Raw genomic sequence first — 57,671 nt, forward strand, 5'->3', positions numbered from 1 at the left:
CTGAGTAAAGGCGTGAATTCGTAACAAGGGAATGAATTTCAAAATGAAAGGATGAAATGGAAAAATGAAGAGAAACGTGTGGATGATATGGGGGGTCGTCATCTTCATTTGTGCTGTTGGTTTTCCGGTTCTCCGAGCACAGACCTCGGAAACGCCTGAAAAGGCAGAAATACAAGGCCAACAATTTGAACAATCTCCCAACCCGCAGAGCACTGAAAAGAATTCGGGCGAGACTGAAACAAAGAAAATCGAGACGGAGACGAAGCAAGAGGAACCACTCAATGGGGAAGGGATCACTGTCATCGGGGATTCTGTCATTCTGGGAGTGGAGCCTTACTTGAAGGAAAAGCTGCCGAAAATCACGGTAGATGGAAAGATCGGCAGACAAATGTCGCAAGCCCAGGATGTTGTAAATGGATTAAAACAGCAAGGGAAATTAGGGGACCACATCATTATTGAACTCGGGACGAATGGCCCTTTCAAGAAAGAACACCTGCGCAATTTGTTAACGTCACTTTCTGATGCCAAACAGGTGTTGTTAGTAACAACGCGAGTTCCGAAAAAATGGCAAAATCAGGTTAATCCGACGATCAAGGAAGTCGCCAGTGCATTCAGCAATACGAAAGTAGTAGACTGGTACGCAGCCAGTGAAGGGAAGGGAAATTACTTCTACGAAGACGGGGTACATCTAAAGCCGGACGGCAGCAAGTATTATGCTTCCCTTCTGATTGAAGCCTTACAAGAAAAGTAGGACATAAGCGCTATATATTCGGAGTGGTCAGGGGAGGAGTAATTCAACCAGCGGATTACGTAAAAGATGAAATTGCCCGGCGCAAGGCTGAACGAAACGGACAGGTACCAACAGAAACAGGTGAAACGCTCGTCAAAAAGACACTTGCTGGCGTGCTTGGAATTCCCATCGAGCATTACATCAGCATTGACTTTGAAGGCTTCCGATCAGTGATTGACGAGCTGGTTGGTGTTGAAGTAAATGTACACCGCAAGTTGTACTACAACGACCCAACCGATGGCACACATTTTGATCTTAACCCCGGGGTGCAGGTGCCGGCGATCAGGTATTAGACTATGTTCGTCACCGTCAAGACAGTCGAGGTGTCACATATTATTCGAGCGACTTTGACCGCAGCCGCCGTCAGCAAGAGGTGATGAAAGCAATGACTGAAAAGTTGGTTTCTCTTGGCGAACTGACTAAGTTATTCAAACTGCTGGAAGTGGCTGGTGAACATCTCCAGACCGACTTGTCGAAGGCGCAAATAATGGGTTTTGTTATGGGCCTGAAAGATATTTCACCTTCCAACCTGGTCTTTCTGGACAACGGTGCCTATTGGAAGGATGGATATTTGGACAGGGAGAAACTCCTTGCCGTTCGCACTGCACTTCAAAGAGAAATGAATGTGAGAAGCGACCAACGTTCTAAATTAAACAACCCTCCGATCCATGACAGCGATAAAGGCACTGCTGCGAGAACAAATCAATAACCACTCCTTGTAAACAACCTTATTTCGGTCACTTAAATGGAATTCTGTACGCATGTGGAACGTACCTTAAATAAAGGCAATTAGAGGACCAAACTTCTTGCCCGATCTCCACGATGAATGATTGTGTCGACCTCGTGGAATGGGCCGAAAAAATGGTGATGTTTTAAGCTTCACACACCAAACCTAACAAGAAAGGTGTTCTGAGCGATGGAGCATGAACCTGGAAGCATGAAAGAAAATCATTTACGGAGTTACGTAGATTCTCCAGAGATGCAGAATCGGCTATACAAACGAACGTTATTTATCGTATTCGTGGCACAAATTTTTAGTGGTGCAGGTCTGGCAGCAGGTGTCACTGTTGGAGCACTTCTTGCTCAGGATATGTTAGGCACGGAAAGTTTTGCTGGTGTTCCCGTAGCGTTGATTACACTTGGATCTGCGTTGGCTGCAATGCTTGTTGGGCGTCTTTCCCAGCGTTACGGACGTCGCTTGGGGCTCGCAGCAGGATTTATCACAGGCGGTATTGGGGCAATTGGGGTCGTATTTGCGGCTGTTAGCCATAGTGTATTCCTCCTGTTCGCTTCGCTGTTTATCTACGGCGCCGGTACGGCCACAAATTTGCAAGCACGATATGCGGGAACAGATCTGGCAAAGCCAACCCAACGGGCAACAGCTGTCAGCATTGTAATGGTTTCTACTACGTTCGGTGCTGTCGCAGGTCCAAACTTGGCTGATGTAATGGGCAGTTTTGCTTCGTCACACGGTGTTCCTGCCCTTGCTGGGCCGTTTTTACTGGCTGCGGCTGCCTACATCTTGGCCGGTCTTGCCTTTGTGGGTTTCCTTCGCCCTGACCCTTTCGTTGTCGCGAAGGCTATTGCTGAGGCCAAGAAAGAGGAGAGCAGCGGCTTAGATGCGGAAACAAATACGCTGTCAAGAAACAACCGTGGAATCATCGTCGGCGCTGCCGTAATGATCTTAACCCAAATCGTAATGATCGCAATCATGACAATGACTCCCATTCACATGGATCACCATGGTCATGATTTGGGGGATGTCGGATTGGTTATTGGTATTCATATTGGTTCGATGTACCTCCCATCTCTCGTGACAGGCATTCTTGTTGACAAGATTGGCCGCACAGTCATGACGTATGCTTCCGGTGGTACTTTACTTGCTGCTGGCCTTGTCGCAGCAGTAGCACCAGCTGACTCTTTGACAGGAATAATCATCGCGCTGGCTTTGCTGGGGCTTGGTTGGAACTTTGGATTAATTAGCGGAACAGCTCTCATCGTAGATTCAACGGATCTGGCTACGCGTGCAAAAACGCAAGGAGCCATTGACGTATTCATTGCACTATTAGGGGCTTCGGGTGGAGCACTTTCAGGTATGGTTGTAGCACATTCCAGTTATGCAACACTTTCACTTGCCGGGGGATTCCTCTCGCTGCTTCTCATTCCGGTCGTGATTTGGTCACGCAGCGGTCGAAAATCCACGGTAACAGAAAGTACTTCAGCAGGCTCTGGTCAATAGAAGCCTGCTTGTTCTTTTTTTACGGGGCTCCATAATTTTTACACAGTTTGCTTCTATGATAGGCTTAACAAAAACGGATGGGTCAGGGGAAACTGTGGTCTGGCATACGAATGCAGATTCCCCAACGATTTGACGTCCGTTCTTCCGACTGTTAGGAGGTGATACACGTGTCAACGATTCTTATCGTGGATGACGAACCGCAAATTCTGGAGATCTTGTCATCGTATCTGACCAAGGAAGGCTATCACGTCATGACGGCGGAAAATGGCAGGGATGCCTTGGAACTTGCCGATGCAGCCGATTTGATTGTCCTTGATCTGATGCTGCCGGATATAGGCGGAGAAGATGTGTGCCGGGAGATACGCAAGACGTCCCGGGTACCGATCCTGATGCTGACAGCCAAAAGCGGTGAGTCCGACCGAATTGCGGGATTGGAGATAGGGGCCGATGATTATCTGGTAAAGCCGTTTAGTCCACGTGAGTTGGTGGCCAGAGTCCGGGCAATATTACGTCGGATGGGCGATTACCAGGTGTTGCGCGATCAGGTGGAATTGGGGGACTTGCATGTATCGCTTTGGGAAAAGCGTGTAACGTTGAAGGGAAAGCCGGTTGAATTGACACCGAGTGAGTATCGCTTGTTGACCACGCTGCTCCGATATCCAGGACGCACTTGGACCCGGGAAGAATTGGTGGAAGAAGTGTTGGGATTGGATTTCGCGGGAAGCGACCGAACCATTGACACACACATAAAGAACTTGCGTCACAAGATTGAGAATGACCCGAGACAGCCAGTCTACATAAAAACCGTATACGGATTAGGGTATCGACTCGACAATCCCGCACAGAGTGGGGGCTAACCTATGAAAAGCATTTGGATGAAGCTGGCGCTGGCCTTTATGGCTGTTAGCGCTAGCGGCATTCTGATTTCAACCATCCTTTCCATTAAAGAAATGGATCTTCATTTTTTCTATTACATAAGCGATGTTCATCGAAAACACCAAGTAGATCTTCTGGCCATGCTAAGGGAAGAATATCAACAAGGACACGAGTGGAACGAACGCACGTTTTTGAAATTAGATACCGCGTCACAGCTGCTGAAGTTGAAGATCACGGTATATGACCAGGAAAAGCAGCTGATCCGAACGTTTGGGAACACAACGACTGCTCATACCAAACTTCAGGATGACATGATCCCTGTTCTGGTGCGTGGTACACCGATTGGGTACCTAGGTATCGAGCATGACAACACGGACAGCATTTCCTTGGAGGAACACTTTCAGACAGCCCATACAAATGCCCTGCAGTGGACGATGCTTGCTTTATTGGTCATTGTGTGTACGATCAGTATTTTCATCGCCAAATGGATGTCCAGACCAATTGTCAATATGAGTCGTGCGGCTCTCGCTGTAACGAAAGGAGATTTGTCTGTAAGAGTTCCCCTCCCCAAAGGAAAGGACGAATTGTATGATTTGGTTCAAACGTTTAACAATCTGGTTCACAATCTGCAAAAGCAGGAGGAATTGCGAAAACGGCTTACGTCAGATATTGCACATGAGCTGCGAACTCCATTGAATACGCTGCTTGCCCAGACGGAAGGGATGATCGATGGGATATGGAAAGCAACTCCGGAACATTTGGAGGCTGCCCGTTCCGAAGTGGTGAGGCTGATCCGAATCGTAAGCGATTTGGACCAAGTCATTCAGGCGGAAGCAGGTGCGCTGAGCATCTCCCTTGATGTTATCAACCTGAACCAGGTCGTGGAAAACATTGCAGATTCGATGAATCCATCTTTTCAGCAAAAAGGAATACGATTAACAGTTCGGCTGGACAACGATGTCTGGATTCTGGGGGATAAACAAAGACTGGCGCAAGTTTTTTCCAACTTGCTTACGAATGCACTAAAACATACTCCGGAGAGCGGGGAAGTCATCATTTCCGTTGTAAAAAAAGAACGAAAGGTTGAGGTGAAAGTCATCGACAACGGTGCCGGTATTTCACCAGAGGATTTGCCTTACGTGTTCGAACGGTTTTATCGTGGAGATCGATCGCGCAATCGGGAGAAAGGGGGTACCGGACTCGGATTGACAATCGTGAAAGGGATTGTGGAGGCACATCAAGGAGAAATCTCCATCGAGAGTGAAGTGGGAAAGGGTACGACCGTTACGATAACATTACCTCAGTCAGAAAGCTTCTCTTGACATGGATGTACGGGAAAAGGGCGGAAACGCTTGTTCCTGCCCTTTTTGCATGTCCGTTTAATCCTGGTCATTCTGTTATTCTGGCTTGTTGTTCACGGTTGGATCGACAGTAAAGTCAAGTTTGAAACCATCGTACTTCACTTCGGTTACCATTCCCTTGGAAGCGTGGCCGAGGTCATGGCAGTGGAACATCCAGTGCCCCGGATTATCAGCCTTGAAGGCAACGACGTATTCCTCACCAGGCAGAATGTTAAGCGTATCTTTTATCAAAGGAGAGCCCGAAACAGGTTTGCCATTTTTACTCAATACCTGGAAGAAGTGACCATGCAGATGCATCGGGTGAATGTCTTCCGGAGATTTGTTTACCAATTTGACTTTCACCAGATCTCCTTCCTTAACATCAAGCGGGGGAGTGTCTGGGAACGCTTTACCATTAATGGTGAAGGTTCCGTTTTTCATATCTGTTCCCAATTCCAGCGTGTACTGCCAATCATATTTGTCATCCAGTGAGAAGATGCTTTTGGCGGCTTCCCCGTATTTTGTGATATCTACAAGCGGCATCTCTCCTGCATGATCCGATTGCGGAGAAGCGTGCTCAAATCCTTCATAGACGATTGGAATTGCCAGTGATTTTGCCCCCGGAAATGTACTGTGTTCGTCCAACAGCCATTTGCCAGGATGATTGGCGACAAACTCGATATCGTATCGCTCCCCGGGTGCGATGTTCAGCAGCTGTTCGTTTATAACAGGCGGGTTGTGTATCGGTTGGCCATCTGTTGAGACGATCCTAAACTGATGACCAGGCAAGTGCAATTTGTGGGAGAGGTACCCTGCGTTGATCAGGCGGATTCTCACTTTGTCACCCTCTTTTACGGACACGGGTTTGATAGCAGCGCCAGTCCTACCGTTCGCCGAAAAGATCGTGTACATCAGCGGCATCATCTCAGCATCGCTCATCTTACTCATGTCCATCATGGTGTTGTTCGTGTCAGTTCCATGGTTCATGTGTCCGTGGTTCATCTTGCTCATGTCCGCATTCGAGTGGGTGGAGTTGTGCATCTCAGCCATGCTGTCATCTTCCATCCATTCATCGAGGACAATCGTGTAATCATGGTCAACCGGTCGGGACTCTTTTGGTTCGACTACAATGGACCCGTACAATCCTTTATCAACCTGGTTGACACTATCCTGATGGGAGTGATACCAGTAAGTGCCGGGGACATCCACTGTAAACTGATACGTAAAGCTCTCGCCAGGTTTTACAGCATTTTGTGTTACACCAGGAATCCCATCCATATGGTTCGGAACAGGTAGGCCGTGCCAGTGGATCGTTACTGGTTCTGGCAGTTCGTTATTCAATTTGACCTGAATCGTTTCCCCTTGTTTCACCCGCAGCTGTGGTCCAGGCACTGTTCCATTAAAAGTCCACGCCGTTTTCATGGTATTGTTGTCTAGCATGAGCATGCTTTCTTTTGCTGTCAGCGTAAATGTATTTCCAGTCAGAACTTCAAATTTGGGATCTGCTGAGGCTGACATATGCTTCTGTTGTTCATGAGAGCCCGTTGTGGACATGTCATGGCCTTCTGTATGATTGAGGGTATTATTGGAACAAGCAGACAGCACCAATGCGCCGGATAAAATAACCGGAAGCGCAATTCGCTTCTTTTTGGGTATGTTATTGGTCATGGATAATCCTCCTTTTCTTTTTCTAGGGGAAGATTAACATGCGATTGTGAAGAAAAAATGGAGAAGGATGGTGTCTGAGCATAGTTGCAATATGGACGAAGCGGGTCCTTATTATTCAATAGGGGAGTATTCTGGAGGAAAAGCGTGGTGTTTTTCCGATCATAGCTAAAGTGACGCAGAAATCATGTTCTGCGTCACTTTAAGATTCAACAGTTGACGATATACATTCATATATTCCCCCGGGAAATCCAACGGGGGGTGCTGTTGTTTGTCGAATTTTGAAAAATGAATTCCATAATCAAGTTTCAAATGTGTTGACGTCTTACATGACTGTCCACACAGAGCATATAAAGACAGGATTTGCTTTCCCGTAATCAGTACACTTTATCTCAGGGAGTTGAGCTGGATGGCACTGGTCGAGTCATTGCAGAAAGCGATTGATTATATGGAAGAACATTTGCTTAAGCCGCTGACGATCGAGGAGATTTCCAGACAAGCGAATCTTTCTGCTTTTCATTTTCAACGTACGTTTTTGATCCTGACTGACATTACAGTCGGTGATTATATTCGACGACGGCGGTTAACGCTGGCGGCGCAAGAGTTAATCAGCACAGGGATCAAAATCATCGACCTTGCCTGCAAATACGGCTATGAAACTCCCGAAGCTTTCACCAAAGCCTTCCGGAAACAGCATGGTGTTACTCCAAGTGAAGCCAGAAAAGGAATCGGAAACATTCAATCGTACAACCGCCTGTCGATACAGGTGACGTTGAAAGGAGCAGAACCGATGAAGTACCGTATCGTTAACAGAGAGGCTTTTCAAGTTGTAGGTGTAAAACGCGAATGCCCTTGTGGCGCGAATGCGGAAGGGCCGGGGATTTCGGAATTTTGGGGTGAAATGAATGCAAACGGAACGGTCGACAAGTTAATTCAACTGCTTAATGGCGAGATCAAAGGGTTGATCGGAATGAACGACAATTATAACGCCAAGAAAAACACGGTTGATTACTGGATCGCCGCAGAACATGCGGGGGATGTGCCGGCTGAATTTCTGAGCTTTGAATTCCCTGCAGCGAAATGGATTGTGTTTGAGATAGAGGGGCCTATCCCAACCGCATTAGTGAATGCCTACAAACGAATTTATTCGGAATGGCTCCCTTCTAACGGGTATGTGCCCGCTGAACTGCCGACGATAGAGGCCTATATTAGTCCAGATCTCCATAGTCTTCATTCCCGGAACGAAATCTGGCTTGCCGTTAAATAAAACGAGAAAAATTTCGGTTGGAACCGGATCACGAAGGCGGCACCAACTTCAAGACGATTTTTTCGGTATGCTGCCCCGTTTCATCATTCCAGGTGATTTCATAGACCAAGTCCCGGAAAAATATGCTGGCTATCTCTTCTGCATTCATCCCCGCTCAAAACTGTATGGAGTCACGCCCCGGACTTGTGACAAATAATTAAATCGGTTTACCTTCCTCGATAAGTGGGGAAACCAGCGTACCCCCAGGTTGGCTTGTTACCAAGTCTGTCTTATAGGTAAGTTGGGTGACATTCATGGAGGTTAGCGGCTTGATTGTTCCTTCGTAGATCACTTCGTTCCCATCTTCCGAAGGTCTCACAACAAATTGCGCCTCCCAATGCTGGCTGGAGCCTTGAAAAAGGTAAGACCAGGTATGGGAATAGTTGAAAAGAATAGAAAAGCCGACGATGAGAATTAACAAGGCACCAGCGAGTACGTAAAATCGGTTGACCTTATCCAATCCATTTCCCCCCTCGAAAAAATTCCCGCGGTCTGCGCCTGCGAGTTTGATCGGGTTTACTTTATGGGGCCATCGATTCGGCCGCTTTACGGACGCTTGACATTGGTATGATTGAATACCATCATCAACATATAAGGAAAAAGAAGGGGATGCAGATCCTCGGTATTGGCGAAAGGAAAGGCGAATGATTCAAGATTCCCCGCATGAAAGGACAAATAGATGATGAATGACTTACTCATTACCAAACCGACCAGGGAAGATATAACATCAGCTTATGCTGTATTTGAAGCATCGATTACGGATGCCTTTGAGAAAGACGGCCTTGGACATTTAACCAGTGATATTGAATATGAGATTGAGTCTAAAAAGAATCTGCTCACATCTTCACTGGTAAATGCCAAATCGGGAACTTTCTTTCTTGTTGCCAAAATGAATGACAATCTTATCGGAACGGTTTCTTTCGGTCCTTGCAGCAGTGATATTAAGAAATTTACAAATAATCAGCTTGAGGCAATTGGAGAGTTGGGCAGCCTTTACGTCTTGCCCGAATTTCAAGGCAAGGGCGTAGGGTCAGCTCTGATCCATTCGATGATGGAGGTTCTTCATGAATCAGGAGTCGAACAGTTTTGTTTGGATAGCGGCTACAAGCAGGCTCAAACAAAATGGCTACGGAAATTTGGCGAACCTTATTTCATCGCAAGAGATTACTGGGGAAAAGATCGTCACCACATGGTATGGCTATGTAAAGTAAGTGATTACGTGAAAGGACAGGATTAACGCAGGGGGGCTTGCTAAAACGCAAACAAAATGTTGCTTCCTCCGCCAAACAAGAGACCAGTAAAAAGCCTATCCCAATAATAATGGACAACTCCAATAATTTACGCATACGAATATAACACCTAGCTTATTTAATGTATCGCGACTAGGCGATGGGCACACACTCACCATCACAAACATTTTTTTACATACATGCGCAGGTAAATATACTCACCTGGTCGAACTCTTATCAAATGACAAATTTTCTCTTGGGGATTATATGAGCGACTTCAACTACGGAATTGTTGTACTGCTTGAATTTTATCCATCCTGGTTGGCCTTGCCGCGTGAAAAAAGAAGAGAATTGGCAAAAGATCTGTACCACATTATTGGTAAGTATCAAGACCATGTGAAAGTAAAATTCTTTGATGCGGATGCATTAGGCGGCAGATATACGGATTTTGTAATCTGTGAGACCAAGGACATGAAACAATACCACTATATGTGGGAAGAAATCAGGGATACGGTTGCCTATTCTCAAGGGTACTTCAAAATAAAGGATGTGATCATTGGCATCCAGAGTGCTTACCAGCAATTTGAAACTGAGGTATTGAAATTACCTGAAGAGTAGTACACGTTGCCCCGGAAAACGGGGCAATCAGTGTGTAGACAAAGTCCATGGCGCATGGGTGATAGGTCCCGCTCGCTCTCTTGACGACCAGCAAAGAAGCGGATCGCGTCCGCTCCAAAACGCGACGCGGGCAGGGGGCAAACATCTGGGTATTTCGATGAAGTGAGACTTGTGCCCCCTGTTTTCCCCGCGTCTTTCGTTTTTCCGCTGAGCAGGTCGTCAAAGGAGCTCGCTTGGCCCATCACTCCATGCCCGTACTTTATCTCCACCTTCGGTTGATCAATGTGCAGGCCTTTCGTCCTGACAACAATGGAAAGATCGTTTCCTTGCGGAACCTCAATGAAAAAGGACAGTTTGTCTTCAGTCTGGTTGCCCCGGAAAACGGGGCAATTTTTTTCAACGGTGAAGCGGGGGCAAGCACGGGAATAGAGCTTTCAATGGGGTGCAGTGTCGATATCACAACGAACCATGATCCCGCAGTGGTTGCTCGCAATGCATCCAGAATCCATCCGGCCAGAGCACTACCGCGAATACCACCATGCTCAGTGCGTGCCGGCAGCGTATAACATTATCCTCATGTATTGATCTGAATACATTCACAAGGCACCCATCCAACCTGGTTATCTGCATTGATACAGAGAAACCATCCGCTCTCTTCACACGTGATCGTTACGTCTTCCCCAATGTGCACAGTAAGTTCATACGAGTTGTATTCGTGTTGTACGGTTCCAAGGTTCCCATTTACCTGCAAATAACGTTTGGGCACCCATCCTTCCAGTCCGCTTTCATTCCTGCACCAGACCCATCCGGTCCATTGTTCATCTTCTTTGATGATTTGAAGTATATCCCCTGCGTTACAAACTATGGGGGTGGGATAACTGGTCACATGACGTTTTATGACAGTGCCCTGGATTGGGTTTGACATTAGGAGACCTCCATATCAAGAATTTTGTCTCAGATAGTACCACGACCATTTACTGCAACGCTCGTTTTGATCAATGTTGATTGTCAGGCAGCTTATCTGAAACAACAATAATGAGTGTCGCGATTGGACCAAGAAGTAATGAAAGGAAGAACCAGTTCAGACCACTGCGGTTTTTTGCTTGAGCCAGTCCTGCATTGATCAGCGATAGAGTTCCCCACCCGACAAAAAATTCATTTTCCATCAAGGTCAATCCTCCAAGGTTTATAGACTTACTGGTATTTTATAAGACGTAAAATATGTATTATGTTCATTTTCTGTTTTGTCTCGATTCCCTGAGGGTTAATGCCAGTCAGCTCACTTCCTCGATCATCAACATAATCAAATATGCTCCCAACAATGCGGTCATTACTGCCAGGATATTGGATCGGTTTGGATGGTGGACAACTTGCTTAATCGTAAAGATAAATGTAACGAAAAAATGATTGCCACGACAGTTATATATAACAGCATGAATTCATCCTTTCAATAGGGAATTATCCAAATTATACTAAATGTCAGGTGTAATTGTACAACTAGGTACAACATAACTCATGATGAAAGAGTTGAGGGCATGGAGAAGTTCGACTGGCAAAAATTCACCTAGGTATCTAATGTGGAATGATAAGTGCCTTGTGATAAAAGGAGGTAGGTTATTTTGTGGTGGTAGCTGTGTATATATGTATCGGTCTTCCAGTAACTCTATTTATTCTCCTTCCTTGTTTATTGTTAGTTGGTAAGGGAAAGAAAAAAGTCATACCTACACCAATTGAAATATTGTTATTAATCATCTTTTCGTTAGTCGGTACATGGTCCTACATTATACTTTTTTATGGTGTTAACGCTGCGGGAAGTTCCGCTGATTTAATAACAGCTTCCATTGCAGTATTGTTAGGCGGAACATCATTAATACTCTCCTATCTAAATCCATTAATATGGGCTTTTGGCAAAATAAAAGCAAAAGCCAAAAGAAAACATTTGTGATTTTTTGTTCTGGCGTGTTGCTGTCACCGCCGGGATATAATTGACCCAGGTTCGCCGGAAAGAAAATGACCCACCCATAGCGAATATATCCCCTTCGTAATTAACGGCCAAGTTAATCTTCGGAGGGAGACACATGCTAAGGAGTGGGATAGTGATATCGTTACATACCATGAGGGCAGAAGGCAAGAGTATTCGTGAAATTGCCCGTCTAACGGGGCATTCTCGAAATACAGTTCGCCGATATCTCCGGGGTGAATTCTCCCCGAAAAGGGAACCCGTAAATCTCGTGGTTCCAAGCTTGATCCGTATAAACCGTTCCTGCAGGAACGTCTTCAAGAAGGTATCTATAACTGCGAGGTTTTATTCGATCTTCTACGAGAAAAGGGGTATACCGGGGGACGTACCATCTTGAAAGACTATGTGAAGGACTTCCGTCCTCCCAAACAAGTTCCCGCTGTTCTTCGTTACGAGACGAAACCTGGTGAATATGCACAGGTCGACTGGGGACTGTGTGATTACGTAGATTTGGACGGTACAGTCCGAAAAGTGCCGGTATTTGTCATGGTATTGGGGTACTCTCGTTCCACCTATATAGAGTTCACTAAGCGTTGTGACATTCACAGCTTTCTTCGTTGCTTGATTCATGCTTTTGAATATTTTGGGGGCATCCCAAAGGTAATGCTGACCGACCAGATGAAAACCGTCGTACTGGGCATGGGAGATGATCGAAAACCTCGCTGGCATCCGCTTTTTGCCGACTTTGCTGCAGCGATTGGGCTTGTTCCAAAAGTATGCAAAGTTCGACGCCCCGAAACAAAGGGAAAAGTGGAACGAGGCGTTCAATACGTAAAAAACAACTTTCTTCCTGGCAAACGCTTCGTTGATTTACAGGATCTCAATCAACAAGCCCTACACTGGTGCGAGCGGATTAACCGCCGTATTCATGGAACAACCGGCGAACGTCCCATCGACCGACTCCGTGAGGAAAATCTGTCGCCTATCCCTTCAGCTGAACGATGGGAAAAATACTTGCATGAACCGAGACAGGTCAGCCGAGACGGATTTGTTAGCTACGATGGTGTACGATATGGGGTTCCATGGAGGTACAGTGGACGTGAGGGTACCGTGCGAGAAGTGAATGGGTGGGTGGAAATCTGGGCCGACGGCACATGTATTGCTCGACACCAAAAGGTCTATCGATCCCGTGCAACTGTTTTTTGTGAAAACCAGTATGCAGGTCTTACGACTGCTCAAGGATATGCCTATCCACGTCCGCAAGCCCGACAGATTTCATCGCAGCAAGTGGAAGTGCGTTCGCTGGATGTCTATGAGCAGCTGACGGGGGTGGGAGCATGATTGAACTGGAACAGGCACGGCTACGTCTTGAGGAACTTGGGCTTCAGCAAGCGGCTCTACTCTTGGATGCCCATTTGGAAGCGGCAAGTCATGGACAGCCCACCTATCTGTCCTTTCTCAACATGCTTCTAGATGCAGAGATAGCGGAACGTCAAAAACGGAATATGGAGGTACGCACCAAACTCGCACACTTGCCTTACCGAAAAACGCTGGAGGAGTTCGATTTTGCTTTCCAACCCAGCATTGACGAACGGTTGATTCGAGAGCTGGCCACGATGACTTTTGTAACCCGACACGAGAATGTCTTGTTCTTAGGGCCTCCCGGAGTAGGAAAAAGTCATCTGGCGGTGGCGTTGGCTGTAGAAGCCATCTCGCAAGGGATATCCGTTTACTTTGTCAGTCTCTCGCAACTCATCGAAGATCTGCGAAAAGCTTACACGGAAAACAGGCTGGATAAACGCCTACGCATCTATATTCGACCAAAGCTCCTGATTATTGACGAAATTGGTTACTTACCGTTTGACAGTTTGGCAGCTAACCTCTTTTTCCAGGTAGTAAGTGCAAGATACGAGAGAGGGAGTATTCTGTTGACCAGCAACAAGAGTTTCGGTGAATGGGGGGAACTGATGGGCGATCCGATACTTGCTACGGCTATCCTGGATCGGCTCTTACACCATTCCCACATCGTCAATATTAGGGGGAATAGTTACCGACTTCGTGAGAAGATGAGGACTGGAGCCTACGGCTCCCCCTCTACCACCTAACCAACAAAAAATCGCCGGGTGGGTCAATTCTAAACCGGCGATGGTGGGTCAAAATAAAGTCGGCGTTGACAGTTGCTAATGGATGCCAACTCCCTCTATGAAGAAGTCTCGATGAATCCGAAACAAGGAAAAGCCAAGTCTGCCTCACTGGCGGAGTATGGCAAAACCGTGGTACTATTTTTGTCAGGGAAATATTGCCAATGCGGATGATTGGGAAAGTGAGTTGTTCACGTCTCCTGTAATTCTTATTTGGAGTTGATGTGTCTTGACTGAGCAAAGAAAATGCCCGAATTGCAATGGTTCGGAGTTCGCAGAAGGCGATGATTTCATGCCGATAAAGCCCATTGACAAAAAAATGTCGTTTGGCTCTCCCAAAGTATATACGTTTTGTTTGAACTGCGGAGAGGTCATATCCATTAGAGTCAAAAATCCCGAAATGTTTCGCAGTTGACTATCCCAAAGCCTGATACCCGGATACGGAAGGCGTCAGATTCACACCTGCTATGGGTATGTTCTGGCGTCTTCTTTTGTTGTGCCATCGTCTTCGTTAATCGAAAATTTGACTAATAATGTACAGAAATGGCAGGAGAAAACCAATAATTCCGAAGACCCTCAGCATAAAAAAGTATTGTTTGGAAGGATAACGGTTCGCCTGCCATTTTCCGAATAGTTCCCAATAACCAACAGGATTTATCGCAATATAGCCAGTTATCACGAGCCAGCCCAGAAAAAATATACTCACGATGATCATGCCCATTAGCGAAAACCTCCTTGTTGCACAATATACAAAAAATTGCGTCTATTGATATGATAACATAGCTTCGTGCGTGAACTCGTAAAAAACTGGCATCGCTGAATATACAGATAACCAATTACACAGGCACTTTTGGCCCCTATTCTCGGGAATTTTAGGAGGGAATTCTTTTGAGCGAATTCACGTTTGCCATGCTTGTGAAGGAAGCAAACAAAAGGAAGATAAGCAGCGCGGTCCGGAAACGCCCTCTATGCAGAGATGGCTGATCGATTCATGGCGGAATACGCGTTTCAACGCATACATATGGATGATCGTATTCTGTTTGGCGGCAAGGCGATCTACCAAGGCAATCGGATGCAGATTGAATTTACACATTTTCCTCAGAAAGCCAGTATCGTTACGTATCTGGTCGAGGAGACAGGGAAAAGGTCCTTACAAGATTTTTTAGTGGAACACAGAGACATCCTGCCGGTCGATATCAGAACGATTCATTTCTTGTTTCAAAACCGGGATGAATTTGTACAGGCGCTGGAGCGTACCTTTGATTTTCTGCATTTTTATTTCGAACAGAAGCAGGCAGATTGACTTATCGTCAGGCAGCGGCGCTGGTGCAGGATGTTGGTCCAGACCAACCTCCTGTACGGGCAACGTGATGCCTGTAAAACCTTTTGGGACGATTTACAAAAAATTAATGACAACATGATGGAAAATCATCTTCTTTTTTTGCAGGAAATGGTATATAGTGTAATTAGTTGGTTGAATGGCTAACTCGATAATATGTCTTCCATACATAATCATTCGGGGTGGAGTAAGGAAACACACTGGAATACACGCAAGGGACTGAGATGAATGGCAAAACCGAACGTCGTTTCCAAACAGGAACTGATTGAAGCAGCCAAGGCGTGCATCGTGGAAAACGGCTTGGAAAAGCTCACGCTGAAAATGGTGGCTGACAAGGCAAATGTATCGCAGGGGACCGTCTATTACCATTTTCACACCAAAAACCAACTGATGTTGGACGTGGTAAAAGATGTGTGCCTTCGTTCCTGGGAGGAGATGTCTCATACGCAATCCGTCGAATTCGCCGTCCCGGAGGCTTTGAATGCCGCCAAGGAACGGTGCCGACCGGACTCTTTTTTCCACCGGCTGTTTTTGTCGCTGGTTGTGTTTAGTTTCAACAACGAAGAAATCAGGCAGGAATTGGGCCAGCTGCTCGCGTTTGAAAACAAGGTGCTTTCGGAAAAGATCCTGGAGCTGATCGCAGACAACCACGCCGATTCCAGCGTGGAGGGGACTGCTGTTCAGACTGGCCGGGAAAAACGGCTGATGGGGGTTTCCACCGAGACCTGGGCGGTCCTCATCAATGCGTTGATTGACGGCCTGGCGGTTCAATGCCTGGTCTCTCCCGAATTTGACCGGGATAAAGTGTTTGCCGAATTGGGCGTATTCTTTCAGAAGCTGTTGGAAAACAAATCGGATTGAGCAGCCACATCAAGTCTTGGAGGCTGGCTTCATCGTGTGTTCTTCCACACTTACCTCCAAAGACTTTTTTCCAATATATTTCCTCAAACTTTAGAAAAGGAGATGAGGGTATGTTCTCAGAAAAACTGGGCCTGACCTTGCTGTTCTCGATCCTGGTCTGGCTGGGGGCGACGTTGTTCTTCGTGTTTTTCGGCAGCATGGTGTTGGTCGACCCGTATCAACAAGACTTTTTCATGAGGTTCCTGTTGTTGGAGATCGCGACAGCAGTGGTCTTGTACATCGTCTTTGTGATCTTTCGCAAGCTGGATCCCAGTCCGTATGCGGTGGTGAAGCTGGGGCTGATCGGCAGTGCAGTCGGCTTGATCATCGATGCCTTCGTGTTGTGGAACCGCGACGTGTTTTTTTCGGGATTGTCCAGTGAACAGCTGCTCGCCTTTACGATCTGGATGTCATTTGCCTATGGACTCTATCTGCTGATCCCGCTGTTCATGCGAAAAGAGAACAAGTAATTCATTTTAGATTAATCTTTGGAGGAGAAGTCGATGAAGCGTCTGAATCCCGTTATCGCGGATTTGCTCACCATTTTCAAGATGGATAAGAAATTTGTCAGGGGTGAAGGGTACTATCTGTACGAAGCAGACGGAACGCGGTATACCGATTTCATCGCCCAGTACGGCGCCATCCCCTTGGGGTACAACCACGAGGCGATCTGGGCGGCCCTAGATCAAATCAGGGCGAACATGCTTCCGAGCCTGTGTCAGCCATCCACACCGATTAAGGCGGTAGAGCTGGCCCAGTTCCTGTTAGACAAAATGCCAAAAAATCTCTCGGTCTGCACGTTTGGCCAAAGCGGGGCGGAAGCAGTGGAAGCCGCGATCAAGCTCGCCAGAGCCGCTACCCGAAAACGCAAGATCGTCAGCACATGGAAAAGCTTTCACGGTAAAACAGCGGGAGCGTTGGCGGCGACCGGGCAGGAAGTCTATCAAAAGCCGTTTTTCATCGATACCTCTGACTACATCAAGATCCCCTACAACGACGAGGCTGCTTTGGAAAAGGTGTTGCAGGAGCAGGGAGATCAAATCGCCGGTTTCCTGGTCGAACCTGTGCAGGGAGAAGGCGGGGTCAACGTACCGTTGCCCACGTATCTGCACAAGGCGCAGGAGCTGTGCCGCCGGTACGGTGTCCTGTTTATCCTCGATGAAATTCAGACAGGTCTGGGCCGGATGGGCAATTGGGCCGTGTGTGTGGAGCAGGGCCTGGAGCCGGATATCCTGCTGCTGTCCAAAGCATTGGGCGGAGGAATTGTCCCGATCGGTGTATGTATGAGCACGTCTGCTCTCTGGGAGGAGGACGATTTCGGGAAAAACCACAGCGCCACGTTTGCCAACAACAATTTTACCTGCTCAATCAGCCTGGCTTATCTCAAGTATTTGGAGCAAAACCAGCATCTGTTCCAACAGGTGAAGCAAAACGGCGCGTACATGCGCGAACGCTTGCTGCAGATTCAGCAAAAGTGGCCCGGTGTCATCAAGGAAGTACGCGGTGAAGCCTATTTGCAAGCCATCGAGTTTGAAGAGATCGATGCAGGAGATTCGTATGAATTTGCGATTCTCTGTTCGCAAGGCGGTCTCGGATACCTGATCAGCGGCTTTTTGCTCAATGTCTACAAACTGAGGATCATGCCGTATCTCAACCAGGAGATGGCTGTGCGGATTGAACCGCCGCTCACGATTTCCAGGGAAGAGATCGACAAACTGCTGCACGCCATCGACCGTACGTGCGAGATTCTCTACTATCGCGATTTCTATCATTTGTACCGTTATACCATTCACGACAATACCATCCCCGAAACAATTACTGACTATCGTTCAAAAAGAAGAGAAATTATTGTTTCTTCGACCACTCGAGTACCTCATCGCAGCTTCGCTTTTATTGCCCACTACCCGCAAACGAGAGACTTGGTCATAAACACACCGTCATTTGAACAATTCAATGATACAGAGCTGTCCGAGATACTGGAATGGCAGGCTGACTACGGAGAGCCGGGAGTAGTTTGCACACTTTCCAAAATCTCCTCGAAACACGGAGATGTCGCTGCCGGCAGCATCATCGCCATTCCCTTCGGGGGACCAAAAGTGTTGGAGCGTCCCAGAAAGGAAGTCGTTTCCGCCATTCGCGCTGCGATCCGCAAAGGGCGCGAAATGGGAGCCACCGTGTTCGGATTGGTGCGTACACCTCCATCGTCACACGCGGCGGAATCGATGTGCGCGATATGATACTGGATCATGAGATCGTAACGACGGGCAACACGTTTACCGTCATTACATCCGTCAACGCGCTGCTGACAGGCGCAGCCAAGATGGACATCTCTCTCGAAACGTGCAGAGGAGCCGTGATCGGCGCAAATGGATCGATCGGACGGCTGTGTGCCATTCTTTTGTCTCAAAAGATGGAAAATATCGTATTAATCGGTAGAAAAAGTAATGAAAGAGTAAATATGGAGCGTTTGCGAGAGTTGGCCAATGAAATCTACCTGCATGCCATCTTTTACCACAAGGAACGATCGGGGATCCGAAAGCAGCTGTTATCGCTGCTGGAAAACGAGCTCGTATTCAGCGACGGTCTGTATCAGACACGCGAACGGCTGTATGAACTGTTCCAGACGGCCGAATCGGCGGAGACAGACAATCTCGAAGAGCAGATGAGTGAAAACATCATTGACGACATCGAGCTGTTGTTCCGACAAGCCGGACACAAGCCTCCGATCGATTACGGCGTCGATATCGATTACTTCCTGCCTGAGCTTGATGTCATCCTGGTCGCTACCAGCAGCATCGGAGAACTCCTGCAGCCGGATTTGATCAAATCTGGGGCAGTCATCTGCGATGTCTCCCGTCCTGCCAACGTAGGCAAAATCGTGCAGGAAAAACGGCCGGATGTATTGGTGATCGAAGGCGGTTTGGTCAAATTTCCGGAAAATCTCGCATTTGGTCAAAACCTGGGTTACAAGCCGGGGGTCAATTTGGCCTGCCTTTCGGAAACGATTCTCTTAACCTTGGAAAATAGCAACCGCAATATGGGCATCGGTGGACGCATCACGATGGACGACATGTACTACATCCAGGGGCTCGCCGAAAAACACGGTTTCACACTGGCCAGCCTGCACAGCTTCGAGAAGGAAATCGATGACGAGTACATCGCGCGGGTCAAAGCGGCGGCCAACAAACAAGTTGTTTCATAATTTTCTAGATATAAAAGGAGGAAAAGAACATGACGACAACTTCCAGCAAGAAAAGAGTCTCTGTCCGCAACTTTACCGCTGAAAAATGGCTGGAGATCGTACCCCACGGCTATCTGAAGGGCATGATTTACGGCCGCTCTCCGCAGTACGACGTGCCCGAGATTCTGCAGGAGGAAGGCAAGCTGCGCCAGGTATGCTTGTACGATTTGGCAATTTTCGCTTCCGCCGAAAAGATTGCCGTGACCACCGCTTCCGGTCTGACCAGCATCGCCGACGACGATTGGAGCCGCGTTTTTCTGGCGACGCAGACGTTTGACGAAGCACGTCATTACGAGGTGTTCGTGGAACGGATGCGCGAGATGGGGCTGTCCGATGAGGCGATCGGCCAGTTGGTCGAGGAAGTGGCCAGTCCGGAATACCGCGCCTTCCAACAGATCATGCTCCAGCAGGTGGACAACAAAGATTTGCTGGGCGGATTGGTCACCCTCAATATCATCCTGGAAGGCATGGCGTTCCCGCTGTACGGCTACGAAGCCCGGTTCTGGAAGCCGTTTGATCCCGGATTGACCGAGATTATTATCGGAGCGTTCAAGGATGAGACGCGCCATGTGGGATTTGCCGAGAAAAAACTGGCGGATGCGATCCAGCAGCGTCCGGAAGAAAAAGAACGGCTGTCGCGCCTGGCTACCGAATGTTCGGTGCGGATGCAAAAAGCGTTTGAAAGCTTTCTCAATCAGTTCGTCGGGCTGTATCAGGAAGCTTGCATGGAGCACAAGGACTTGGTGGGAGATGCCGAGATTGCGCCAGGAATGCGCATGATCGACACGCCGGTAGTGGATCAGGTGAACATGGTGCTGAGCGATATTATCAACGGTCATCGGGAGCGCTTGAAGAAAATCGGACTTGAGTATTTGAACTAACGCAAAGCCAACGGTTGCCCCAGTCTCCTGTGCCTCGGAACACGGAACCTTCGGGAAATCAGGAGGCTGGTTGGCTTCACAGGCGAGCTTGCGCAAACCACACTTTTTCGTAAATGGGGTGTCCCGTGGATGGCAACAGCGATCAAAGAAAAGCCAGCCTCGAAACGAATCATTTATTCCGAGCAAGACAGCATTTACAAAAAAGACTGGATTTTGTACACGACCAGTGATGAAGATTCGTACTCCGAATTAAAAGCGCTGCGCATCCGTCCCAGCGACACTGTGCTGGTGATTACGGGGAGCGGCTGCCGCAGTCTCGCATTGCTCGTCGACGAACCCAAACGACTGATTTCTGTAGATGCCAACCCTACGCAAAACTATCTGCTGGAACTGAAAATCGAAGCCATGCGCCTGCTGCAGCATGACGAGTATCTGCAATTCCTCGGCGTGAAACCGTCCACCTTTTCCAGGATGGACGTATACCGGGAGTTTGAATCCAATTTGACGCCCCAGGCCCAGGCGTACTGGAGCCGCTATCGCGACAAAATCGAGGAAGGCTTGATTTTCCTGGGGAAACACGAGCAATTTTATAAAAAATATATCGGGTCGCTGCTGTTTCGACCCAAGAGAAAACAGTTCCTGCACATGCTTTCGCTCACTTCCCTGGAAGAACAGAGGGCCTATTTTCGTGAGCATTTCAACACGCTGCTATGGCGCTGGTCCATCGAGAACCTGTGCCGCCGCACCGTCTTCAAGTGGACACTCGGGGACCCCAGCTATGACAACGAGGTCGGCCAGCAGCAAAGCATCGGCAACTATATTTTGCAGAGGCTGACCCATACGTTCGAAAATCATCTGGTGCGGGAAAACCACTTTCTTACCTTTTTGTACTGCGGAAAGTACATGAACGAAGAGGCAATGCCCGTCTACTTGCAAAAGCAGCACTACGAGATGATCAAGCGAAACCTGGACAAAGTGGAGATTGTGACGGATCTGATCGACCGGTATCTGGCCCGGGCAAAGGAGCCGTTTATCGACAAGGTGTCGCTTTCGGACATATCCGGCTGGGTTCCCAATGAAACGTTCCAACAGATCCTCACGGAAATCACGAAAAAACTAAGGAAAAACGGAATCATTTGTTATCGGAATTTTTTGGCGAAACGTATGGTAAACCCTGAGCTTTTGCCCCTCTATGAGCGTGATGTGGATATGATCGAGCGGCTGAATCACGAAGACCTGGCCTTTGCCTTTACGTTTGAAGTACTCAAAAAACGGGAGGAGTAATGGATGAATACGTACTATGAAATTACCATGCATGACCCGGAAACGGACACGACGGCGTTTATCGTTATCGATCGCTTGATCGGAGGGATTGCCACAGGAGGCTTGCGCATGTCTCCGACGGTCACGCTGGAAGAAGTGCGGGATTTGGCGGAAGTCATGACTTACAAGCACGGTCTGATGAACCTGCCGCTGGGAGGAGCCAAGGCCGGAATTGTCGGAGATCCGTCAGCGCCTGACAAGGAGAAAAAAATCCAGGCCTTTGCCCGAATGGCTGAACCGCTGTTGAAAAGCTGCCTGTTGTTGGGAGAGGACATGGGGATTTACGCGAAAGATGTAAGAGCGATGTACGCCCACATACAGCTTGACCCGCTGGAGCGAGTGCTGAACCGGCTGCAGGAGCGGGGCGTAAAGTACGAGATTGGTCAGGGTGTCCGGGCACATGACTTGTTGTCTGATCAAAACATGGAGACGACAGCAGGCTTTGGCCTGATGGAGAGCCTGCTGGAGACGGCCGAACTGATTCAGCTTCCGCTGGAGCAGGCGACTGCTGCCGTGCATGGATTCGGCACGGTGGGCAGTGAAATCGCCAAGCTGCTGCACGATCGCGGCGTCACAATTACAGCAGTCGGCGATGCCGAGGGAGCAATCTATCGGGAAGAGGGCCTGGACATCCATCAGCTGCTGTCCATCCGCAAGCCAAACGGCTGCATCGATCGCGAGAAGATCGCTCAGGCGGTAAAGCAGATGACCAACGAAGAGCTGCTGCAGCTGCCGGTCGATTTGCTGATCCCCGCTTCTGTCTCGCAGGTGATCCATGAGGGGAATGCACACTCGATCCGGGCAAAAATCATTGTCGAGGCGGCCAACATGCCGACTACGAATGAAGCCGATGAAATCCTCCGGGAAAAAGGCGTGATCGTGCTCCCCGATTTTATGGTCAACGCGGGTTCGGCATTGTCGTTTGGCTTGATCATTACCGGGGAAGCCCTGCCGCAGGACATGTGGACCGAGTCGGCAAAACGGATACGCCGGATGGTGCGAACAGTGCTGACACAGAGCATGGAGCAGGAGGAGCCGACGCGCATCGTTGCTCTCGCCCTTGCTTCTGCACATTTGCAGCAAATGCTGTACAAGGAACGCTCCGTGAGCGAACTAACCGCTTCGGTGTGACGCGCGATGAAAAAACTGTTTATCCTGTCAGTCATCGTCAGCCTGTTCACTGTGATGCAGGATGGAACGCTGTTGTACGTCCTGCTGCCGCAGATCCAGGAACAATTCGCAACCAGTCTGTCCACAGCGATCTGGATCATGAATCTGTACATTCTGCCGTTCGCTCTGCTCATGGTATTCATGGGCAGAGTGGCGGACCGTTTTGGACACATCCGGGTGTTCCTCAGCGGGTTGGCACTGTATGCAGCAGGCTCTTTCCTCGGGTATTTCAGCAGCTCCTTTCCTTTCCTGTTGACCTGCCGCTTCATTCAGGGTATCGGTTCTTCCATTCTCGTGCCCGTCAGTCTGGTGATCTTGCTGAAGCGGTTTGGGAAACAGCGCTATGGGCAAGCGATCGGCGCCTGGAGCGCCACGTGTGCGCTTGCAGCGGCTTGCGGCCCCATCAGTGCTGGGTTGATCGGTCATTTTGCGACCTGGAGGTTCACCTTTTTGGCAAATGGTACGCTGGTGCTGCTCGCGTTGCTGGCCATGATTGCCTCGCTCAAATCGTCTGCTGTACCTGAGGAGGACCAGGAGACGCAGGCCGTCCCTATGCCGAATCTGTGGAAGGAAAGTGAAACGTACCTGTTGCTTTTCGGCAACTTCTTTGCCGGGTTTGTTCTGAACAGCCTGCTGTACGTACTGCCTTTTATGCTGGGAAATTTTCTCGACTACGACAGCCTGCAAATCGCCTACACCGTCACACCTCTGTGCGCTTCCATTATCGTATCCGTGGGAATCGTCGGGCGGCTGGAGAGAAAAATGCCGCTGGAGATTGTCGTCAGCACAGGATTTTTCTGTCTGCTGGCGAGCCTGTGCCTGTACATGATTCGCGAAGTGCCCCTGTACGTGTACATCGGAGCATCGTTCCTGGCCGGACTTGGGCTTGGGATCGCCATCATTTCCATTACGTCGGCCTGGATGAAGAAATTTACCTACGATCATCTGGGGTTGGGCTCGGCCATATTGAACATGCTGCGATTGGTCGGCGCTGTCATCGGGAGCTCGCTTTCGGCCAGCCTCTTTCGCAGGATGGTCGATACATCGCTGCACACAGGCGGAGTTCCCGCCAATGAATGGCTGGCAGGCCTGAAAGCGTCCGGTGCCCCGGTTGCGCCCATCGTGTGGGCAAGCGGGTTTTCGCAAGTGGTCGTTGGCGTGTTCACGGTTCTCAGCCTCGTACCCGTCGCCATGATTGTCTGGTATACCGCCCGATATGGGCGGAGGCGTAAGCTTGAGAATCAGGCTTCTCCCGTCCAAGATGGATAGACGCAACGGGCGAAGCCCTTCTTTTTACAGAAAGGAGAATGTCTGATGAAGCGAAGAACCGCTTTCGTTTGCGATGAGAGTTATTTTTGGCACAATACCGGGAATGGCGCATTGTTTTTGCCCGCTGGCGGCTGGATTGAAACGGATGTGCATTCAGAGAATCCGGCGACCAAACGGCGTGTAAAAAACCTGTTGGAGCGTTCCGGTTTTATCCGTGAACTGGTGTCGATTCCGCCCAGGGCGGCAACAGCAGAAGAGATCGCAGCTGTGCATGATCCGGCGTATATCAAGCGGGTGGAAGCATTGAGCCAGACGACGGGCGATGCAGGTGAACTGGCGGTTGTCGGGTACGGATCGTTTGAAATCGCCTGTCTGTCGGCGGGGGGAGGTCTGCGTGCTGTCGATGCGGTAATGCGCGGCGAGGTGGACAACGCCTATGTGCTGCACCGACCGCCCGGCCATCATGCGGAGCGGGACAAGGGCATGGGATTCTGCCTGTTCAACAACGTCGCCGTCGCAGCCAGATACGCGCAGCGAGCGTATGGTTTGAAGCGGATCGCAATCGTCGATTGGGATGTCCATCACGGAAACGGAACGGAAAGCATTTTTTACGATGACCCTGGGGTCTTGTTTGTGTCGCTGCATCAGGAAAACAACTACCCTCCCGGCAGAGGCAGCTTGTCTGATACTGGAGCCGGGGCGGGGGAAGGATACACGATCAATATTCCACTGCCGGCCGGTACTTCTGACGCAGGCTATCTGGAGGCGATCCGCACCATCGTCGCGCCTGTGATCCGCCAGTTTGGCCCCGAGCTGATCTTCGTCTCTGCAGGGCAGGATGCCAGCCTGTTTGACCCGTTGGGCAGAATGATGGTGACCGCGGAAGGGTTTTATCAGATGGCACAGGAAATGCTTGCGCTGGCGGATCAATGCTGTCAGGGCAGGCTGGTTGCCTGTCACGAAGGCGGGTACAGCGCGGCCTACGTTCCGTTTTGCACGCTTCGGGTGATCGAGGCGTTGACCGGCATCAGAAGCGTGGTAGAAGACCCATTCGCTCCCACGTTTCAGCATTTGCCGACACAGGTGATTACCCACGATCAACGTCTTTATTTGCAAATGGCCAAAGAACAGCATGTCAAACGCTGGTCCGTTTTGCAAACGTAATACTGTCTTTTTCCAATCCGGCAGCTCATGTCCCACCCTCCAGACGTTTTTCAAAAAGCAGAAACGTGAAGCGAGGTGAGGTAAAAAAGCAACGGACGGCTTGATGCGGGTGTAAGCTCGGCAAAACTGGCCATGTCAAACACTGCTGGTAAAGGGCGAAAGCTGTGAGCTTGTCGCTCCTATTCTTTTTTCGTTCCTGTCAGTTCCTCACATGATCCAAACAGCCTCTCGTACCCTATGCATGAAAAATAGGCCTCATATTATAATAAAAAAGATGACTCGTGTTTGAGGTGGGCCAGAAAATGAATAAAACCATTGCAGATGTAGCCAAACTTTCAGGAGTGGCCAAAAGCACCGTATCTCGCTACTTAAATGGCGGTTCTGTAAGTGAAGCTACCAAACGAAAAATTGAACGCGCTATTAAAGAAACAGGATATACACCGAATCCTTTTGCCCAAAGTTTAAAGGCGAAGAAAACAGCCTTTATTGGCACGATCGTTCCGCGACTGGATTCCTATGCGGCATCGCATACAATCATCGGGATTGATGAACAATTAAAAGAATTGCATTTTCAATTGTTAATCTCTAATACGAACCAGCAAATTGAACGGGAAATCGAAATGATTTACAGCTTGGCTGGCCAGAAAGTGGCGGGAATTATTTTGCTGGCAACGCAAATCACTCCGGCACATTTGGCTGCGTTTGAAAAGGTGAACATCCCGATTCTTCTTGTTGGGCAAGAACATCCCGACGTACACAGCCTGATTCACAATGATGTGGAAGCAGGCTATGCCATTGGAAAATATGTAGTAGAGAAAGGCCATCGCAAAATTGCCTACTTGGGTGTTAGCGAACAGGATGTCGCAGTGGGCGTAAAACGAAAGGAAGGATTTAAACGGGCGATAGCGGAAGCGGAAGGGTGTGAGGTCCATTATTTTGAAACAGGTTTTAACATGTTTGTTGCACAGCAAGCAGCAGCAGAACTACTGGAACAATTTCGCCCCACTTGCATCGTATGCGCGACAGATAACATTGCACTGGGAGCGTTAAGAGCCGCCCAATTAAAGGGATTGCGCATTCCGCAAGACGTCTCGATTACAGGTTTTGGCGGATATGATGTGACCGAAATTATCCATCCTGGTTTAACAACTGTTAAATTGTTTTTTAAAGAAGCTGGTAAGATGGCTGCACAGCACATTGTGAAGCTGATCAATGAAGAGGAAGTCCCCAAACGAACATTATCAAAATTTGAAATCATTGAACGAGAAAGCGTTGACAGTATCATTCCTCGTCACGTATAATCGGGTTGGAACCGGTTCCAAATCACAAGGATTAGGACCGGTTCTTATTACAACGAATTTGGAACCGGTTCCATCGATGGGTGAGGGAGATGCGATGAAATACGATCAGATTGCCAAAGAACTGTTGGAAGCGATTGGCGGAAAAGAGAATCTTTCTGCCTTGGCTCACTGCGCCACACGTTTACGGCTCGTTTTGCATGATGAAAGCAAAGTAAACCAAGAAGCGCTTGACAAAATGGACGCGGTAAAAGGAACGTTCTCAACTGGCGGACAATTCCAAATTATTCTTGGTGCAGGTCTGGTAAACAATGTGTACCATGAATTAGCCCGATTAACCGGACTTCAGGAAATGTCGACAACAGATGTAAAAGACGCCGGAGCCAAACGTTTAAACCCGCTCCAGCGTTTCGTGAAACTGCTTTCTGATATTTTCGTTCCCATCATTCCGGCTATTGTTGCCGGCGGGCTGCTGATGGGGATCAATAATATTTTGATCGCGAAAGACTTGATCTTCGAGGGCAAGTCGCTCATTGAAGCGTATCCGGAAATCAGTGACTTGGCCGCACTTATTAATACATTTGCCAATGCGGCATTTGTGTTTTTGCCAATTTTAATCGGTTTTTCCGCCACCCAGCGTTTTGGCGGCAATCCGTACCTGGGAGCTGCGCTTGGCATGCTGATGGTTCACCCGGACTTATTAAACGGGTATGACTACGGCAGCGCCTTGACGAGCGGCAGCATTCCTGCCTGGAACATTTTCGGCATGGAAATTGAAAAAGTGGGGTATCAAGGGACGGTACTGCCTGTATTAGCAGCTTCTTTTATTCTGGCAAAAACCGAACAATTTTTACGCAAATATATCCCTTCTGCGCTTGCGAACTTGCTGACACCCCTATTCACGATTTTTATTACAGGCATCTTAACCTTTACAGCCGTAGGACCGTTGACTCGTCTTGCGGGCAACGTACTAACGGACGGACTGGTTTGGTTGTATGACACAGCGGGCGTTATCGGCGGTGCGCTGTTCGGGTTGGGGTATGCCCCGATCGTGATTACCGGGATGCATCATAGCTTTATTGCTGTTGAAACCCAGCTGCTGGCCGATTTCGTGAAAACAGGCGGAACATTTATTTTTCCTGTTGCCGCGATGTCAAACGTTGCCCAAGGCGCTGCAACGTTGGCGGTTTTCCTGATGACGAAAGACAAGAAAGTGAAAGGGATTGCCTCCGCTGCCGGCATTTCGGCCGTTTTAGGCATTACGGAGCCTGCGATGTTCGGTGTCAACCTGAAACTTCGGTATCCGTTTATTGCCGCGATCATCGGGGCGTCTGTATCAACGGCCTTTATTACCATCTTTAAGGTCAAAGCGGTTGCGCTTGGCGCTGCCGGTTTGCCAGGGATTATTTCCATTCGCCCGGATTCCATCGTTCCATACGTCATTGGCATGGTCATTTCGTTTGTCGTTACCTCTGTCATGACGATCATTTTGGCCAAACGCGCAGCAAAAAAAGCAGCTCAATAAAAATAAATGGGGTCTGATCGATAAACGGTCAGACCCTGTATGGACGAGATGAAGGAGTTTGGGTCTATCAATGGAATGGACGAGAGAACAACGCTATCGACGAATCGAAGAAGCAACGATAGAAGAATTAACAGCCCTGCAAGAAAAGGTGAACAACAGCAGGTGGCGACAGAAATATCATATCCAACCAGTCACAGGTCTTTTGAACGATCCAAATGGCTTTTCTTACTTTAACGGAGAATATCACTTGTTTTATCAATGGTTTCCGCTCGGTCCGGTTCATGGATTAAAATATTGGTATTACACCAAATCAAGCGATCTGGTTCACTGGCAAAATGTCGGTATCGCGCTACAACCGGACGATTATTTTGATTCTCACGGGGTTTACTCTGGCAGCGCCATTGTTCATAACCAGACACTTTATTTCATGTATACAGGGAATACGAGGGATGAGAATTGGGTGCGCCATCCCTATCAGTGTTTAGCCTTCATGGATGAAAACGGGCAGATTAAAAAATTACAAGCGCCGGTGATTCACGAAGTGCCAAAAGGCTATACCGATCATTTTCGCGATCCGAAAGTGTGGAAAGTGCATGACACATTTTATGCCGTGATCGGCGCACAGCGGGAAAACGAAACGGGTTGCGCTGTGCTATATTCATCACCTGATTTAATGCATTGGACGTTTGAAGGTGAGATTCACACCCGGTTACAGCATTTTGGATTCATGTGGGAATGCCCCGACTATTTCGAACTGGATGGAAACGGTGTGCTGATCTTCTGCCCGCAAGGAGTAGTGCCAGCGGGAGAGCAATTTCAATATGTGCATCAATCCGGTTATATCGCAGGAAACAGACTTGATCTCAAGACAAAAATCTTTGAACACGGTGAGTTTGTGAAGTTGGACCGCGGCTTTGACTTTTACGCCCCGCAGACGACCATCGACCATAAGGGACGGCGCTTATTAGTCGGGTGGATGGGTCTTCCCGACATTCCATATCCAACAGATCAGGATGGATGGGCCCATTGTCTCACACTGCCAAGAGAATTGACCATCCAAAACGGAAAGCTGATTCAGCGTCCTGTAAAAGAACTGGAAGCATTGCGGCAAGATGCGGTCCATGTGAAAGATACGCTTCACAATGAGCAAAAAAGGTATGACGGATTCAACGGGACCTGCTATGAACTGATTTGTGAATTTACGAACATGGAAGCAGAGGAAGTGGGGATTGAATTCCGGTCATCTGATGAGGAAAAAACGGTCATCTCCTATAACAGACACAAGCAAAAGGTAACGTTAGACCGCACCTATTCCGGGGAAGTTCCGGCGAAAAAATACGGAACAACAAGCACATGCCGCGTGGAAGGAAATGCGGTAAAGCTTCATCTCTTTGTCGATACGTCTTCCGTCGAAATTTTTATCAATGACGGCATGGAAGTGTTCACAAGCCGGATTTTTCCCAGTCCGGAAAGCACAAAGATTTGCTTCTTTGCTCGAAACGGAAACGTTTCATTGGATACGACGATCTATCATCTAACCGCGATGCAAAAAAACGGAGGTGCAGACGATGGGCCGCTTGTTTTCCATTGGTGAAGTGCTCATTGACTTTATTCCGCTGCAAAAAGGAAAAGCATTAAAGGACGTTCACTCTTTCAAACGTGAGCCAGGGGGAGCACCGGCAAACGTGGCGGCAGCTGTAGCGAAATACGGGGCAGAATCGGCAATGATTACAAAGCTGGGAATGGATGCCTTCAGTGACTTTTTGATTGAAGAGTTACAAAAAGTCAGGGTAAAGACCGATAAAATCAAACGAACAACAGAAGCGCATGCAGGATTGGCGTTTGTTTCCTTGCGCGAAGATGGGGAGCGGGACTTTTCCTTCTATCGCAATCCTTCTGCAGATCTATTGCTTTCAGAAGACGAAATTGAAGCAAGCTGGTTTGCGAAAGGCGATATTTTACATTTTTGCTCTGTCGATCTCGTCGAGAGCCCGATGAAAAAAGCCCATGAAAAAGCGATTCAGCTGGTGAAAGAAAAAGGAGGGCTGATCAGCTTCGATCCAAACGTTCGCCTTCCATTGTGGAACAGCGCAGAGGAATGCAGACAAACGATTGCAGCATTTATTCCAAGAGCGCATCTGATCAAAATATCCGATGAAGAATTGACGTTTATCACCGGAATCACGAATGAACAACAGGCGATTGAACAATTATTCACAGGTGACGTCAAAGCCGTAATTTGCACAAAAGGAGCAAAGGGAGCCGCCCTTTACACCAAGCATGCCACATATGAATCCACTGGTTTCAACGTGGCGGTGCAGGATACGACTGGCGCAGGAGATGCCTTTATCGGCGGGTTTTTATATAAACTCCTGGAAAAGGGAGGAAATGAGGAAAACTTGCTCGATATATTGCATGAGCACCATCACGAAATCCTCACCTTTGCCAATGCAAGCGGTGCACTCACCACAACAGGACAAGGGGCAATTTCAGCCTTGCCGTCAAAAGAAGAAATCCTTCGCTTTATTAAAACATATGAAAAGTAATAGATATGACAAGGTAGGGGCACAGACCGCGGTTAAAAACCTTGCTGCTCGTTTTGCAGACATCCCCCTGGCGTCGATCTGAAACAGGGAAAGCCAAAATCGTACCATTGGTGACACACGGCGAATCGTGGTAAATTTGTCCTAAGGAAAAATTACTGCGGTCGATCTTAGAGAAAGTGAGCGATTCTGAGGTGCATATGAACCGCGTAGATATTGCAGGAATCAAACGAGCCTTATGGGAATCGGATAAGGTGCGGGAAAAAATCGCCAGGGATTACGATTTTAACGAAGAGCCACGAGATCAAGAGCATTTTGCATCCATGCTAATCGGGGCTTTGAAACAAGAGGTAAAGGTTGTTGAACGGGCAGTAGAAAATAAAGAAGTGTTTGAAGCGGCGGTGAGAGCTATAGGGAGTAATTCTCGCCCATGGTCAACGTTTATTTCCAAAGAGCAAGAACTTAGGGCAGTATTAGAGGATTACGATCCTTTTCGGGTCTGCAAGAAGGACCTCACCAATCTGGCGAAAACCCTAAAAACATTTTTCCCTGGGCTGACAAGCTCGAATGATGCGCAGGCAGTGATTATGTGGGCAAAGAAGCTCACTCAATACGATTCGTTCTACAATGATGTCATCTTGAAAGTGGCGAAGGCGTTTCGGGAGGAATGCAAAGCCGTAACGGGGGCCGACTTGCGCAATGAGGATCTGCTCATATGTATCTGTGGCTTTTTTGCAAACCCTTCCTCCAAACGACTCAAAGAGCTTGGGGTAAGTCTTGGTCCAATAGAGGATTTAAAGTTTAACGGGATGAAGTATCCGTTGGCCAGTGAATTTATGCGGAATCTTGGTTGGAACGGGTTCAAACCTGATCGACACATTAAACGGCTCCTCGCTTACTGGTTTGATCCCAACACGGAAGGTAATTCGGAAAAAATAGCACTATTTGAACATCTGCTGGGAAGGAAAAACAAAGAACTGCGCGAATTTATCATGTTCTCACTACTTGGCCAACAAGTATCACCTGAAGGCATGAAGTACTCTGAAGTCGACAATCTGATTTGGGCAACAGGAGCTTATCTCATCAAAAAAGGAGAAGAAGCTCAGTATCCAAGGTTTATAGTGAATGGACCGTAAAGCCTGATACCGAGCTACGGGAGGGCGTCAGATTCATACCTGCAGCAGGTATGTTCCGGTGTCCTCTAGTAGATTGAGGACGTGCTGTGCGTGCCTATCGAGAGGGCTATGTACTGGCGCACGGCAAATGTTTTTTTAGGAAATCGCTAGATTGCTGATCACAAAAAGCAGTGTTGCAACGCATATCATACGCGCGCCGTCGTAAATGCCTGAGCGACTGATGAGCAGCTTATTCCTTGTGGGATAAGCTGTTTTTGTCGATATAAAGGGTGGAGGGTGATCTCATGGCATTAGATTTAACTGCAAATGCCCCGTGGATAACGACTGCGGCGGTTAAATTGGGGGTTTTTGCAATAGGGCTTGCTGTTGCCCTGGCGCTGGTAAACACGCTGGCGCCTAGGTGGACGCGGGGGATTTTGAGCGCCGCCGTCATGTTGGGAGGAATCTACCTGTTTTCTTTGTGGCTGGGTTGAACAGTGCGAAAGACGCCTTGAAGTGAAAGGAGTTTTTTCTTTCGCGAGACCACTTCCTTACCGTCCGGTAAACCGGGCGGTTATTTACAGACTAACTACCGAATCTGACGAAGATAATGCAAGGACAACAGAATATGGAAGAATAATACATCCTTAAACTTCGACAAATATGTTAACAATTGTCGAAGTTTATTTGTTTATCCAGTCCTAGTAAATGTCGATAAAAAAATGTAGAAGAACTAAACTTTTATTGGAGTGATACCTTTGAATAAGAGAAAATTTGCTATTTCTCTATTAACAAGTCTAGTTTTTTCCACTGGGTTTGCAAGTCAGCAGTACGCTTTTGCTAGTGGACAGTTTGTTCAAGGTGATCAGTACGAACAGGGCGCATATGATTTGAATGCGCAGCAACCGATGTCGTTTAATTGGACGAGAAATTCCAGGTTCAATGCAATTGATAGTAATCCAAATCTGAAATGGAAGTTCAGTCCTACAACGACATATAAGGACTTTGATTCTTCAGCAGCGGTTGGTTCTGATGGAACTATCTATACTGGCTCGGGGAACGGATATTTTTATGCTTTTAATCCCGATGGGACTGTAAAATGGAATTTTAATACCAAGAATTATTCAGGCTCTGATGTCGGAGCTTCCTCGCCTGTAATAGCTTCTGATGGGACCATATATGTTGGCGCAGCCGGTTTGTTTGCTTTTAATCCCGATGGTACTTTGAAGTGGTTCGCACAACTTAAAGCTGTAACGCAGACCCCTGTGATTGGAAATGATGGGACCATTTATGTAACCACAAATGCACAAAAATTATATGCGATTAACCCTGATGGGACAACTAAGTGGGAATTTGCCCTATCTAACTATGCGAATGGAGCTCCTGCAATTGCAGAAGATGGTACAATTTACATTGCAACGATATCAACTGGAACGGCACGAGCTGCGTTACATGCTATTAATCCTGATGGAACAGAAAAGTGGAAGTATGATTTTACTCCTGGGTTTGGTTTCAGTGGGTTTGGTTCCGTAGCAATCGCTTCAGATGGAACCATCTACGTAGGGAATAATGACAAAAATTTGTATGCAATTAATCCGGATGGAACTTTGAAATGGAAATTTGCTACTGGTGGGAAAATAACAGCTACTCCTGTGATTGGAGAAGACGGAACCATTTATTTTGGATCGTTCGATTATAATTTTTATGCAGTTAACCCGAACGGAACTTTAAAATGGTCTTATAATACCGGGTTTAATATTTTAGGCTCTCCTATCCTAGACAAAGAGGGAGACGTAATCTTCTCAACTGGGAATGTGGGAACCGTTTACTGTTTGAAACCTGATGGTTCATTAAAATGGAAACTAGAAGGGTTCAGTAACGTTTATACCTCACCTAGTATAATGGAGGACGGCACTATCATAATCGGTGATTATAAAGGCCTTTCGGCAATTGGCGGTCTTGTCGATTCTACAGATCCCTGCGAAACGATTCATCAACTTGAAGAACTGATTAATTCGGGTTTGAAATCTCAATCTGATATCGACGAGGCAAACAACCTGCTTCAATCGTTGAGAGCAAGACTCGATCAGTACCAAAATCAAATTGACGCTGCACAACAATAATTGAATGTGGGTAATGCCGCTTGGGAAACCAGGCGGCTTGTGCATCATGAACACAAAACACCAAAGGGTACTTCCGTAAAATAAAGGTGAGAGTGTGGTGGAGCCGGTAGGGTGATCAATCAGCTGCTTGTCAGACAGATGGAAGATGTCAGATCTGCCTCGTCCCTTCTGCCATTGACGGCATTTAGAGCAGGTGAAACATATCTTCTGTAGGGGACTACCCGTATTGCATACTCAGCAATGACGCCTTGCATGGCCGTGAAATAGTGCAAGAGCACGAGGAATTTTGTAAATCGTAAAGGAACGAGTATTATAAGCCCGAAGAATAGCTCTTCGGGCTTTGGAGTATTTAGCCTTTACGGGCGCCTGTAACTGCGGTACATGGCCCCAGGAGATATTCTTGTATCCGTTCGTGCAGCAACAAGTAAATTCAAGCGCCCATTAGATAATCTAAGCTACAGTCACGATGATCGGCTGATCCTTTGTAATAATGATGGTGTGCTCTTGTTGTGCCGCAAAGCTGCGATCCGGTAAACATAAAGTCCACCCATCCGGCTGCTCAACCACATAATCCGCCCCTGTTGATAAAAAGGGCTTAATCGTAATGACCATTCCTTCTTTCAACACACGTTTATCGTGCCTGTCATAATAAGGGAGAATTTCATTTGGAGATTCGTGCAGAGACCTCCCAACACCGTGACTGCACAAGTTTTGAATGACCTGATAGCCGCCTTTTTTCGCTTCGGTTTGAATAATCCTGCCGATTTCATTCATTTTTACTCCATGCTTGAGTGAAGAGATGACCTTCATCATCGTTTTGTATGTGTAATCACAGAGACGGGTTAAAGCAGGGTTGTAGGGAGGCATGACAAAAGAGTGACCCGCATCCGCAAAATATCCTCCCAGTTCAGCGGAAACATCGATGTTAATTAAGTCGCCCGGTTGAATTTTTCGATTTCCCGGGATTCCATGAGCGATTTCATGGTTAATGCTGATACACGTGTTGCCGGGAAAGTTATATACGGTTTTGGGTGCAGGCACGGCTCCGTATTTTTTTAATATCTGTCCTCCAATATCATCCAGTTCCTTGGTCGTCATTCCGACACGTGCGTGACGCTTCATTTCATTGATTGTCAACCTAACAATTTTGCCGATTTCCTTCAGACCATCGATATCTTTCTGCGATTCCACTGTCATAGACAGCCCTCCATTTTAACCCGTATTGGAAAGTATTCCAGATTGAAGATGATCCTGGCTAACGGGGCGGTATGGACTATTACACTGGCATGAATCTTTAACCTGTATCAGCCAAGTTGTCCTTCTTACTAGTATACAAAAAAATTGATGTGATTCATTAATTGCGGGGAGTCGCCCGTCCACAAGCAAGCGTTCTACCCTCTGTGAACAACGGGGGAAGACAACGCCTTTGTTTATCTAGCCTCGGCTACAGACTACGGTAGAACGCAAGAAGTGGTGCAGAAATGGGTTGCTTCGGAGTCCCGTTCACACTGATTTCGTCATAAGACGGACTCACACAACATAATAAAAAATTGAACCAGTCATATCGTCAAGACGTACCTCCTTCAATTCCCCCAATACGGTGGGGGATTATTTTTTTGCTTGTTGAGGCATCATGGTAAAAGGAGGGAGCTGCCCATGTGCGGACGGTTTACGCTAGTCACAGACCCGGAAAAGCTGATGCGTCGATTCCACCTGCAGGAGATCCCGTTTGATTTGAAGCCGCGGTACAACATCGCCCCCGGTCAGCAGATCCCGGCCATTCTTGCCGACGGTGGGCGACGCAGAATTGGCCAATTGCGTTGGGGGCTGGTTCCATCTTGGGCACAGGACGATAAAATCGGCTACAAGATGATCAATGCGCGCGCCGAAACGCTGCAGGAGAAGCCGGCTTTTCGGAGGCTGTTTGAACGCAAGCGCTGTTTGATCCCTGCGGACGGCTTTTTCGAGTGGAAGCAGATGGACGGGAGAAAACAGCCGATGCGAATTACCATGCGGAGCGGAGAACCGTTTGCCTTTGCTGGTCTGTTTGACACGTGGACAGCGCCTGACGGCCAGAAACTTCACACCTGCACGATCATTACCACCCGGCCCAATGAGGTCGTCGCTGACATCCACGACCGGATGCCGGTGATTCTGCGGCCGGAGGTTGAAGACCTATGGCTTGATCGGGAGAAATACGATCCCGACTTGCTGCAGTCGCTGCTCGTTCCATTTGACCCCGGACAGATGCGAGCGTATCCAGTATCTGCGATTGTTGGAAGCCCGAAAAATGATTTCCCTGCGTGCATTGAGGAGGTTGCTTGGCAATAGCGGCAACCTCCTGTTTTTTATCAAAGATAAAATCGCGTACTAGGCTCTGCACATCCGGGTGAGGCTTTGATGGTAATGACAATAGCTGGGAAAGTCCATTTAAGAGTGTCATGGAAATATTAAACAAATAAGCTATAATAAAGATAACATCAAACCTATAATTTCTTCGACCCTGACAGGTCTTCATCAAATTGTGATTTCTTTAGATATGATAGATACAGATCTAACTGGAGTGCTAAGGGAAGAATGGATTATTAAAAATTTGAGAGTTCTAAATCTAGGTTTTGAGCTCTTTTTATTCTGAGAGAGGCGGATGTGAGTGAAGAAACTGCTACTTTTCATCTGCATTTCCATACTATTGATTGTTGGATGTGTCATTTTAAGAAACATAGCCTCACCAGAAAGTACAGTGAAATCGGTAATTGAGAAAGTAAGGAGTGGTGATTTACAAAACTTACAAATGAAACAAAATGACATTAGATTAATTTGGTCTTACTTTGAATTTGCAGACCTTAACCATCTTGCGCCTCTCGAAGTGCAGGTTAGGAAAGTAGCAGAAAACAACGACGATGCTCAAGTAATGGCCACTTTCCAAGCAATAGATTATGGTGAAGATAATAAAATACGTGGAGTTTACGGCGGAAGTCTCACATTTACATTGCATAAAACTTCATTTGCTTCATGGGATATCGTTGAGGTTGATGAAAAAGAGAAAATGCGAAAGAAAGATACATAGTTTTTATTGTTTCTTACAAAATCTGGTGTAACCTTAAACAGCTCCGATAAGACCAATACAATACTTGGCTGTTTGAAATCAAAAAGAGTGAGAATATGGAGCTGCAAAGCAGTATAACGGGTAAAAATCCTGGTATCCCACATGAAGCTCTTTTACTCATCACGTTTTATTGTCCAGTGTGATGAAGGACAAAGCCATGGTAAAACCGTTCCCGTTGAACATTGACAGTAAGCCTTTTGTCTATGGTGATGCTCCAGAAACGAGAAGTTCAAAGTTCATCATTATAATTACGATTATTGCTCATTGATAATTAAAATTGCCATAAAGCAGCTGTTGAGAGGTTGAGATTATGTACAACCGTGTGGATAGGTACGATCCCTATGTACGAGCGGCAATATTTTACGAATACGACGGTATTTGCTTTCATGATAAAAAGCCACTCAATTTTAGAGAAATGGAACTTGATCATATTATTCCGAAAAAATTGTTCGAAAAAGGCAATGAGAAAGAATTACACAAACTTTTATCAAGGCTCAATTTGCCTGTTGATTTTCATAGAGACTGTTTGTGCAATTTAGTCCCCAGTAGAAGGGTAAATAACAATGAAAAAGGAGGTTCTTTATATCCAGACTCTATTCTGCTGAATATGTTAAAGATTACGAAAGAAAAAACCCCGAATATCATTAAAAGAATTGATTTGTAGCACCCCCGAGATTGATCCGGAAACAGTTGATTGTCATGAGTGTCTCTGTTTTAAGTCAACAAATAAAGGTACCCCCTCCTTTGCCGTATGTTCAATCGGAAGGGGTACCACGCTCACTGAGCCACCCGCGTGGGGGAGGCGTCTGTTGTACGAACCGCAGGTGAGCCGAACACCTGCGGTTCGATTTATTTTGGATGCCAGCCTACGAATGACCCATCTTCTGTTTGCCACTTTTTGGGTAAAACATAAGGAGGTGTACGATTTACGGAAAATGGGGTGGGCGAGGTATGTGGCTATTGTTTCGTTATGTCTTGAATCCGATCCAAGATTTCTTGCAGTGATTTTCCGGAAATTCGATCTGTAAATTCTTCCCGATAAGCATGGTTTTCCAAGACTACCTTCTTCCCGTCTACCTCGAGGGTTTGGATGGTGATGTTCTTGTCAGTCAAGTTTGTTTTTAATTCCGCTTTCCCGTCTTTATGAATCATGATTTGAAAAGGTTCTACGGCAGAATAGTAATGGTCAAAGTCTTTGTTTTTATTCAAAAATAGGAGGTAGCGATGTCCGAATTCCGGTTTTTGATAGAGTGGATCTTTATTTTTTATTTTCTCTTTTTTTCCTTGTTCTGTAATTAACGGAATTGTCTCCTCATACCTTAGATTTATTTTTATCGTTTCCGAGGGAATGTTTCCTTTTACGACCTCAACGATTTTAAAGTTGTAGAGATGACCTTCCGTGTAGTTGTCCTCGTCTGGTTGCGATGGATCATCAGGATTTCTGGCCATGTTCCATGTTGAATCAAAGCTGGTATATTCCCCAAGGACAACCACATCGGATTGTTTGGTCATGTCGTCAATGGTTTCTGCGACGGGATAGTCATGACTGGATGTGACTTTGATTGTCTCTTGTTTCGTGAAGTCAGTCCAGTAAACATAGGTAGAGGCGCCCACGACAAACAGCAAAGCTGCGAATATGATGATGTGTTTATGTTTCATCGGTATTACACTCCTTTCCGCTATTTGTATATGGCATTAATGCCGTTTATATCATCCTTTTGAGGTGTGTAAACAACACTTCTATCCCTGTTTGAGTCCATAATAGATCCGTTAGAGGTATGATCTAATCCCATAGCATGACCTAATTCATGGTTTGCTGTACTCCTAGCATAATTAGTCTCCGTTATTTTAGGATGTCCAGCATTAAGTTCACCGATAAACTCAGATACATAGTTTAATGTTCTGTATGTGGTCATCCTCCCCAAAATGGAAGATCCGCTTTCGTACCAGGAATTCAATACACTGTTACTTTCACTATTGTATGAAAAATCAACTTTCGATTGCACTCTTTCCCAGTCTGAAATTGCCTCCTTCCAAGCCGTTTTTAGTAAACTTTCTCCGCTATCCAACCGATCCCCCCATTTGTAAGTTGGGTAGGCTGTAGAACAAGTTGAGCATTTAAAAAAACGCCAGCCAGCCAAGTTGTATGCCATTGATATTCCGCTAAAAGATACCGTAGACAAAACGATTGATACAATACAGAGAGTTTTTATTCTTTTACGCATCTCCAATACACCTCCACTAATACTATCCCTTTAAGTTATATGATACATATAATGGAATTTTGTGTCAATTATGTAATTAAGTATTAGTGGAGTGTTTTATATAACTACTAAAGTAATGGAATGGCGAAAAATAAAAAATGGTTAGCTGCATTTTTGTGACGGCTTCCCTTTTATCACTCGATCATATGACTCCTATTTTTGGGAGATCTTATTGGGGCTAACAGATTTTATGTAGGTAAAAGGAATTGCGGCACGGATGTGGTCATGGATGGGAAGTTTCTAGGTGTGAGGGGATTGGAGAGCACAAACGATACTTTCTGGTATGTAAACAGTAACAGGTCATTGAAAAACTGCGATGGTACGGATTGACGTTCAAAGCAGTTGGAAGATAAAGTTTAGACTGATAAACTATATAAATAACGGGCTAGGAAATACAAGAATTGGAAGATGTTTGTGGACAAACTGCCTTTGGTGAACACAATAACACAATAACACAATAATACGATACGGAGGCACTGATGGGACAATTACGAATGGTGAGAGAGTTAAGGCTAAAAACCTGGAATTCTACCTAATAACCGATGGTTATGCTGGCCCGAAGGTTTGTCATATGTTGATCGTGGACTATAGAAGGCCGAGTACCCTGGAAGATTTCCCATTTTTAAAGGGCATTGAGGATGAAAATACGTTCGGAAGGGCGAACTTCATTAAAGTGATTTTTATTTCGGAGCAAGAGCTGGATGGGCAGCTGAAAGAAGAATTGAAGATCATTGCATCGGGCTTCTTGGAAAACAAACCTGATTGTCATTGGTTAATGGAGTATGAGATCGCTTCGATCGACCCCAGACACGTTGGTCTGGGAGAAAATATTGTCTCCTCGATAAAGCCTATTTTATCAAAACACAACTTCTCTTTGGACTACAATGATATTCCACTTCAACATTTTAATTACTTATCACAGGATATCGATTAATCAGTTTTATGAGGGTGTAATTTCGGCCTCCCAGATGCTGGGGGGGCTGTTTTTTGCAGGATCTATATTAATCTATAAAGGAAGGTATGAAGCGATTTTATGCAAAAGGCAGGATGTAGATTTTTGCAGCACTACGGAAAATGTAGAAGCGCGGGGATAGGGTGCAAGAAGAGTGTCCAGGACACTCTTTTTTGTTTTTCTGCATAAACGTAATGCAGTTTGGATTCTGTGACGTACCGCTATACAGCGCACTTCACATCACCCACCTTCAAAAGAAAAGGCACCGCGTGGGTGCCAAGCGTGCTGCTATTCTTCAGAACTTACATAAAAGATAATGAGGTATTCACCTTTATCTACTTTCACTACCTGATGTACTTCCACGTCTATATATCCATCTTCCTCTAAAGTTTGTATCATCTCGCGTAAATGATCAGAAAACGGACCGGTTTTCTTATTGATTTTTAAATCGACAAACAGCTGATGGCGTTTCATTTTTTCACCTGTTCTTTAGGAATAATGGAAATTGTGTACTTTTCTCAGGTTGATCCACATTTAATATCACTCTGTGATGTCTTGTAGGAGTATCATTTGTACTGATATTACCATCAAATTCTTTCGCATAAAATATACGCTTATTTTTACCGTTTTTATCTGTAATAGTCCAGGTATTATCAGGTTTTTTCAACGTAAGATCTTTTAATTTCTTGACATCAACATCTTTCCCGTATTGCGTTCTATTACTTGTGGATTTTGTATTAGGATTATATTTATGTCTTTCAAATGCGTGCTTATTAATAAAATCTCCTTCAATTGTTCCACCATTTGTTTTTTTAGGAACAGGCGGATATTTTGGCTGTTTGGGTTTTTTCGGCTTCTTTTTCTTCTTATTTAAATCTCTGTCAAACAAGATATCTCCATTAGATTGTACAGTTCCTTTAAACTCAGCGACATAAGACTCTCCATATTCATCATAATCAGTATATCTAATAATAACGGTTTCTCCAGGGGAATATTGCGAAGCGATTTCTCTTAATTCATCACGTGTAAAAAAATCATAAACATTATAATTATCTCCTACTGCAAATGTACTACTAGGAAGTGTTAGAATTAGCAACGCTATTGCTATAATTTTTGCGAGAATAGACTTCATTCGGCTTCATCTCCTTATGGTTAACTTTTACTTGTATATATTTAGCAAACAATCAACAAAAAGTAAATACATTTTTTTGTTTATTCTCAAAGAAAGTCTTCCTACCTTCCAACAGAAAAATTGAAAGCCATAGAAATCTCGCCCCCTTGCGGATGTAGTAGAGAAGGGGGCGATGGTTTGTCGATAATTAAAGAATTGAAACCTCCAGTTTTTTATTCGCATTATGGCATTAGTGCAGATTGCAATAAACGAGAAAAATGCAATATGTTTGTAAACGATAAGATAAAGTAGGTAGAGTTAAATTAAGAAGTCATATACAAGATTCCATTCACAAGATTCCACAGTTAGATCCCTTGGATGTAAATTTTTTATTTACGGTAATCCAAAATTGAATAAGAGCAAGCAAACAATACTTTCTTGTTTGCGCTGCAGTGTGTCACTCCAGAAAGAGGCGGTTGGTCCCTTTGTACTTCAGATAAGCAGACAACCCATAAAGCAAGAAAGCATTCATCCGAGAGCTGCACCTCCTGCTCAAAAAGCTGCAAACAAAATAAACCTGTACATACATGTAATACCATATTATCCTTGGAAGAGGAGTGTGTGGCAAGCCGAACATTTTCAGCAACGACGAGAAATGCGCTTTGGGGAGAACACGGATTTCTTTACCCGGCAGCTGGCAATGACGTCCTCTTTCGCAACGTTTAGGAATGTTGATGTTTAAACGCTAACGGAGAAAAGCCGGTGAGTTTGCGAAACACGTGATAAAAATGGGCAGTATCATTGAAGCCTACCAAAAAACAGATTTCCGTATTATTTTTCTCTCCCTGTAACAGTAAACGTTTCGCCTGTTCAATGCGAATGTGGTATAAATACTGTTTTGGACTGATTCCTGTTTTATTCTTGAACAACCGCTGCAGATGGTACGAACTCATTCCAATCCGTTTGGACAATGTTTGCAGCGTCCAAGGTTTATCGTATTCGTTCTCCAAAATGTGTTGCACTTTTTGAATGACTTCGTGATTGGGGTCATACGTGGACTGATCCAGATCCGGACGGCACCGTTTACAAGGTCTATACCCTTTTTGCAATGCCTCTGCTATATGAAAAAAGAACTCGACATTCTCTTGTTTGGGTGTCTTGGATTTGCATGAGGGGCGGCAGAAGATTCCCGTTGTTTTCACGGCATAGTAGAAGCATCCGTCATACATTGCATTACACTGAACAACGGCTTCCCACATGGTTTCACGTTGAATCTTCATTGCCTTCCTCCTTTGCGCGTTACATATCATTTCGATACTGGATTTTACGTTTTCCTGTCGCTTTCCTGTATAGAAAATACACAACACACACCACAGCGGGGACCAACAAGTGAAAACCCAGAAAAGGAACGGCAAGAACAAGCACGATCAAGGAGACCAGACTGCTCATCCATGGTGTGGTTCTTCTTTTGTACAAGGTGAGGGCGGCAAGCATCGAGATGATATAAACAGAAATACCCAGGGAATTCGGGATGTACAGCAATTGGGTAAAATGAATTTGTAAAAACGCGGTCAGGATGGCCCCCAATCCGGCAAAAATGACGACCAGCCAAACGACGCGCGTAGGCGTCCTGGTTCGGGGGTGTAAATAATGAAACCAGGCAGGCAGCGCTTGATCTCGCCCTAATGCGTAACCGAGTTGAGCCAGACTGGCAACATACGCATTGACCGTACCCGTACATATGATCAAGGCCAACATAGCGGTAATCAGCTGTGCTTCAAATCCCAAAGCGCGATGAATCATGATTCCGATAGGGGATGAATCACTTTCCACATTTCCATACGTTCCACTGCCGATTGTCATAAAACTGAGCAGAAGAAACACGATGCCGATGATCACCGCACTAAGGAGAGCACTGCGCACCAAATCTTTCTCTGGATGTTTGAAGCGGTCAGCCAGACTGCAGATTGCCTCCCAGCCGAAAAAGGACCAAAAAATCATAATCACAGCTGTTCCTACAGGATACCATCCTTTTGGCGCAAAGGGATGGAAGTGATCCCAGCGAACGTATGGCAATGTGACCGCCACTGCAATACACAACAACAGGAGCAAAAGTATACTGAGCACCAAAGACAATTTGCCGCTTATCCGAACACCGAAATGATTGGACAGACCTCCGATAAGCAACATGAAGCAGGCAATCAGGGCATTTTCCATAGCGGAGAAGTCAAAGGCGGCTCCGATGTACGCAGCGCCTGTCAACGACACAATAATCTGTCCGACCGCCGCTGCCAAAAAATAAAACCATCCCACGAGATTTCCGGCATGCTCCCCGAAAGCCATGCGCGCAAACGTCGCTGCGCCCCCGGCGTCGGGGTACGAACGGGATAACGCGGCAAATGTATAGGCGAGCGGGAAGCTGAACAGGACCATCATCATCCAAGCAACAATAGAGGCGGGCCCCGCCACAGTCGCTGTACTCGAAGACAAAAAGAGAGTCCCTGAGCCAAGAATCGCTGTAATATATAGCGCGATGGCTTCGGGTAAAGTAATAGAACGATTCACGTTGGATGAACCTCCCTTGTCGTCACATCACATTTTTTCGCTGTCAAACTTTACTGACGATTCGACTCAAAAACGCGACTGCATAAGGAAAAAGAGCAATCAAATGAAGAACCCCTTTTCATGTAAGTACCTTTTACGTATCACAATCAAATGAAAAGATCGTCTGTTGTTTTTGCGAAGTAATTTTGAGAGATGGTTAAGCCAGGGAGATTGCACGGAGAGTTGGACGATATCGGAAATGGGAGTGAGAAACATGAAAAGGCGCTTGCATTGGCGCTCTATCATTATCGTTATCCTCTTAATGGCATTCGCCGTCGGTATAAAGGTTCGGTTCTATCCCAGCCTTGAAAGCGTTAATACGAAGAGGCTTCAAGTAGTGTCCGAAAGTGTGTCACCTGATGGTCATTATGTACTAAAAACGTATGTAATGGGAGGGGTTTTGCTGCGATCTGACTATAGTTATATCGGAGAAATTGAATATGGTGATCAACGGCGGAATGTGTTTTGGATTAGCGGCAATCAATTTGAAGAGCCGAAATGGATTGATGACCGCACAATTGAAATTGACGGCAAGAGAATTGACATCCTGACAGACCAATATGACTTTCGATGGGATTGATTATTCTACCTGCCGCTGTTGCGTGAAGGGGGACTGGTGCTGTCTGACAAGCTGCTGTCCGCGGCGCTGGCCGTCTCCAGTCCGGGAGTAGACGCTGCCTCACGGAAAACATGGAATAGAAGCTGAAAAAGAAGAATTTCCATCACTGCTATTCTATCACATTTCCATTTTCATTAGATTCATAACGAAAGGTTTTCGCCAATACTATGAACCCTAGCGCTCCGGCACTTCGGGTGTTGAATTCGCCATTGTGCGAATTCCTTCGAAGTATTTTTTGCTTACGGTCTAAAATGCACCATAAATAGGGATTTGTGGAACAATGCAATCCAACAATCGTTCGTATATAATGTAACACTGTAATCAGACATCATCGTTGATGTCAGTGTTCAGTGGTTTCTTTGGGATCTGTCCGGGTGAAGAGCCCGATGGAGAAAAGCAAAACCATAAAGGAGTAGTAATAGCTATGAGCGATAAAATACTTGTTGTGGACGATGAACGGGAAATTGCCGATTTGGTTGAGCTGTACTTGAAAAATGAGAATTATACCGTGTTCAAATGCTATACTGCCAAAGAAGCGTTGGAATGCATCGAGAATACCGTGCTTGACCTCGCGATACTGGATGTTATGCTTCCTGGTTCGAGCGGCCTTTCAATTTGCCAGCAGATACGTGAAAAGCACAACTATCCCATCATCATGCTGACCGCGAAAGATTCAGAGGTGGATAAAATTACCGGGCTGACAATCGGGGCGGACGATTATATCACGAAGCCCTTTCGCCCGCTGGAGTTAATTGCACGGGTCAAGGCGCAGCTGCGCCGTTACAAGAAATACAGCGGAGTTGCGGCGCAACATGAACATGTTATTGTCCACTCTGGCCTCGTTCTTGATATAAACACACACGAATGTTTTTTGAACGAAAAACCTCTATCCCTCACGCCTACTGAATTTTCCATTCTGCGCATCCTCTGTGAAAACAAGGGGAAAGTGGTCAGCTCTGAGGAGTTATTTCACGCGATCTGGGGCGACGAATATTACAGCAAGAGCAACAACACCATTTCCGTGCATATCCGGAATTTGCGCAAAAAAATGAACGAGAACATGGATAATCCGAAGTATATAAAAACCGTATGGGGAGTTGGCTATAAAATTGACAAATAAAAGAATAGATTATTCCCAGCTGACACGAAAACTCTACGTGTATATCCTTTTGAATGCTGTGGCAGCCGTTGGATTGGTGCTGTCTATTCGTTTCCTGATTCAGGGGGAACTTGGGGATTGGATCGTGCGGTTACTGGAAGACATCTTTTACCTGAGGCGTCTGGAAGCGATGATGATTTATCAGTATGTTTTTCGCAACAATATGGAACTCATTATTTTTACGGCGATTGCCATCAGTTTTCTGCTTCTGTGCCGCATCATGATTTCAAAATTCGCAACATACTTCGACGAGATCAATTCCGGCATTGACATCCTGATTCAAAACGAGGACAAGCAAATAGAGCTTTCTCCGGAATTGGGGTTCATGGAACAGAAGCTCAACACATTAAAACAGACGCTGGAAAAGCGGGAGCAGGATGCCAAACTGGCCGAACGACGAAAGAATGAGGTTGTCATGTACCTGGCGCATGATATTAAAACTCCGCTTACATCTGTCATCGGTTATTTGAGCCTGCTAGACGAGGCGCCGGACATGCCGGAGAAGCAGAAGGAAAAGTATGTGCGGATTGCGTTGGACAAGGCGTCTCGCCTCGAACATCTGGTCGACGAGTTTTTTGAGATTACGCGGTATAACCTCCAAACGATTACGCTTACGAAAAAGCACATTGACCTGTACTATATGCTCGTGCAGATGATTGATGAATTTTATCCTCTGCTTGCCGCAAATGGAAAACAGGCGGTTCTGCACGCTCCCGAGGATTTGACTGTATACGGTGATCCCGACAAGCTGGCGAGGGTCTTTAACAACATTTTGAAAAATGCCGTTGCATACAGCGAGCACAACAGCGTGATTGAAATTACAGCGGGTCTCTCCGGGGACAAGGTGTCCATCGCGTTTAAAAACACCGGCAGCATTCCCGAAGACAAGCTTGCTACCATCTTTGAGAAGTTTTACAGGCTGGACAATGCCCGTTCCTCCGATACGGGCGGCGCGGGACTTGGATTGGCGATTGCTAAAGAAATCGTCGTTCAGCACGGCGGACAGATTTACGCGGGAAGTGATGATAACTGCACGACGTTCACGGTAGAGCTCCCGGCCTTGCCAGAATTGGATAAACGGAGTTCCTGAGAAACGAATATGGATTCTTAAGAAAATCTAAAGGTAATCTCCACTTTTTCTTAGGAAAATAACAAGTTCCTATTAAAAAATGGCTCGTTCTTATGCGGTAGACTTAAACCCGTAAGAACGAGCTTTTTCGTTTGGGCACAGCAGGTGTTCACAATGGAAAAAGGGTGCCTTTCGCTGAAAGGAGGGGACTTCCTATTGAAACACATGAACATCACCGTTTATGGATGCGAGCAGGATGAGGCAGATGCATTCCGTGCCGTTTCGCCGCGTTTTGGCGTGATTCCCACGATCATTCACGACCCTGTGTCAGAAGCCAACGCAAAATACGCCCATGAATGTATCAGCGTGGGGCACAAAACCGAGGTTTCTGCCTCTATCCTTCTCGCGCTGAAGCGAGCCGGCGTGAAATACATTTCGACCCGAAGCGTCGGCTGCAATCATATCGATACGGCTGCTGCCAAGAGATTGGGCATTGCTGTCGGCAATGTGACGTATGCGCCGGATAGCGTAGCCGATTATACCATGATGCTGATGCTCATGGCGGTACGCAACGCGAAATCGCTGATGCGCTCTGTGGAAAAACACGATTTCAGGCTGGACGGCGTCCGCGGCAAGGTGCTGAGCGACATGACGGTCGGCGTGGTGGGGACTGGCTGTATCGGCGAAGCGGTTATGGAGCGGCTGCGGGGATTTGGCTGTCGTGTGCTGGCTTATAGTCGCAGCCAAAAAATCGAGGCGAATTATGTTCCGTTTGATACGTTGCTGCAAACGAGCGACATTGTTACGCTTCATGTGCCGCTCAATGCGGATACGCGCCATATGATCGGCCGCGAACAAATACGAAGAATGAAGCAAGGCGCGTTGATTATCAATACAGGGCGCGGTGCGCTCATTGATACCGCTGCGCTGGTTCAAGCGTTGGAAAACGGAAAACTTGGCGGCGCCGCATTGGATGTATTGGAGGGAGAAGAGGGGCTTTTCTACTGCGATTACACCCAAAAACCAATTGACCATCCATTTTTTCAGAAACTGCAGCGGATGCCAAACGTGATTATCACGCCGCATACGGCTTACTATACCGAACAGGCGCTGCGTGAAATCGTTGAAAAAACTGTCCAAAACTGTATGGATTTTGAAAGGAGTCTGGCTCATGGATAAAATCAAAGTTGCCATCCTCTTTGGCGGCTGCTCGGAGGAGCATGATGTGTCGGTAAAATCGGCTGTTGAGATCGCCGCCAACATTAATACCGATAAATACGAGCCGATTTACATCGGCATTACGAAATCGGGTGTTTGGAAACTGTGCGAAAAACCGCGCCCGGACTGGGAAAACGGCAATTGTTGTTCAGCCGTGCTCTCGCCGGATAAACACATGCACGGATTGATTGTGCTAAAGGACAACGAATTTGAAATCCGCCGCGTTGATGCAGCATTTTCGGTTTTGCACGGAAAGTCGGGTGAAGATGGATCAATTCAAGGTTTGTTTGAATTATCCGGAATCCCCTATGTAGGCTGCGATATTCAAAGCTCCGCGATATGTATGGACAAATCGCTGGCATACATCCTTGCCAAAAACGCTGGCATCGCGACTCCTGAATTTTGGATCTTGAATCATGACGAGAGCCTGGCGGCAGAAGCGCTTCCCTATCCGGTTTTTGTGAAGCCGGCGCGTTCAGGCTCATCCTTTGGCGTGACAAAAGTCAACAGTGCGGATGAATTGGACGCGGCCATTGAAACGGCTAGACAATATGACAGCAAAATCTTGATTGAGCAGGCTGTATCGGGCTGTGAGGTCGGCTGTGCCGTATTGGGAAACAGCGCCGAATTGATTGTTGGCGAGGTAGACCAAATCAGGCTGCGGCACGGTTTCTTTCGCATTCATCAGGAAGCCGAACCGGAAAAAGGCTCTGAAAACGCAGAGATCAACGTTCCCGCAGACCTGTCGGCAGAGGAGCGAAGACGGATACAGGAAACGGCCAAACAAATATACAAGGCGCTCGGCTGCAGCGGTCTTGCCCGTGTTGATATGTTTTTACAAGAGAACGGCTGCATTGTGCTTAACGAAGTCAATACCTTGCCCGGCTTCACTTCATACAGCCGATATCCCCGCATGATGGCTGCTGCAGGCATAACGCTTTCCGAATTGATTGACCGCCTGATCGTATTAGCGTTAGAGAGGTGATCAGCATGGAACAGGGATTTGTTTATTTGGATGAAATACTGCCCGGTGTTCGCTGGGACGCCAAATACGCCACGTGGGACAATTTTACGGGAAAACCCGTAGACGGTTATGAAGTCAATCGCATCGTGGGAACACATGCCTTGGCCCTTGCGCTGCTGGAAGCGCAGAAGCGGGCGGCGGCTCTTGGGTACGGTTTGCTGTTATGGGACGGGTACCGGCCCAAGCGTGCGGTAGAGTGCTTCATGCGCTGGTGTGAACAACCGGAAGACTACCGCACAAAAGAAAGATTCTATCCGAATATCGAGCGATCCGAGCTGGTGGCAAAGGGATATATTGCGTCACAATCAAGTCACAGCCGCGGGAGTGCAATTGATCTTACGCTGTACCACTTGGATACGGGTGAACTTGTTTCCATGGGAGGCAGCTTCGATTTGTTGGATGAGCGTTCACATCATGAGGCCAAAGGGATTACAGACATGGAATTGCAAAATCGCAGACTTTTGCGTTCCATTATGGAAAACAGCGGGTTCGAATCCTATCAATTCGAATGGTGGCACTATGTGTTACGAAACGAACCCTATCCCAATACGTATTTTGATTTCCCTGTGAAATAAGCGTAACCGCCTGTTGACAATGGGCGGAGCAAACGGGCGGTGTGAGGTGCCGCCCGTCCATTTATTTCGTCTCCCTTTTCCGCTGAGCACGGGGAGGACAGGCCGTCCTCACCAAGAACAGGCGCGTAGGCCGTCTCACATGCAAGCGCGGCACTCTCAACAAGCGCTCACTTAGGAGGAAGCAAAAGATGAAGAAGTGGGTATTTTTATTGTGTCTCGTTTTAGCCGTTTATGTTTATATAAAGGATTCTCCTTTTTTCAGGATCGAGGAGCGATTCAACCATTTCACCAAAGGAACAATGTCCACATAGAAACGCGCGGTACAGCTGAGAATAACCTGACAAAAACGATAACCATTGCAAAGGAACAGATTTACCAAGGAAACCTGCTCTTAATCAACAGTACCTATCCTGTTCGCCAGGAGGGGGTACGATCAGATATCGTCAATGTGGCGAAGCATGCTGAATTGCTGGCAGGCTACGGATTACATCATCAAAATATGTATCTGTCAAAAGAAGTCGCACAAAAGTTTTCCGAGATGGTCAAAGATGCCGAAAAGGATGGAGTAAATCATTTCCTGATGAACAGCGGATACCGTACCGTTCATGAGCAAAATCAATTGTATGCAGAAATGGGCCCTGCTCACTCCTTGCCGGGAGGTTACAGCGAACACAATTCAGGCTTGGCACTTGATGTAGGATCAAGTGTAACGAAAATGGAGCGAGCTCCCGAAGGAAAGTGGCTGAAAGAAAATGCCTGGAAATACGGCTTTATCTTACGCTATCCAGAAGATAAAACCGATGTGACCGGCATTCAATATGAACCATGGCATATCCGCTATGTCGGTTGGCCGCACAGTGCGATCATGAACCAGGCGAATTTCGTTCTCGAAGAATATCTGGATTTTTTGAAGGAACAGCAGTCCATTACGGTTACGATCGACAACCAGGTTTATAACATCTATTACTATCCAGTCTCCCAAGCTACCACGATCCCTGTGCCTGAGCATGGCCATTATGAAATCTCAGGCAACAATATGGATGGCGTGATTGTGACAAGTTGTAAAGGTTGTGCATAATGGAGCCGATTCTTGGGATTGGTTGTATTTGGAAAATGAATTTGGCACAAAACGTTTGCCGTCCCGTAATTTCAATGATTTTGGCCATCTTCATAATTGGCAGTTCCATGCTAGAAGGGTAACGAAGCGGCCTTTCCACGGTGATACCACGATACCGGGAAAGGCCTGTTTACTATGTGCAAACCTTAGATCGACTGTAATTTCCGCTTTTCTGCGAGCAGCAGCTGAAACTCCTTCTCCAATTCCTCTGACGGCTCCAGGCTCAGACGGCTGAGAACGTCAGATATTTTCGTCTCGAGCAGAAGCAGTTGTTCCTCCCTGTTTTTCAGTTCCGTATCCGGCGGTACGTAAGTGAGAAACTGCTCATAGCTGCCTTCGAATACAGTGATCCGGCTGTGGTCAAAAGCCAAAATCCGCTTCGCAATGTTCTTGATAAACCGACGGTCATGAGAGACGAACAACACTGTGCCTTCGTATTCCTGCAGCAGAGATTCCAACGCTTCGATCGTCTCGATATCGAGAAAGTTGGTCGGCTCATCCAGCACCAACGTATTGACGTCGCTGACGAATAACTTGGCCAGCGCGACCTTGACACGCTCGCCGCCGCTCAATACCGCTACGGGTTTGTAGACATCATCCCGGAAGAAGTGGAGTCGTGCCAATACCGTTCGGATCAATGTTTCATCCTGTGAGGACGTGGATCGGACGTTATCCAATACAGACTTGTTGATGTCCAGCAGATCGATGTTTTGACTGAAGTAGCCGATTTTGACGGCAGGAGAGAGCTTCACGTGTTCTTTCGGCCGGATGATTGACTTCACCAGCGTCGTCTTGCCGCAGCCGTTCGGGCCGATGATGGCGAGCTTATCGCCGCCGCGCACATTGAAGCTCACCGGCTGCCAGAGGATGCGCTTTCCAATCGTTCCTGACAGGTCGTTCACCCGCATGATGATCCGGCCTTTGAACGTATCTTCGTTCAACAGATTCATTCGGATCGGGGGAAGCTCCCGCCGTTTCTCCACTTTTTCCAGCTTCTCCAGCCGCGTCTCCAGCGCTTTGGCCGTTTTCTGCATCTTTTTTTGCTTTTTGGCAAAGTAGGGCTTGGCGCCGGTGATTTTGCTTTCCGAAGGTGAGACTTTTCGCGGTTTTTTCGTCGCTCGTTCGGCTTTTTCCTCCTTTAATCGTATCGCACGCTCCAGCCGTTTCTTCTCCTGCATGTATTGTTCATATGCTTGATCGTGCTGCCGGTCTTCTAGTTCCCGCTGCTCGGCATACTTCGAATAATTGCCTTTGTACACGTTCAACTTCCCGCCACGGATTTCCCAGATCGATGTGCAGAGTGCATCCAGGAAGGTGCGGTCGTGCGAGACGATGACGAACGCGCCTTGCCAATTCTGCAATTTTTTCTCCAACCACTCGATGTGAGAAGTGTCCAGATTGGTGGTCGGTTCATCGGCAAACAGCAGTTCCGGCTCTTTCAAGAGCGTATTCTGGATGATTTCCTGGGTCAGTTCGCCGCCGCTTTTGGTCGTATCCGTTCGCTTCAATTGCGGAATGAATTCGCATCTGGCGCGGAGCGTCACCATGCCTTCATCCGGTGACTTCATTCCCGCCAGCACTTCCATCAACGTCGTTTTGCCGCTGCCATTGCGTCCGACAAGTCCGATGCGGTCATTCGCACCAATATAAAGGTGTGGAGCTTCAACGAGCAAGCGGTCTTTTACATAAATTTTGATGTGATGTGCCTCTAATAACATCGTGCATCATCCCCATGATTCGGTTGATTAGAGGAGGGGGATCAGATAAAAAAAAGCCCCCTTTTCTGCATTCAGAATAGGAGGCATAGATGCACGCCGTTACGGTGCATATTATCCGCAAAGGGTCACGCACTGGGACAAATGCAATATGCTAATCCTATTCTGAAACGCGGTTGAAGGCATAGCAAACCCAAGACCGGTCATGGTCATAAACCGGCATTGGTCGACTAGCGGATCAACAGGGGATCCGAGCCGTGCAGCCTTCCATTGATCGTTTCGTATGAATAGGATTAGTTGTGCATTGTCTTCATTGTCACCCTTTCCCGTTCGTTACTCTCACCTTACCCAATCGAGCGCGGTTTGTCAAACGCCAAGCCTTTTCTTGTCGGATGAAATGTATTGGAGACTTCCTCACCCCGGCTGGGACGCTCTTATGCATAAAGATTTATCTGGTGGAAATAATGACTAATGGTAAGTAACTACATGGTCTAGGAGGTTCTTATGCAACGGAAATTGAGCGTAATGATTTTGACAGCGGTGTTACTGCTATCCATGGGCTTCAGCGCTCATGCAGAAACTGGTGCTGCCGGGAATACAGACGCAAATTATGTAAACCAAGGCAACAATATGAATAATATGTATAGAACGACTGCTGCAGACAACGATGTGGACTGGGGATGGGTAGGTCTGTTGGGGCTTGCTGGTCTTGCAGGGCTGGCCGGTCGAAACAGGAATCAAAATCCTGGCAGATAAGATGGACGCACGTTTCCTGTGTGAAACGTAGAAATGATGTACGCCTCTGGTGTGGACAGGCATTTTTGCGTACCAGCCGGCACACGCTGAACATACATCAATGGGTATAAAAAACGGCCTCTTTTCCGATTGGACGAGAGGCCTTGTTTTTTTGACTTACAACCATGCCTGCTGCAAGAGCTTCACACCAAGCTGGATGTCTTCACAAGACAGATTGCTAAACCCCAGTTTTATCATTGGTTTATCGGTGCGATTTTTTATGAAGTAAATGGAGGTAGGGTAAACTTTCACACCGTGCAGGAGCGCTTGCTGGATGAGCCATTCTTCTGAACGATTCAGGTCTGCCTTGACCAGGATGTACAGACCGGACTGCTCGCCGATAATGGATATATGCTGCCCCAAATGATGGCGTAATGCTGAAACCAACTGCTGCATTTTTCGTTTGTAGACAAGCCGCATCCGTTTAATATGGCGATTCCACTCTCCCGCTTCCATAAATGCAGCCATCGTGAGTTGGCTTAAAATGGAAGTGGTGCTCTCGAACCGTTGATAGTAGTTTTTGTAACGGTCCAACAGCGGCTGCGGCAGCACCATATAGCTTAACCGTATCCCTGGCAGAAAGGACTTTGAGAAATTCCCCAGATAAATGACTCTGGCTGAATCGATGGAAGCGAGCGCGGGGAACGGTTGTTGGGTATAGCGAAATTCACTGTCATAATCGTCCTCGATAATATAGCCTTCCTGCTTGTTTGCCCAATGAATGAGCATTTGGCGTTGTTGAATCGGCATGCTTACTCCCAATGGGCTGTGATGGGAAGGGGTTACATAGATCAAGCGTGATGTCATTTGGTCCAATTGAGAAAGATCCGCACCTGTTTCATATACCGGCACGGTTTCAATCGCAAAACGATGGAACTGGAAGGCTTCCCTGGCCCCGTCGTAACCAGGGTCTTCCACGATAATACTCTCAAACTCATCCCTCAGTATATGCCCCAGGTATACAAGCATTTGTTGGGTACTGCTTCCGATAATGATTGACTGTGGATCTGTTCGCACCCCGCGAGCCTGGAGCAGATAGGCTGCAATTTGTTCACGAAGGCACCATTCGCCCAATGGATCGCCGTATCGAAAGCAGTCTTTTCGGGTGAGTATCCGATTGGAAATCCTTCTCCACGTCTGTAAAGGGAAATGCGATTGATCGACCACGTCTGCGCGGAAATCAATGCGGACAGGCGGGACTGGCTCTGCTTGCTTCTGCTGAGCAGAACGGGGCGCGTTTTGAAAGAAACGGGGTTCGATTTCATTTACAAAATACCCTTTTCGGTTTTCTACACGGATATACCCTTCCGCGACCAGTTGTTCATACGCCTGTAACGTTGTATTGCGGCTGACGCGCAAGGAATCGGCAAGCTGACGAATGGAGGGCAAGGGTTCATTCGCCTGTAAGTCACCTTGTTCGATAAACGATTTAAATTTCTCGTAGATTTGTTTGTATTTTGGAGTGTTGTCATCCAAGGGAAAAATGGTCGTTTTCAATGCCATCCCTCCTCTGACATGTATAATTTTTTAAAATTGTACCTTTTAACATGTCAGTTTCGATTATATCATACCGTGTAAAGGATATGTGCTGTCCGTAACAATCAAAAAGGAGGAGAGGAGTGTCATGTATATCCCCGCGCAATTTTTGATCAAAGACGTAACAGTCGCCTACCAGGTCATACAGGAGAACAGTTTTGCCACATTGTTCTCCCTTCATCATGGCATGCCGTTTGCCACTCACTTGCCGCTGCTGCTAAATAAGGAGCAAACCTATCTGTACGGTCATTTTGCCCGTCCGAATCCGCAGTGGCATGATATTCAACAGCAGACGGTCTTGGCCGTTTTCCACGGGCCTCATTGTTATATCTCTCCCGCCTGGTATGAGACCAATCAGGCGGTGCCGACCTGGAATTACGTGACCGTTCATGTTTACGGGCACGTTGAACTAATCGAGGATGAACACGAACTCATGCGTTCCATGCATGACATGGTCGTGAAGTATGAAGCGCCTGACAGTCCGTACCGATTGGAGGATGTAGATGCTGAACTCCTTTCAGCCATGAACAAAGGCGTGCAGGGATTCAAAATCAAAATCGAAAAGATCGAAGGCAAAGCAAAGCTCAGTCAAAACCATTCCAGACACAGACAAGAGCTCGTCATCAAACAGTTGGAACAGATTCCATCTCCAAACGAGCAACAGATTGCCTCCCTGATGAAGGAAAATTTGAAAAACATAGGGTGATCTTGCTTTTCTTCATCACTGAAGGGCCCGCTGTGATCATGGGCAAAACTGCAACAAGGAGCTGCATGACATGGAGTTTTCAACGATTTGGCTATTTGTCATCGCTGCTGCAACGCTGTTACTAATACCTGGACCAGCTGTGTTCTATATTATGGCGAGAAGTATGAATGAAGGGAAGAAAGCAGGCCTGGTATCCGTTCTCGGTGTATCGCTTGGCGGTTCTGTTCACGTGTTGGCTGGTGCGATTGGCGTTTCTGCAATCCTGATGACATCAGCAACCGCCTTTCAACTTGTGAAATACCTGGGTGCTGCGTATCTGATCTATCTGGGGTGCAAGACGTTATGTTCGAAATCTGACAAAACGACTGCGGAAGTTACACAAGTGCCCCGCAAAAAGTTGATCCAGATTTTTTACCAATCAGCGCTCGTAGAAGTAATGAATCCCAAGACAGCCCTCTTTTTTCTCGCGTTCTTTCCGCAATTCATCTCGCCTGCTGCCGGGTCAGTCAGCGTGCAATTTTTGCAATTGGGCGCGATATTTTTGCTCCTGGCGTTTATCAGCGACAGTCTGTATGCACTTCTTGCAGCAAGTATCAGAAAACGGATGAACGTAAATACGGCACTGCAAAATCGGATAACCGGTTATGTCTATATCGTTCTGGGGGTATTCTCCGCCTTTGCGAGCCCCTCCCATTCCAAAACGTGATGACGCCGTTCGTGGCGCAGAAATAGCGATTGTACCAAGAGATGATGGCAAAAAGAAATGGAGAGATGTGGCATGACGAGATTTATCATTGAAGATGATTTTTGGTCGTTATTCCCCCAGGCAAAAATCGGCACGGTTATTTGCCAGGGCATCGATAATTCGCGTCGAGATGTGGAAATGTACGAGCAGATGCTGCTGGAGGCGGAGAAAGAAGCACACAAATTCCTGAGTCTGGAGGAATTCAGCAGCAATCCGGTGATTGCGGTATGGCGAGAAGCGTTTCAACAGTTCAAGACCAAGCGAGGGGCAAGGTGTTCCATTGAAGCATTGTTAAAAAGAGTGAAAAACGGCAAGCATATAGGCACGATAAACCCGCTCGTTGACATCTACAACTCGATTTCATTACGCTATGGGCTTCCGTGCGGCGGAGAAGACATCGACACGTTTGCAGGCGATCTGCGGCTGACGAAGGCCAATGGCACTGAACTGTTTATTCCATTGGGAAGTGATGAAAATGAACCGCCATACGAAGGGGAAATCGTGTACAAAGATGATGCCGGCGCAGTTTGCAGATGCTGGAATTGGCGTGAAGCGAAACGGACCATGCTGACCGAAGCGACGACAAATGCATTCCTCTGCATTGAATTGCTGGATGAGACCAGAACCGATGAGTTCCATAAGGCGCTTACAGAACTGTCACGGTTAGTGACCCATCATCTTGGCGGCAGTGTGAGGATAGAGGTGTTGGACATTCAGAAAAGGGACATGACCATCAAGGCGTAAACGAAAAAATTGGTTGCAGCACCTGCAGTAGGTGCTGCTTTTTTGTTGCTGCTGGTTGGACACCACCCTGCTGCAATCTGTCAGGGGAATTAAAAATTTGTTTTTTTGTCAAGGTTTATAGCCCGGTTGAGTCATTTACGAACCCCCCTGGGAGCGATATGTTGGTGGTGGAGTTGACAAGATTTATGGAAAAGGGGGGAGACATCTGTTTGAACGATCAAAGAACCGCACCATTGCTCGCATGCTGTTGGCCGCGGGAATCGCCGGATTTGCGGTCGGGGCCGTTTGTTTCGACCGGGTCAGTGCCGCATCGGTCTCCTTGCAGGAGATCATCGATCGGGCCCAACCGGGAGCCGTCGTCACCGTTCCGGCCGGAAAATACGAGGGGCCGATTCGCATTACCAAACCGATCGTGCTGCAGGCAGAGGGGGGCGTGGAGATTGCCAGTGACGGCAGCAGCCCTGTTTTGTCGGTCCTGACCGACCGTGCCGTCGTCCGGGGAATGACCATCGTGGACAACCGGATCAATGCCGCTGAAGCGTCGGTGGTCATGAAGG

General features: G+C 47.1%; 57 protein-coding genes and 3 pseudogenes (2 of these 60 only partly in view). 46 read left to right on the forward strand and 14 right to left on the reverse strand.

Translation table 11 applies throughout. The features are described 5' to 3' along the window. From Q7F15_RS08090 to Q7F15_RS08115, 7 genes and pseudogenes are all read left to right on the forward strand, one after another. On the forward strand, window positions 1–4 hold the end of the coding sequence (locus Q7F15_RS08090; RefSeq protein WP_304415377.1) for an acyltransferase family protein. Its footprint begins 1,145 nt before the window's first position; the window shows 4 of its 1,149 coding nt (coding positions 1,146–1,149); its start codon lies beyond the left edge, outside the window; its stop codon occupies window positions 2–4. Window positions 5–64: 60 nt separating this feature from the next. Continuing rightward, a complete protein-coding gene (locus Q7F15_RS08095) occupies window positions 65–751 on the forward strand; it encodes an SGNH/GDSL hydrolase family protein (protein WP_304415378.1) in 687 nt (228 codons plus the stop codon). 152 nt (window positions 752–903) lie between these two features. Beyond that, window positions 904–1,083 carry an LCP family glycopolymer transferase gene (locus Q7F15_RS20665; RefSeq protein ID WP_497197335.1) on the forward strand — a complete coding sequence of 60 codons (180 nt, stop codon included), beginning with the start codon at window positions 904–906 and terminating at the stop codon, window positions 1,081–1,083. Window positions 1,084–1,127: 44 nt separating this feature from the next. Next, window positions 1,128–1,499: pseudogene (locus tag Q7F15_RS08100) on the forward strand (LCP family protein); the annotation flags it as partial. 207 nt (window positions 1,500–1,706) lie between these two features. Then, window positions 1,707–3,029 carry an MFS transporter gene (locus Q7F15_RS08105; protein WP_304415380.1) on the forward strand — a complete coding sequence of 441 codons (1,323 nt, stop codon included), beginning with the start codon at window positions 1,707–1,709 and terminating at the stop codon, window positions 3,027–3,029. Between the two features lie 167 nt (window positions 3,030–3,196). After that, on the forward strand, window positions 3,197–3,886 hold the full coding sequence (locus Q7F15_RS08110; protein ID WP_171567002.1) for a response regulator transcription factor: 690 nt from the start codon (window positions 3,197–3,199) through the stop codon (window positions 3,884–3,886). Window positions 3,887–3,889: 3 nt separating this feature from the next. Then, on the forward strand, window positions 3,890–5,227 hold the full coding sequence (locus Q7F15_RS08115; RefSeq protein ID WP_304415381.1) for a HAMP domain-containing sensor histidine kinase: 1,338 nt from the start codon (window positions 3,890–3,892) through the stop codon (window positions 5,225–5,227). Window positions 5,228–5,302: 75 nt separating this feature from the next. Here the strand turns inward: Q7F15_RS08115 and Q7F15_RS08120 are convergent, their stop codons facing one another. Next, complete coding sequence (locus tag Q7F15_RS08120) at window positions 5,303–6,913, reverse strand: multicopper oxidase family protein (protein ID WP_304415382.1); 1,611 nt, start codon at window positions 6,911–6,913, stop codon at window positions 5,303–5,305. Window positions 6,914–7,319: 406 nt separating this feature from the next. On the opposite strand from Q7F15_RS08120, the gene Q7F15_RS08125 reads away from it, so the two are divergent. Continuing rightward, complete coding sequence (locus Q7F15_RS08125) at window positions 7,320–8,177, forward strand: AraC family transcriptional regulator (protein WP_212133308.1); 858 nt, start codon at window positions 7,320–7,322, stop codon at window positions 8,175–8,177. Window positions 8,178–8,373: 196 nt separating this feature from the next. Here the strand turns inward: Q7F15_RS08125 and Q7F15_RS08130 are convergent, their stop codons facing one another. Next, entirely contained in the window at window positions 8,374–8,676 is a 303-nt protein-coding gene (locus Q7F15_RS08130; protein WP_304415383.1) for a hypothetical protein, read from the reverse strand. 222 nt (window positions 8,677–8,898) lie between these two features. Here Q7F15_RS08130 and Q7F15_RS08135 point away from each other — a divergent pair, with 222 nt between their 5' ends. Beyond that, complete coding sequence (locus tag Q7F15_RS08135; protein ID WP_304415384.1) at window positions 8,899–9,453, forward strand: GNAT family N-acetyltransferase; 555 nt, start codon at window positions 8,899–8,901, stop codon at window positions 9,451–9,453. 259 nt (window positions 9,454–9,712) lie between these two features. Continuing rightward, window positions 9,713–10,063, forward strand: coding sequence for a darcynin family protein (locus tag Q7F15_RS08140; protein WP_171564518.1), 351 nt, complete (start codon window positions 9,713–9,715; stop codon window positions 10,061–10,063). A gap of 574 nt (window positions 10,064–10,637) precedes the next feature. Here Q7F15_RS08140 and Q7F15_RS20575 read toward each other — a convergent pair. Beyond that, window positions 10,638–10,988 (reverse strand): SH3 domain-containing protein, encoded by a 351-nt coding sequence (locus tag Q7F15_RS20575; protein WP_311837362.1) that lies wholly within the window; start codon window positions 10,986–10,988, stop codon window positions 10,638–10,640. A gap of 70 nt (window positions 10,989–11,058) precedes the next feature. Then, window positions 11,059–11,232, reverse strand: a complete 174-nt coding sequence (locus Q7F15_RS08145) for a hypothetical protein (protein WP_304415554.1) — start codon at window positions 11,230–11,232, stop codon at window positions 11,059–11,061. Between the two features lie 452 nt (window positions 11,233–11,684). On the opposite strand from Q7F15_RS08145, the gene Q7F15_RS08150 reads away from it, so the two are divergent. The 3 genes and pseudogenes from Q7F15_RS08150 to istB all read left to right on the forward strand — a co-directional run bounded on the left by Q7F15_RS08150 (window position 11,685) and on the right by istB (window position 14,128). Next, window positions 11,685–12,008: a hypothetical protein gene (locus Q7F15_RS08150; RefSeq protein WP_212133310.1), complete on the forward strand. Its 324-nt coding sequence runs from the start codon at window positions 11,685–11,687 to the stop codon at window positions 12,006–12,008. A gap of 133 nt (window positions 12,009–12,141) precedes the next feature. After that, a pseudogene (gene istA / locus Q7F15_RS08155) lies at window positions 12,142–13,364 on the forward strand (IS21 family transposase). Beyond that, entirely contained in the window at window positions 13,361–14,128 is a 768-nt protein-coding gene (gene istB, locus Q7F15_RS08160; RefSeq protein WP_008409491.1) for an IS21-like element helper ATPase IstB, read from the forward strand. The pseudogene istA and the gene istB overlap by 4 nt, the downstream one beginning before the upstream one ends. Before the next feature lie 547 nt (window positions 14,129–14,675). Here the strand turns inward: istB and Q7F15_RS08165 are convergent. Next, window positions 14,676–14,885, reverse strand: coding sequence for a hypothetical protein (locus Q7F15_RS08165; RefSeq protein WP_212133311.1), 210 nt, complete (start codon window positions 14,883–14,885; stop codon window positions 14,676–14,678). Window positions 14,886–15,155: 270 nt separating this feature from the next. Here Q7F15_RS08165 and Q7F15_RS08170 point away from each other — a divergent pair, with 270 nt between their 5' ends. The 17 genes from Q7F15_RS08170 (at window position 15,156) to Q7F15_RS08250 (ending at window position 34,055) form a co-directional block, all read left to right on the forward strand. Next, the gene (locus Q7F15_RS08170) at window positions 15,156–15,467 is read left to right on the forward strand and encodes a hypothetical protein (protein ID WP_304415385.1); all 312 of its coding nucleotides are present in this window, start codon (window positions 15,156–15,158) and stop codon (window positions 15,465–15,467) included. Window positions 15,468–15,731: 264 nt separating this feature from the next. Next, the gene (locus Q7F15_RS08175) at window positions 15,732–16,364 is read left to right on the forward strand and encodes a TetR/AcrR family transcriptional regulator (RefSeq protein WP_171564523.1); all 633 of its coding nucleotides are present in this window, start codon (window positions 15,732–15,734) and stop codon (window positions 16,362–16,364) included. Window positions 16,365–16,474: 110 nt separating this feature from the next. Further along, a complete protein-coding gene (locus Q7F15_RS08180; RefSeq protein ID WP_171564524.1) occupies window positions 16,475–16,873 on the forward strand; it encodes a hypothetical protein in 399 nt (132 codons plus the stop codon). 33 nt (window positions 16,874–16,906) lie between these two features. Next, on the forward strand, window positions 16,907–18,640 hold the full coding sequence (locus tag Q7F15_RS08185; RefSeq protein WP_171564525.1) for a class-III pyridoxal-phosphate-dependent aminotransferase: 1,734 nt from the start codon (window positions 16,907–16,909) through the stop codon (window positions 18,638–18,640). Beyond that, window positions 18,628–19,605 carry a hypothetical protein gene (locus Q7F15_RS08190; protein ID WP_171564526.1) on the forward strand — a complete coding sequence of 326 codons (978 nt, stop codon included), beginning with the start codon at window positions 18,628–18,630 and terminating at the stop codon, window positions 19,603–19,605. Before Q7F15_RS08185 ends, Q7F15_RS08190 begins: the two co-directional genes overlap by 13 nt. Window positions 19,606–19,634: 29 nt before the next feature. Next, entirely contained in the window at window positions 19,635–20,525 is an 891-nt protein-coding gene (locus tag Q7F15_RS08195) for a ferritin family protein (protein ID WP_171564527.1), read from the forward strand. A gap of 129 nt (window positions 20,526–20,654) precedes the next feature. Next, window positions 20,655–21,809 carry a DUF3419 family protein gene (locus Q7F15_RS08200; protein WP_171564528.1) on the forward strand — a complete coding sequence of 385 codons (1,155 nt, stop codon included), beginning with the start codon at window positions 20,655–20,657 and terminating at the stop codon, window positions 21,807–21,809. Window positions 21,810–21,812: 3 nt separating this feature from the next. After that, the gene (locus tag Q7F15_RS08205) at window positions 21,813–22,979 is read left to right on the forward strand and encodes a Glu/Leu/Phe/Val family dehydrogenase (protein WP_212133316.1); all 1,167 of its coding nucleotides are present in this window, start codon (window positions 21,813–21,815) and stop codon (window positions 22,977–22,979) included. Between the two features lie 6 nt (window positions 22,980–22,985). Next, window positions 22,986–24,287 (forward strand): MFS transporter, encoded by a 1,302-nt coding sequence (locus Q7F15_RS08210; RefSeq protein WP_212133317.1) that lies wholly within the window; start codon window positions 22,986–22,988, stop codon window positions 24,285–24,287. Between the two features lie 45 nt (window positions 24,288–24,332). Further along, complete coding sequence (locus tag Q7F15_RS08215) at window positions 24,333–25,451, forward strand: class II histone deacetylase (protein WP_304415386.1); 1,119 nt, start codon at window positions 24,333–24,335, stop codon at window positions 25,449–25,451. A 302-nt stretch (window positions 25,452–25,753) separates the two neighbouring features. After that, window positions 25,754–26,752 carry a LacI family DNA-binding transcriptional regulator gene (locus Q7F15_RS08220; RefSeq protein ID WP_171564532.1) on the forward strand — a complete coding sequence of 333 codons (999 nt, stop codon included), beginning with the start codon at window positions 25,754–25,756 and terminating at the stop codon, window positions 26,750–26,752. 94 nt (window positions 26,753–26,846) lie between these two features. Continuing rightward, window positions 26,847–28,274: a sucrose-specific PTS transporter subunit IIBC gene (locus tag Q7F15_RS08225; RefSeq protein ID WP_171564533.1), complete on the forward strand. Its 1,428-nt coding sequence runs from the start codon at window positions 26,847–26,849 to the stop codon at window positions 28,272–28,274. A 70-nt stretch (window positions 28,275–28,344) separates the two neighbouring features. After that, window positions 28,345–29,868, forward strand: a complete 1,524-nt coding sequence (locus tag Q7F15_RS08230) for a glycoside hydrolase family 32 protein (protein ID WP_304415387.1) — start codon at window positions 28,345–28,347, stop codon at window positions 29,866–29,868. Next, window positions 29,843–30,820, forward strand: coding sequence for a carbohydrate kinase family protein (locus Q7F15_RS08235; RefSeq protein WP_212133321.1), 978 nt, complete (start codon window positions 29,843–29,845; stop codon window positions 30,818–30,820). Before Q7F15_RS08230 ends, Q7F15_RS08235 begins: the two co-directional genes overlap by 26 nt. A gap of 197 nt (window positions 30,821–31,017) precedes the next feature. Beyond that, the gene (locus tag Q7F15_RS08240) at window positions 31,018–31,953 is read left to right on the forward strand and encodes a hypothetical protein (protein WP_304415388.1); all 936 of its coding nucleotides are present in this window, start codon (window positions 31,018–31,020) and stop codon (window positions 31,951–31,953) included. A 284-nt stretch (window positions 31,954–32,237) separates the two neighbouring features. Continuing rightward, complete coding sequence (locus Q7F15_RS08245) at window positions 32,238–32,426, forward strand: hypothetical protein (RefSeq protein ID WP_304415389.1); 189 nt, start codon at window positions 32,238–32,240, stop codon at window positions 32,424–32,426. A 264-nt stretch (window positions 32,427–32,690) separates the two neighbouring features. Then, window positions 32,691–34,055: an outer membrane protein assembly factor BamB family protein gene (locus tag Q7F15_RS08250; RefSeq protein WP_304415390.1), complete on the forward strand. Its 1,365-nt coding sequence runs from the start codon at window positions 32,691–32,693 to the stop codon at window positions 34,053–34,055. Between the two features lie 450 nt (window positions 34,056–34,505). Here Q7F15_RS08250 and map read toward each other — a convergent pair whose 3' ends face one another. Beyond that, window positions 34,506–35,252 carry a type I methionyl aminopeptidase gene (map, locus tag Q7F15_RS08255; protein WP_304415391.1) on the reverse strand — a complete coding sequence of 249 codons (747 nt, stop codon included), beginning with the start codon at window positions 35,250–35,252 and terminating at the stop codon, window positions 34,506–34,508. Window positions 35,253–35,711: 459 nt separating this feature from the next. Between map and Q7F15_RS08260 the strand changes: the two genes are divergently transcribed. The 3 genes from Q7F15_RS08260 (at window position 35,712) to Q7F15_RS08270 (ending at window position 37,825) form a co-directional block, all read left to right on the forward strand. After that, complete coding sequence (locus tag Q7F15_RS08260) at window positions 35,712–36,386, forward strand: SOS response-associated peptidase (RefSeq protein ID WP_304415392.1); 675 nt, start codon at window positions 35,712–35,714, stop codon at window positions 36,384–36,386. A gap of 319 nt (window positions 36,387–36,705) precedes the next feature. Next, window positions 36,706–37,122, forward strand: coding sequence for a hypothetical protein (locus tag Q7F15_RS08265; RefSeq protein ID WP_304415393.1), 417 nt, complete (start codon window positions 36,706–36,708; stop codon window positions 37,120–37,122). A 349-nt stretch (window positions 37,123–37,471) separates the two neighbouring features. Beyond that, window positions 37,472–37,825: a hypothetical protein gene (locus tag Q7F15_RS08270; RefSeq protein ID WP_304415394.1), complete on the forward strand. Its 354-nt coding sequence runs from the start codon at window positions 37,472–37,474 to the stop codon at window positions 37,823–37,825. A gap of 293 nt (window positions 37,826–38,118) precedes the next feature. On the opposite strand, the gene Q7F15_RS08275 is transcribed toward Q7F15_RS08270, so the two are convergent. Further along, a complete protein-coding gene (locus tag Q7F15_RS08275; RefSeq protein WP_304415395.1) occupies window positions 38,119–38,820 on the reverse strand; it encodes a cardiolipin synthase in 702 nt (233 codons plus the stop codon). Between the two features lie 20 nt (window positions 38,821–38,840). Beyond that, window positions 38,841–39,386 carry a matrixin family metalloprotease gene (locus tag Q7F15_RS08280; RefSeq protein ID WP_304415396.1) on the reverse strand — a complete coding sequence of 182 codons (546 nt, stop codon included), beginning with the start codon at window positions 39,384–39,386 and terminating at the stop codon, window positions 38,841–38,843. 610 nt (window positions 39,387–39,996) lie between these two features. Between Q7F15_RS08280 and Q7F15_RS08285 the strand changes: the two genes are divergently transcribed. After that, complete coding sequence (locus Q7F15_RS08285) at window positions 39,997–40,359, forward strand: hypothetical protein (RefSeq protein WP_304415397.1); 363 nt, start codon at window positions 39,997–39,999, stop codon at window positions 40,357–40,359. Window positions 40,360–40,665: 306 nt separating this feature from the next. Here the strand turns inward: Q7F15_RS08285 and Q7F15_RS08290 are convergent, their stop codons facing one another. From Q7F15_RS08290 to Q7F15_RS08305, 4 genes are all read right to left on the reverse strand, one after another. After that, window positions 40,666–40,851 carry a hypothetical protein gene (locus tag Q7F15_RS08290; RefSeq protein ID WP_304415398.1) on the reverse strand — a complete coding sequence of 62 codons (186 nt, stop codon included), beginning with the start codon at window positions 40,849–40,851 and terminating at the stop codon, window positions 40,666–40,668. Between the two features lie 4 nt (window positions 40,852–40,855). After that, a complete protein-coding gene (locus Q7F15_RS08295; protein WP_304415399.1) occupies window positions 40,856–41,509 on the reverse strand; it encodes a hypothetical protein in 654 nt (217 codons plus the stop codon). 701 nt (window positions 41,510–42,210) lie between these two features. Continuing rightward, window positions 42,211–42,768, reverse strand: coding sequence for a bifunctional transcriptional activator/DNA repair enzyme AdaA (locus Q7F15_RS08300; protein WP_304415400.1), 558 nt, complete (start codon window positions 42,766–42,768; stop codon window positions 42,211–42,213). 19 nt (window positions 42,769–42,787) lie between these two features. Next, on the reverse strand, window positions 42,788–44,053 hold the full coding sequence (locus Q7F15_RS08305) for an APC family permease (protein ID WP_171564543.1): 1,266 nt from the start codon (window positions 44,051–44,053) through the stop codon (window positions 42,788–42,790). 253 nt (window positions 44,054–44,306) lie between these two features. Here Q7F15_RS08305 and Q7F15_RS08310 point away from each other — a divergent pair, with 253 nt between their 5' ends. The 7 genes and pseudogenes from Q7F15_RS08310 (at window position 44,307) to vanY (ending at window position 50,834) form a co-directional block, all read left to right on the forward strand. Further along, window positions 44,307–44,672, forward strand: coding sequence for a DUF5412 family protein (locus Q7F15_RS08310; protein ID WP_304415401.1), 366 nt, complete (start codon window positions 44,307–44,309; stop codon window positions 44,670–44,672). Window positions 44,673–45,135: 463 nt separating this feature from the next. Further along, window positions 45,136–45,831 (forward strand): VanR-ABDEGLN family response regulator transcription factor, encoded by a 696-nt coding sequence (vanR, locus tag Q7F15_RS08315; protein ID WP_171564545.1) that lies wholly within the window; start codon window positions 45,136–45,138, stop codon window positions 45,829–45,831. Next, on the forward strand, window positions 45,809–46,960 hold the full coding sequence (gene vanS, locus Q7F15_RS08320; protein ID WP_304415402.1) for a vancomycin resistance histidine kinase VanS: 1,152 nt from the start codon (window positions 45,809–45,811) through the stop codon (window positions 46,958–46,960). The genes vanR and vanS overlap by 23 nt, the downstream gene beginning before the upstream one ends. Window positions 46,961–47,113: 153 nt before the next feature. Further along, on the forward strand, window positions 47,114–48,118 hold the full coding sequence (vanH, locus tag Q7F15_RS08325) for a D-lactate dehydrogenase VanH (RefSeq protein WP_376717843.1): 1,005 nt from the start codon (window positions 47,114–47,116) through the stop codon (window positions 48,116–48,118). Next, window positions 48,111–49,142: a D-alanine--(R)-lactate ligase gene (gene vanA / locus Q7F15_RS08330; protein WP_304415403.1), complete on the forward strand. Its 1,032-nt coding sequence runs from the start codon at window positions 48,111–48,113 to the stop codon at window positions 49,140–49,142. Before vanH ends, vanA begins: the two co-directional genes overlap by 8 nt. 5 nt (window positions 49,143–49,147) lie before the next feature. After that, entirely contained in the window at window positions 49,148–49,756 is a 609-nt protein-coding gene (gene vanX, locus Q7F15_RS08335) for a D-Ala-D-Ala dipeptidase VanX (RefSeq protein WP_171564549.1), read from the forward strand. Between the two features lie 188 nt (window positions 49,757–49,944). Continuing rightward, window positions 49,945–50,834: pseudogene (gene vanY / locus Q7F15_RS08340) on the forward strand (VanY-A/VanY-F/VanY-M family D-Ala-D-Ala carboxypeptidase). Between the two features lie 185 nt (window positions 50,835–51,019). On the opposite strand, the gene Q7F15_RS08345 reads toward vanY, so the two are convergent. Further along, the gene (locus tag Q7F15_RS08345) at window positions 51,020–52,591 is read right to left on the reverse strand and encodes a Vga family ABC-F type ribosomal protection protein (RefSeq protein ID WP_304415404.1); all 1,572 of its coding nucleotides are present in this window, start codon (window positions 52,589–52,591) and stop codon (window positions 51,020–51,022) included. 501 nt (window positions 52,592–53,092) lie between these two features. On the opposite strand from Q7F15_RS08345, the gene Q7F15_RS08350 reads away from it, so the two are divergent. Next, window positions 53,093–53,344, forward strand: a complete 252-nt coding sequence (locus Q7F15_RS08350) for a WGxxGxxG family protein (RefSeq protein ID WP_171564553.1) — start codon at window positions 53,093–53,095, stop codon at window positions 53,342–53,344. Between the two features lie 156 nt (window positions 53,345–53,500). On the opposite strand, the gene pdxR is transcribed toward Q7F15_RS08350, so the two are convergent. Then, a complete protein-coding gene (pdxR, locus tag Q7F15_RS08355; RefSeq protein WP_376717842.1) occupies window positions 53,501–54,880 on the reverse strand; it encodes a MocR-like pyridoxine biosynthesis transcription factor PdxR in 1,380 nt (459 codons plus the stop codon). A 127-nt stretch (window positions 54,881–55,007) separates the two neighbouring features. Between pdxR and Q7F15_RS08360 the strand changes: the two genes are divergently transcribed. The 4 genes from Q7F15_RS08360 to Q7F15_RS08375 all read left to right on the forward strand — a co-directional run. Further along, window positions 55,008–55,625 (forward strand): FMN-binding negative transcriptional regulator, encoded by a 618-nt coding sequence (locus Q7F15_RS08360; RefSeq protein WP_304415405.1) that lies wholly within the window; start codon window positions 55,008–55,010, stop codon window positions 55,623–55,625. Window positions 55,626–55,695: 70 nt separating this feature from the next. Continuing rightward, a complete protein-coding gene (locus tag Q7F15_RS08365) occupies window positions 55,696–56,331 on the forward strand; it encodes a LysE family translocator (protein ID WP_230077057.1) in 636 nt (211 codons plus the stop codon). A 72-nt stretch (window positions 56,332–56,403) separates the two neighbouring features. After that, a complete protein-coding gene (locus Q7F15_RS08370; protein WP_304415406.1) occupies window positions 56,404–57,114 on the forward strand; it encodes a B3/B4 domain-containing protein in 711 nt (236 codons plus the stop codon). Window positions 57,115–57,355: 241 nt separating this feature from the next. Beyond that, a protein-coding gene (locus Q7F15_RS08375; protein WP_171564558.1) for a right-handed parallel beta-helix repeat-containing protein crosses the window boundary here: on the forward strand, window positions 57,356–57,671 show its 5' end (the start). 1,064 nt of this gene lie beyond the right edge of the window; the window shows 316 of its 1,380 coding nt (coding positions 1–316); it begins with the start codon at window positions 57,356–57,358; its stop codon lies beyond the right edge, outside the window.

The sequence above is a fragment of the Brevibacillus aydinogluensis genome (assembly GCF_961514395.1).
GTDB classification, from domain to species: Bacteria; Bacillota; Bacilli; order Brevibacillales; family Brevibacillaceae; genus Brevibacillus; species Brevibacillus aydinogluensis.

Bases quoted from the DNA above. Each gene is read 5' to 3' on its own strand.
- Q7F15_RS08295 (WP_304415399.1), bottom strand. From the start codon at position 41,509: ATGAAGTCTATTCTCGCAAAAATTATAGCAATAGCGTTGCTAATTCTA.
- Q7F15_RS08310 (WP_304415401.1), top strand. From the start codon at position 44,307: ATGAAAAGGCGCTTGCATTGGCGCTCTATCATTATCGTTATCCTCTTA.
- Q7F15_RS08350 (WP_171564553.1), top strand. From the start codon at position 53,093: ATGCAACGGAAATTGAGCGTAATGATTTTGACAGCGGTGTTACTGCTA.
- Q7F15_RS08210 (WP_212133317.1), top strand. From the start codon at position 22,986: ATGAAAAAACTGTTTATCCTGTCAGTCATCGTCAGCCTGTTCACTGTG.
- Q7F15_RS20575 (WP_311837362.1), bottom strand. From the start codon at position 10,988: ATGTCAAACCCAATCCAGGGCACTGTCATAAAACGTCATGTGACCAGT.
- vanA (WP_304415403.1), top strand. From the start codon at position 48,111: ATGGATAAAATCAAAGTTGCCATCCTCTTTGGCGGCTGCTCGGAGGAG.
- Q7F15_RS08095 (WP_304415378.1), top strand. From the start codon at position 65: ATGAAGAGAAACGTGTGGATGATATGGGGGGTCGTCATCTTCATTTGT.
- Q7F15_RS08175 (WP_171564523.1), top strand. From the start codon at position 15,732: ATGGCAAAACCGAACGTCGTTTCCAAACAGGAACTGATTGAAGCAGCC.
- Q7F15_RS08270 (WP_304415394.1), top strand. From the start codon at position 37,472: ATGTACAACCGTGTGGATAGGTACGATCCCTATGTACGAGCGGCAATA.
- Q7F15_RS08115 (WP_304415381.1), top strand. From the start codon at position 3,890: ATGAAAAGCATTTGGATGAAGCTGGCGCTGGCCTTTATGGCTGTTAGC.
- Q7F15_RS08165 (WP_212133311.1), bottom strand. From the start codon at position 14,885: ATGGGCATGATCATCGTGAGTATATTTTTTCTGGGCTGGCTCGTGATA.
- Q7F15_RS08280 (WP_304415396.1), bottom strand. From the start codon at position 39,386: ATGCGTAAAAGAATAAAAACTCTCTGTATTGTATCAATCGTTTTGTCT.
- vanX (WP_171564549.1), top strand. From the start codon at position 49,148: ATGGAACAGGGATTTGTTTATTTGGATGAAATACTGCCCGGTGTTCGC.
- Q7F15_RS08365 (WP_230077057.1), top strand. From the start codon at position 55,696: ATGGAGTTTTCAACGATTTGGCTATTTGTCATCGCTGCTGCAACGCTG.
- Q7F15_RS08230 (WP_304415387.1), top strand. From the start codon at position 28,345: ATGGAATGGACGAGAGAACAACGCTATCGACGAATCGAAGAAGCAACG.
- map (WP_304415391.1), bottom strand. From the start codon at position 35,252: ATGACAGTGGAATCGCAGAAAGATATCGATGGTCTGAAGGAAATCGGC.
- Q7F15_RS08220 (WP_171564532.1), top strand. From the start codon at position 25,754: ATGAATAAAACCATTGCAGATGTAGCCAAACTTTCAGGAGTGGCCAAA.
- Q7F15_RS08285 (WP_304415397.1), top strand. From the start codon at position 39,997: ATGTTGATCGTGGACTATAGAAGGCCGAGTACCCTGGAAGATTTCCCA.
- Q7F15_RS08180 (WP_171564524.1), top strand. From the start codon at position 16,475: ATGTTCTCAGAAAAACTGGGCCTGACCTTGCTGTTCTCGATCCTGGTC.
- Q7F15_RS08215 (WP_304415386.1), top strand. From the start codon at position 24,333: ATGAAGCGAAGAACCGCTTTCGTTTGCGATGAGAGTTATTTTTGGCAC.
- Q7F15_RS08205 (WP_212133316.1), top strand. From the start codon at position 21,813: ATGAATACGTACTATGAAATTACCATGCATGACCCGGAAACGGACACG.
- Q7F15_RS08360 (WP_304415405.1), top strand. From the start codon at position 55,008: ATGTATATCCCCGCGCAATTTTTGATCAAAGACGTAACAGTCGCCTAC.
- Q7F15_RS08290 (WP_304415398.1), bottom strand. From the start codon at position 40,851: ATGAAACGCCATCAGCTGTTTGTCGATTTAAAAATCAATAAGAAAACC.
- Q7F15_RS08245 (WP_304415389.1), top strand. From the start codon at position 32,238: ATGGCATTAGATTTAACTGCAAATGCCCCGTGGATAACGACTGCGGCG.
- Q7F15_RS08185 (WP_171564525.1), top strand. From the start codon at position 16,907: ATGAAGCGTCTGAATCCCGTTATCGCGGATTTGCTCACCATTTTCAAG.
- Q7F15_RS08260 (WP_304415392.1), top strand. From the start codon at position 35,712: ATGTGCGGACGGTTTACGCTAGTCACAGACCCGGAAAAGCTGATGCGT.
- Q7F15_RS08135 (WP_304415384.1), top strand. From the start codon at position 8,899: ATGAATGACTTACTCATTACCAAACCGACCAGGGAAGATATAACATCA.
- Q7F15_RS08200 (WP_171564528.1), top strand. From the start codon at position 20,655: ATGGCAACAGCGATCAAAGAAAAGCCAGCCTCGAAACGAATCATTTAT.
- Q7F15_RS08275 (WP_304415395.1), bottom strand. From the start codon at position 38,820: ATGAAACATAAACACATCATCATATTCGCAGCTTTGCTGTTTGTCGTG.
- Q7F15_RS08370 (WP_304415406.1), top strand. From the start codon at position 56,404: ATGACGAGATTTATCATTGAAGATGATTTTTGGTCGTTATTCCCCCAG.
- Q7F15_RS08300 (WP_304415400.1), bottom strand. From the start codon at position 42,768: ATGAAGATTCAACGTGAAACCATGTGGGAAGCCGTTGTTCAGTGTAAT.
- vanH (WP_376717843.1), top strand. From the start codon at position 47,114: ATGGAAAAAGGGTGCCTTTCGCTGAAAGGAGGGGACTTCCTATTGAAA.
- Q7F15_RS08225 (WP_171564533.1), top strand. From the start codon at position 26,847: ATGAAATACGATCAGATTGCCAAAGAACTGTTGGAAGCGATTGGCGGA.
- vanR (WP_171564545.1), top strand. From the start codon at position 45,136: ATGAGCGATAAAATACTTGTTGTGGACGATGAACGGGAAATTGCCGAT.
- Q7F15_RS08120 (WP_304415382.1), bottom strand. From the start codon at position 6,913: ATGACCAATAACATACCCAAAAAGAAGCGAATTGCGCTTCCGGTTATT.
- Q7F15_RS08235 (WP_212133321.1), top strand. From the start codon at position 29,843: ATGGGCCGCTTGTTTTCCATTGGTGAAGTGCTCATTGACTTTATTCCG.
- Q7F15_RS08170 (WP_304415385.1), top strand. From the start codon at position 15,156: ATGGCGGAATACGCGTTTCAACGCATACATATGGATGATCGTATTCTG.
- Q7F15_RS08345 (WP_304415404.1), bottom strand. From the start codon at position 52,591: ATGTTATTAGAGGCACATCACATCAAAATTTATGTAAAAGACCGCTTG.
- Q7F15_RS08105 (WP_304415380.1), top strand. From the start codon at position 1,707: ATGGAGCATGAACCTGGAAGCATGAAAGAAAATCATTTACGGAGTTAC.
- Q7F15_RS08195 (WP_171564527.1), top strand. From the start codon at position 19,635: ATGACGACAACTTCCAGCAAGAAAAGAGTCTCTGTCCGCAACTTTACC.
- Q7F15_RS08240 (WP_304415388.1), top strand. From the start codon at position 31,018: ATGAACCGCGTAGATATTGCAGGAATCAAACGAGCCTTATGGGAATCG.
- istB (WP_008409491.1), top strand. From the start codon at position 13,361: ATGATTGAACTGGAACAGGCACGGCTACGTCTTGAGGAACTTGGGCTT.
- Q7F15_RS08125 (WP_212133308.1), top strand. From the start codon at position 7,320: ATGGCACTGGTCGAGTCATTGCAGAAAGCGATTGATTATATGGAAGAA.
- Q7F15_RS08140 (WP_171564518.1), top strand. From the start codon at position 9,713: ATGAGCGACTTCAACTACGGAATTGTTGTACTGCTTGAATTTTATCCA.